The sequence below is a fragment of the Flavobacterium sp. YO12 genome (assembly GCF_004119495.1).
Taxonomy (GTDB): domain Bacteria; phylum Bacteroidota; class Bacteroidia; order Flavobacteriales; family Flavobacteriaceae; genus Flavobacterium.
In genome coordinates, this window is record NZ_NRQU01000020.1 from 1 (window position 1) to 57,671 (window position 57,671).

The window sequence follows — 57,671 nt, forward strand, 5'->3', positions numbered from 1 at the left end:
ATTTATTTGACAAAATTAAAACTAATAAAAATAACTGCAATGCCTTTTTAACAATTCATAAACTCAAAAAATTAAATAAAAAAAACCGTAAAGAATTACGGTTTTTCGGCAATTAACTAAATATATTTAATCAACTTTTTTCAACGAGTAAAATTCATTCATAAGCACGATTAATTTGCGATAATATTTTCGGGTATTTTTTCTTCGATTAAATCTAATAAAAATGGATTTCCATCTTCATCAAACATTGTCATATTCAACGAATCCAACAAGGTTAATCTTTTTGAAACAGCTCCTTTAAATTTATTGTACGAAAGATTCATCTCTGACAAATTCTTCAATTTCTCCAGTTCTTCAGGAATTTCACCATCAAAACTGTTATTAAATAAACTTAGGTTTTGCAAAGCATTTAAATTCAAAATCTCTTTACTCAAATTTCCAGAGAATTTATTACTGTTTAAAAGCAATACTTTTAAGGTTGTAATCGTATATATTGAACCCGGTAGTTGTCCTTCAATTTCATTGTCAAATAACGAAAGTATTTCTAACTTTTTTAAACTCCCTAAACTTAAAGGCAATTCACCAGATAATTTATTCGACGAAATGTCTAGAATTTCAAGTTCTTTAAAGCTATTTACTTCATTTGGTAATGTTCCTTCTAATTTATTTTTGTGTAGATCGATCCTTTCTAAATTGACTAAATCAAAAAATTCAGGTGGTAATTCTCCTTGTAAATTATTGTCTGGCAAATTGAGCGCCGCTACTTTTCCATCTTCTATTTCAACACCATACCAAGTCGAGACCGAAAGTGATAAATCCCACTTTATTTTCCAATTTGAGCCATTTGTAGCATGATAAAATTTTAGTAACGCTTCTTTCTCTTTATCTGAAACAGTATCTGCAAAACTATTTAGAGAAAAAACAAGCATTAAAAAAAGTGTGGTTAAGCTTTTCATAACTAATTTGGGGAATTAGGTTTTTCTATTTTCAAAATTAAGAAATTACTAGACATAATGCATGTATTGTCGATAAAGTGTTGATAAATAAAAAATACGTATTATTTTTACTACTTATTTAACTTTTAACAACCTAACCATTTTTTAACTATTTTTGAATCAACTAATTATAAAAAACCTCATAATATGGAAATTCACTTCACAGCGCTTTTATTAGCCGCAATTGTCACATTGGTAGTTGGTTTTATTTGGTACCATCCTAAAGTATTTGGTACAATCTGGATGAAAGAAAATAATTTTACAGAAGATGATCTTAAAACTGGAAATATGCTCAAGATATTTGGGTTTACTTATATTTTCTCTTTAATGATTACAGTAATATTAATGGGATTAACTATTCATCAATCTGGAGCCGTAGGAATGGTTGGCGGTCCGCCTTTGATTGAGGCTGCAAAACCTTCATTTAAAGCTTTTATGGCTGATTATGGTACTGCATATCGCACCTTTAAACATGGCGCACTTCATGGGTTTATGTCTGGCTTATTCTTTGCGCTTCCAATTGTTGGAATTAATGGTTTATTTGAAAGAAAGTCTTGGAAATATATTTTCATTCACGCAGGTTATTGGATGGTTACTCTTGCTTTAATGGGCGGTATTATCTGCGGATTTGCATAAATAACAAATAACTAACCCGTTTGAAAAAGTAAATTCAAACGGGTTTTTCTTAATAATAACTTAAACCAATTGAGTTATTATAAAAATTATCTAATTTTGAACAAATTAGCACTCTCTTTTGAATACAACTTATTCTTTTCAAATCTACAACAGCGCTTCGTTACTGCCTTTAGAATGGAACTCGCTGGCTGATAATAACATCTTTTTGACACGGGAATATCTCGAGATACTCGAAAATTCTTCTCCTGTAAATATGATCTGCCATTTTATTGGAATTTTTGATAAAGAAACTCTTTTAGGAATTGCATTAACTCAGTTTTTATTTGCTGAAAAGCTGGAATCTTTTGGTGAACGCGATCAATGCTTGAAAACTTCTGTGCGTAATTTTGCTTTCAAAAACTTTGCATCGCACGTTTTGTTTGTTGGCAACAATATGCTGACAGGACAAAATGCCTTTGCTTTTAGTCCAAATATAAAAGAGGCAAAAGCAATTAAAACACTTCATAAAGCAATTACACAACTCAAAAAAGATTTAAAAGTACAAGGCAAAAAAGTACATATAACGAGTATAAAAGATTTTACCGCAAAAGAAATTGAGCCTTTGCAAGCTGAATTTAAAAACAATTATACTTTTTCGACTCAGCCCAATATGGTTTTTGAAATCAATAAAAATTGGAAAACCGAACAAGACTATATCGATGCTTTGTCAAAAAAATATCGAGATCAGTACAAGCGGGCTCGAAAAAAATCGGAAGGAATTGAAAAGAAAAAAATGTCACTTTCTGATATTCGAAAATATGAAGATGTTATTTACGAGTTGTATTTTCATGTGGCAAAAAATGCGCCTTTTAATACTTTTTTCTTAGCTCGAAATCACTTTAGCTTTTTTAAAGAAATCATGAAAGATGATTTTTTGCTTTACGGTTATTTTCTAGATGAAAAACTAATTGGTTTTAATACATTGATAAAGAATGGAGCTGTAATGGATACTTATTTTTTAGGATATGATGAAAGTATTCAGCGCGAAAAAATGCTTTATTTAAATATGCTTTATGATATGATTGCGTATTCTATTAATCAAGGTTTTTCATCAATTGTATTTGCTCGAACTGCTCTTGAAATTAAAAGTTCTGTTGGCGCAAAACCAGTAAAAATGTACGGTTTAATTACACACAGCAATGCATTAATCAATCACAATATTGGCAGATTCTTTAATTATCTGGAACCTAAAACGGAATGGCAGGAACGAAATCCTTTTAAATAGTCCAGTAAAACTTTGATAAAGTTCAATTTTCACTTACGGAATTGCTATTTTCATCTGCTTATGCAAAATATGAACTTCTAGATTAGTCTGTGCTCCGCAATATTCACCATCAATCTGAAAATTGACCGGATAATCTGTTTTTATCGTTGCTTTATCTGTTGAAATAATAACAATATCATCAGAATCAATTGGCATATTACCTGTAATAATTTTTCCGATCAATAATAAATCAAGGCTTTTTAAAATTACTAATTCAAATTTTCCGTCATTCATTGCACCATTCGGATTAATGACTACTCCTGTTCCATACTTTTGCGAATTGGCAATTACAAGCATTCTTGCCGTATGCTCAACTTCTTCATTATTGGCTGAAATTGTTGCAACAAAAGGTTCCTCTGATTCTTTTAAAGCCGAAAACGCCTGCAAAGCATATCCCCAAAAGCCTCTCAAATCGCTTTGTTCATAGTTTTTGACCAAATTAGCATTTAAACCAAGATCGCTTAAATGAATACTTTTTTTACCGTTTATACAAATCATATCCATCTCGATATAATGGTGCAAAAATGCAATTCTAAGATTCTCTTCGATACTTGATGGTAAATTTAAATCGACCGAAAGACCATTCGCAGAACCTGCAGGTAAAATGCCAAGAATTATGTCATATTGCTCCATTGCTTCGGCTACCATTTTAATGGTTCCGTCACCTCCGGCTATAATAATTCGTTCTGGATTATATTGATTGTATAGTGTTTGTATCTCTTTTAGATCATTTTCTCCTGTAGTTTCATAAACCTTCAAATCAAAATGATTTACTGCTGCAAATTCTCTAACAGCATCAATTAAATCTGTTTTATCAAGATCTCCAGAAATAGGATTTACAACAAATAGTATATTCTTTTTCAAAATTTTATTTTTAAAACCAATTAAAATAATTAATTTACAGTACTCTATAAAAGTACGGAATTAATGAAACCAATTTTACAATTATATCGAGGTTATGCCAATGAAGAAGAATTAATTGTAATGGGGCATGTCTTTAAAAGAACTTATGACTACGATTTTCAGAAAAAAAACTTCAAAAATGCCAGCTCAATTATCAATCAGTTTAGGATAAAAACACTTGAAAATTTTGATGTTTATTTAAAGTATGGTAATCAAGAGATTCATACCAAAACGCTTGATGATGGTTATTTTAAATTTTGCATTCCGCTTGAAAAAGAAACTCATTTTGGATGGATCGAATATGAAGTAAGCATAAAATATGATTCGGAAATTATAGTATCAAAAGCAAATTTCATTAGACCGCATAAAGGAAATCTAGGAATTATATCTGATATTGATGATACTTTTTTGATTTCGCATACTCAGAATATCTTTAGAAAAATATATATTTTACTTTTTAAAAATGTAAACGACCGCAGAGTTTTTAAAGACGTTGTATCACATTATCAAGCATTAAGTTCTGCTGGACGTCATAATACTGAGGGCGAAAATGCCTTTTTCTTTATCTCGAGCAGCGAATGGAATTTGTATCGATTTATTGTAAAATTTGCCAAAATACACCGTTTACCGAGAGCCGTAATTCTGTTAAAAGATATTAAACGAAGTATTACTGACTTTTTTATGAGCGGACGTGGTAATCATGACCATAAATTTGATAAAATAAAACACGTTTTAGAATTCTATCCGAATCTTAAATATGTATTATTGGGTGACGATTCGCAGCAGGATCCGGTTTTATATGAACGGATTTGTAAAATTTTCCCCGTTACTGTAGTTGCTGTTTACATAAGACAAACTGGTAAATCACAGAAGAGTGAAGTAAAAAAAGTAATGCAAAATTTAGAATCTCTTGATGTTGCCGTTTGCTATTTTAAGGAAAGCAGCGAAGCCATTGCGCATTCTAAATCTATTGGGATTATTTAATCAAGTTGCCATCTAGACTAGTAAATCTAACCGCAAAGCACGCAAAGTTTTTTTGATGTGCGAGGTTTTATAAAACACAAAGTTCGCAAAGCTTTGTCAAAAAAACTTTGCGAACTTTGCGTAATCCTTTCTATGTTGTATGCTTTGCGGTTAAGCTCTACTTAAAATATTCAACTCTAAACTTGAAACTATTCTATATTAAGCATTAAAATTGTCGATTTCTTCCTGAACAATCTCCCAATCTAAAAGCAATTGATCAAGATCTTGTTTCTTTTTATTATAAGCCGTAAAAAATGAAGCGTCTTCGATATGTTTGTCATAATTTGAAGCCAGCATTTTATCATCATGCTGAATGTCTTTTTCTAACTGTTTGATTTGGCTTTCGACTTTACTCAAACGGTTTTGAAGTGCTTTTCCTTTTTTCTGATCTTCGTAAGAAGTTTTATTGTTTTCTTTAGGAGCTGCTGTTTTTACAACATCTTTTTTCTCGACTTCACGCATATTTTCTAAATTACGCTGCTCTAAGAAAAAATTAATATCTCCTAAATATTCTCTAATTTTCTGATCTTTAAATTCATAAACAATATTTGACATTCCCTGCAAGAAATCCCTGTCGTGAGAAACTAACAATAAAGTTCCTCTAAATTTTTGAAGAGCAGCCTTTAAAACGTTCTTAGATTTAATATCTAAGTGGTTTGTAGGCTCATCCATCAACAGTACATTGATTGGCTGTAATAATAGTTTACAAAGTGCTAAACGGTTACGTTCTCCTCCAGAAAGTACTTTTACTTTTTTCTCTACATCGTCACCACGAAACAAAAATGAACCTAACATATCACGAACTTTAGAGCGATTTGTATCTGTCGCCGCATCTTCCATAGTTTGAAGCAAAGTAATTTCGCCATCTAAGTATTCCGCTTGATTCTGTGCAAAATATCCTAGTTGCACATTATGCCCTAATTTGATATTTCCTTGGTACTCAAACTCATTAACCAATGCTTTAATAAAAGTCGATTTCCCTTGTCCGTTTTGACCGACAAAAGCAATTTTACTGCCTCGTTCAACCAATAAACTAATATCTTTTAAAATGGTTTTATCGCCGTAAGCTTTTGTGACATCTTCTGCTTCAATAACAACTTTTCCAGGTTCTTTTGAAACTGGAAATGAAATATTCATTACTGAATTGTCATCTTCGTCAACTTCGATTCTTTCAACTTTATCTAACTTTTTAATCAACGATTGCGCCATTGAAGCTTTTGAAGCTTTTGCACGGAATTTCTCGATTAATTTTTCTGTTTCTTCAATTTTCTTCGCCTGATTTTTTTGCGTTGCTAGTTGCTTTTCGCGAATTTCATGACGTAATTCTAAATATTGAGAATATGGTTTATTAAAGTCGTATGCTTTTCCTAAAGAGATTTCGATTGTACGGTTTGTAACATTATCAAGGAACATTTTATCGTGCGATACAATTACTACAACTCCAGGATAATTACGAAGGAAGTTCTCTAACCAAATGATACTTTCGATATCTAAGTGGTTGGTTGGTTCATCCAGAAGCAATACATCGTTTGCCTGCAAAAGTAATTTTGCTAATTCGATACGCATTCTCCAACCTCCAGAGAACGTTTCGGTTTGATTATTAAAAACTTCTCTTTTAAAACCAAGTCCTAAAAGAATTTTCTCTGTATCTCCAACATAATTATACCCTCCTAAAAGATCAAAACGGTGTGTATAATCAGATAAATCTTCGATGATCTGACTGTATTCTTCACTTTCATAATCAGTTCTGGTAACTAATTGATGATTGATTTCTTCCAGTTTTTTTTCTACAACCTTAATTTCGGTAAAAGCTTCATATGCCTCTTCAAGTACGGTTCTTCCCTGCTCAAAATCAATATCCTGACGCAGAAACCCCATTCTGATATCTTTCTCTTGAGAAATAACTCCAGAATCTGGAGCAAAATCTCTAGCTAACATTTTTAGCATTGTCGATTTACCAGCTCCGTTTTTACCAACAAGACCAACTCGGTCGCCGGCACCTAAACGAAAAGTAACTTCTTCAAATAAATATGTTCCTCCAAAAGAAACCGAAAGATTGTGTATATTAAGCATAATTTGTGACTATTGTTGCAAGCAGTATTCGTACAAAAATGTACCTTTGTTTTAAATTTTTTGCAAATGTTAAAAAAAGGATCCAAACTAAATAGTATTTTAACAGGAAGTTGTCCAAAATGTCAAAATGAGAGCATGTATTCAGACAAAAATCCGCTTCATTTGACTAATGTTCTAAAAATGAACGAGAATTGCAGCCATTGCGGTTTCAAATATCAAATAGAACCTTCGTTTTTTTATGGCGCAATGTATGTTAGTTATGGTTTAAATGTTGCCGTAGGAATTGCAGCATTTATTGTTTCTTTTGTGTTTTTTGGAGCCAATATTGAACAGTCTTTTATAGCAATAGTTATTACACTAATTCTATTGTTTCCATTTGTTTTACGACTTTCTAGAAATTTATATATCAATATGTTTGTTTCCTATGATCCAGAAACAAATCGAAAATAACTTATTTTCTCTTTTTATAGAATCGCTGAATATCAATTGTTGGATCTAATGGCTTTTTATTTTCAATAAAATCAAATAAATCTTTAGCCATTGCAGGACCAAGCATAACACCTCGCGTGCCTAAACCGTTCAGCAAATGAAGTGACTGCTGTTTATCATGTGTTCCTATAATAGGACGCCTATCGCGAACCGTTGGGCGAACACCGCCAAAATGAGATACGATTTCGAACTCACAATTGATAATTTCCTTAATTCGTTCGACTAATTCGGTCTTGCCTTCTTCCGTTGGCAGATCTGTTTTGTCTTTCCAATTATAAGTTGCTCCTACTTTGTATAAATGATCGCCTAAAGGCAGAATAAAGACGCTGGTGTTTACAATTACATCTAGATCTAGTTCTGGTGCTTTTATAATTAAAAGCTCTCCTTTTGTGCCATCAAGTGGTAATTCTTGAAAAAAAGGATTGGCATGAAGTCCAAAACCTTCTGCAAAAATTATATTTTTTGCATGATACTCTTTGTATTGAACTGAATTATCATTAATTATTAGTTTTGAGTAATCAAATGTCTCTTGCAATAACAAATTATTCTCTAAAAGATATTCCTTGTATTTATCTAATAAAAGTGAGGTATCAACATAACCTGTATGCAAAACTTCGCCATAATCGAATGGTGAATCTATTCCGAAATATTTTGTAAAAATTAAATTGGTTGAAAGAAATGGTGCCAAAAGAGGTTTATCTGAGGCTGCAAACCAATTGTTTTGTTCTTCTATAGAGAAAAACTTTCTAAGAATTGGCAGTTTAAAATTAAATTTAGCTTTTAGTTTAGTTTCAACATGATTATAAAAATCTTCCATTAATACAAGCTGCTCCTCCGCTTTCCAAACCTCGCTGAAGCGCTTTAAAATAACAGGATTATATAATCCTCCTGCAACTCGAGATGAATTTTGAGAATTATCACTAATTACTAAAATAGATTTGTTGTTTCTAAGTGCAATCTCTGCAAATGAAATTCCAGCTAAACCAGATCCAACGATAATATAATCAAACATGTTTTGTATAGATAAGATAAAAAAAACTCTTACTACAAAGGTAGTAAGAGTTTCGCTTATAATTTAATAGTAGAGTATTAGTAGTTCCACATATCTTCTTCGAAATTACGAATTTTCTCTTTTACTCTTTCTGATTCCAACAATTGCTGCTGGGCATTATCTTTCATATAATCTTTAATTTCACGATCACCATACATATTTTCTTCCTTGTAAATTATAGCATTAAATCGTCTAGAATTTAAAACCTGATCAAATGAAATTGGTGCTGCCGAATTCTTGTCATTAAAAGCTTTTGCCTGATTCAAAATATCACGAGCATTTGGAAAGAAGACCCAAAACAATTCGATATAATCTTTTTCGTCGCTATTCATTGTGTAAACGTCTGGCGTTACTGGGCAAATTCCAAGCAAACGATATTTTAATTCACTCTGACGTTTGTCAAAATACCAATATCCTTTAATTTTATATTGTGTAACATCAGCAGCCGTAAGATCCTGCTTCAAAATATATTCGGCAGGAACTGTTCTTGTTGGACCAACAGTTTGGTCTACATACGACACAACTTTCTTTTTACCAGTTCCAGTAACTACTTTTTTCTTTACAACACGAGTTTTATAATCATCTGGATATTGATTAATAAGTTCCCTCCCTGCATCTGTAGTATCAATACGTGTAAGAGATCCGGCAATATCCTTCATTGTTTTTTTGGTATTAAAATAACTATCCGAATATACCTCTGTTATTTTACCCTCTCTAATAGCTCTTGTCAAAACATCGTAAAGCGAACGCCTATCTGAGCCGATATTTGCTGTATCAACAGGAAAATACAACGGAAAATTGATCTTTTCATTTAGATCAATGATCTCCCAAGTTGTCTTCCCCATCAGTACATCCCGATCGTCTACATAACCGTAAGATAGTGGTTTATCATTATCAGAAATCAACCTTCCAGGAGATTTTTGCCCAATTTGAGCAACTGTCTTCGCATTAAGCAAATTTGATTGTGCATTTGAAGCAAAACTTCCCACAACAAAAACAAACACCATTAAAAATCTTGTTATTTTCATCATAATTTAATTATAAGACGTTATAACGCAAAAATACAAAGTTTGTTGTTATTTTTCCTACAACAAGTTAAAAAATAAATTTAACCTTAAAAAACAACAAAATTTGAAGCTTCTTAAAATGCAGGTAAAGTAAAAAAACTCTTACTACAAAGGTAGTAAGAGTTTTTCTTAAAATTTAATATAGATACTTAATAGTTCCACATATCCTGCTCGAAGTTACGAATCTTCTCTTTTACTCTTTCAGATTCTAACAATTGATTTTGAGCATTATCCTTCATATAGTCGCTGATTGCTCTGTCTCCATACAAGTTCTCTTCTTTGTAAACAACCGCGTTAAAACGACGAGAATTTAATATCTGATCAAATGAAATTGGAAGTGCCGAATTGTTATCATTGAAAGCTTTTGCTTCATGCAGCGCTTCACGTGCATTCGGGAAGAAAACCCAGAATAATTCGATATAATCCTTTTCGTCACTGTTCATTGTATAAACGTCCGGCGTTACAGGACAGATTCCAAGTAAACGATACTTCAACTCACTCTGACGTTTATCAAAGTACCAGTATCCTTTAATCTTGTATTGCGTAACATCAGCAGCAGTCAAGTCTTGTTTCAAAATATATTCTGCAGGTACAGATCTTGTTGGACCAACTGTTTCGTCTACGTAAGAAACAACTTTTTTCTTACCAGTACCAGTAACAACTTTTTTCTTAACGACACGTGTTTTATAGTCATCCGGGTATTGGTTGATTAATTCTCTACCAGCATCTGTTGTATCAATACGAGACAATGCACCTTCGATGTCCTTCATAGACTTTTTAGTATTGAAATAACTGTCGCTGTACACTTCAGTTATTTTCCCTTTTTTGATAGCTTTCGTCAAAACGTCGTAAAGTGAACGTCTATCTGAACCAATATTAGCTGTATCAATAGGAAAGTATAATGGAAAATTGATTTTTTCATTTAAATCAATAATTTCCCAAGTAGTTTTTCCCATCAAAACATCTCTATCATCCACATAACCATAAGCTAAGGGCTTATCGTTATCAGAGATAAGCTGAGCAGGAGTTTTAAGTCCAATTTGGGCTGGTGTTTTCGCGTTAAGCAAATTAGATTGCGCATTAGAAGTTAAACCTCCAGCGATAGAAACAATAGCTATTAAAAAATTTCTTACTTTCATCGTGGTATCATTATAAGATATTGAATGTAGTTTTCACTACTTATATTATTGTATTTCGTAAATTACCGGAGCAGTTCTTGGCAATAAATAACTACCAGCTCCAACAAGTTTAGTTTTAATTTCAGAAATAGTAACTTGGTCTCCTTTACCAGCTCTAGAAAGAACTTGTTTACATTGAGCATTTAATCTGTTTCCACTTACAACAACCGTAGGCTGTCCAGCAATTTTCATATTAAATCCTACAACATCTAAACCAACTTCAAAATCAAAATCAAGTAATTTAGCTCCAATAGTAGCAATTTCTAAGTTAGATTTAGGCCCTTTAACAACACCCATCTCACCTCTAATTGTTCCTGTTGGACCAGGAATACCTTTAATTCTGAACGTTTTCTTATCAGAAACTTTATCTCCATTTGGTAATGTTCCTGTTACAGAAATTGTAGCTTCTGTACCTGAACCTGGATTCATGTTATATTTCCCTGGTTTACCAGCTGATGATAATCCTGGAGCACTAGCTACAACTTTATTATCAGCAACACCTGCGAATGATACAGAAATTGGGTTAACAACTCCTCTATAAACAACATTCATTTTATCAGCAGAAATTGTAGCAGAGTTTGGACGTGGTACAACAACGTAAGTTCCGTTGAAAGGTAACTTGATTGGTTTACCATTTTCCATAAAATTGAAAGAACCTCCTATTTTTTGTTCTCCAACACCACCAGCAGTCATTTCTAATAGTGCTTGCCCGTTCACTAATTTACCCGGACCTTCAAATCCGCTAAACTGAGCATTTGGATCGTATTTTCCTAAAACTACTTTACCAGTAACTTTTTCTCCTTGGAAATAAGCATTTTTATCCAAAACTACGATAGCTTCAAATTTGCTGTATGAAGATTCATCAACAGCCGCTTTTCCTAAAGCACGGTTGTAAACATCCGCTTCAATTTTATTCACATCATTTTGCCAAGCAGAAAGTTTAGCCGCAGATGCAATTGCAGGAAAACCTTTAAAATGATAAGCTAAGTATTTTTCTTTTATACCTTCTTTGTTTTTTACGTCTGAAACATCAAATTTCTTAGAAACCTCATTAGAAATATCAGCATATTTAGATCCTAAAGCGGCTTTCATATCTGCTTTATACTTTTCTATTTTTGCAATTATTTCATTACCTTTTGCGGTGTAACCGTCTCCTGTAAACCAGTCATCGATATTATCACCTCTGTCCATAGACTCGTAAGGTAATTTTCCAGTTTCTTCATCGATTTCAAAACCATTAATAGACTGTGCTTTTAAAGTTCCGATGTAAGCATAAAAATCTTTTGAAATCGTTTGTACTTTATGTGCAATACCTGCAGCCTCAGTAAACTCTCCTTTAGATTCAGATGCTTTTAAATCTAAAGTTTTTAACAAATCTCCATTTGTTTTAACTGAAGAAGTGTTTGCTGCTTCAAATTTTTCATTCATTAGACCAAAAGCAGAAATAACTTCTTTTGATACGTTCATTGCCAACATTGCGATGAAAACCAGATACATCAGGTTAATCATCTTCTGTCTAGGGGTTAATTTTCCTCCTGCCATTTTTTCTAATTAGTTCTTATTAATAAATTTAATATAATAGTCTAAAACTAATTATCCTTTGTTACTCATTGCAGAAAGCATACCACCATAAACACTGTTTAATGAAGCAATGTTTGCAGTCATAGATTGCATTTGTTCTTTTAATTTAGAAGCATTTTCAGCGATTTCACTGTTTGCTTGTGCATTTCTTGAAGCACTTTCTAATTGTACTTTATATAAACTGTTTAATGATTCCATTTGAGCAGCAGCCATAGACATTTCTTCTGCATATTTCTTTTGTCCTGCGATAGAATCAACTGTTGGAGAAATTGCTTTTGCAGCTCCTTCAAAGTTTTTGATGCTGTTTCCTAAGCTTGACATTAACTCACCGTCAATTTTAGCTTCTTTCAACATTGCATCTAATTTTTGAGATAATAATCCTTGGGCATCAGTTGGAGTTTCTACTTTCTCAGCTTTTTTTCTCGCTTGACCGTTAGCTAATTCAGGATAAACAAGAGTCCAGTCTAGTTCATCTTCAACTGGTTCAAAAGCAGATAATGCAAAAATTATTGCTTCAGTAACCAATCCGATTGAAAGCATAACAGTTCCTGTTAATGGTCCCAATTCAAAGTGAGTAATTTTGAATAAAGCTCCAATAATTACTACTGCCGCTCCCATACCATAAGCGAAATTCATTGCTTTTTTACTTAATAATGCCATAATTCTTTTTTTTAGGTTTTAATTTAAATAGATTCGATTTGGATTTGTATTGATTTTAATTGTAATATACTATTTCTTTTTACTGGTTCCGTTTCCAGTTACTTGAGTTCCCATGTAATCTTGTACAGTTCTGAAACCAATATAACTTCTTGCTGAATCAGCGTATTCGTGATCACGTGTACTTACCTGTAGGAAATAAGCAACGTCTTTCCAAGAACCACCACGAACAACTTTTCTTTGATTGTTTCCGTCAATTACGTTAGGGTTCATTGTAGAAACATATTCATATGCGTTTGGATTGTAAGCTGAATCTGTCCACTCTGAAACGTTTCCTGCCATATTGTATAATCCGTAACCGTTAGGATCGTATGATTTTGCTTCAACTGTATACAAAGCTTCGTCAGCTGCGTAATCTCCTCTGTTAGGCTTAAAGTTTGCTAAGAAACAACCTCTATCACTTTTAGTATAAGGACCTCCCCAAGGGTAAGTTGCAGACTCAAGACCACCTCTAGCAGCATATTCCCATTCTGCCTCTGTTGGCAATCTGAATGCGTTAACTAAATCACGTCCTTTTTTCTTTGATTTGATATAACCATTTTTGTTTAATGTTCTCCAAGCACAAAATGCCTTAGCTTGTTTCCAAGTTACACCAACTACTGGATAATCTCCGTAAGCTTTATGCCAGAAATAATCATTATGCATAGGCTCATTGTATGAATAAGCGAAATCTTTAATCCAAACTGTAGTATCTGGATAAACGCTTACCTGCTCTGTTTTAACAAAGTCTTTTCTTTTTCCAACTTTAGCTTTTGCTGCAGCTTGGATATCCATCCAAGAATAACGGAATTTCAATTTATTTACATCAATTGTTCTTAAACCATTATATGATTCTTCAATTGGTAAATACATAGAATCCATTACCTCAGCATAATACTCATCTGGATAAGCTTTTGTATCTTTTATTAACTTAACTTTTTTGTTTAATTTTCTACCAGCATACGGATCATCTTTTGTTCCTACACTATAATAGTTATCATACATATATTTATCATAAGCTGTCATTTTATCCGGCTCAGAATCATTAAATGCATAATCAGCGATACTACCACCTTTACTGCCTTTACCACCAGTACTTTTTTGACCAGTTTCATCAGCTAAAATAGCCAAACGAACTCTCATTGTAGAATCTTTTACCCATTCTACAAACTGACGATACTCACTGTTAGTAATCTCAGTTTCATCCATATAAAATGAACGAACCGTCACTGATTTAGTTGGAGCATCTTCCACATTAGCTAAATCAGCATCTGATTTACCCATAATAAAAGATCCACCCGGAACCAATGTCATTCCGTAAGGCTTTTCAGGATGCCATTTCCCTCCTGTAACACCGACTAACTCACCTTTGTCACCTGACTTACCACAGCCAATTACTAGTGTTAACATTGCTGTAAATGCAATAAACTTCTTCATATAAATTTGGGATTATCTATTCATTATTATAGTTCGTAAACGTATTTATTATTTATCTAAAAAACAATACTACTCGCGAAATTTATTTTACCGTTCAAAAATAATGTTAAATAAAATAAAAAAAAATATTTCATCGACAAACTAACCGAAAAAATCGACGTAAAACACGTTTTTTTATCATATATAAACCTTATCTTACTAAAAAATATTTTGTAATATTTTGTAATTCAAAAAAATTAAGAATTCTATTGAATTTTTGTCCTATAAAGCATTTTTTCGCTGTGCTTTCCACCATCTTTCTGGCAATTCTTGGTTGCAAGCACTCAAATATTCTTCATATGAACATGGTAATAACGTATTTCTTTTTAGTTTATTGCTGCCATTTGTTTCGAATGGAATTTCTATCCACCATCTGTCTGTTTTATCACTTTTATAAAACACCAACTCCTCTTCTTCCAAAGGAACAATATACTTTAAGTAATTCGTTCTACTTCCAAAAGGATACTCTTTTGAACGATAATGATACCCTTCAATAAAATACCAAACAATTTGTGCAATAATAGGAGATTCCTGCGCTGTACTGTTGTGATTAAAAATTCCAAATGAAGAAACTTTATCACTAATTCCAGCATATCTCGCCAAAGCACAAATTTCTTTTCCGTTAAAACCATTTGGCTCAAAAGTAACAACATTACCTGAAGCCGAAGACTTAACAGAATTCAAATCAATACTCACTAAATCAGCATCTCTAAACACAGGTTCAGCCAAAGTAATTTTATTCGAAATTTCACCTAAACGATAAGCGTCAAAAAATAACTTCTCTATTAAATCAATTTCTTCTTGTGAATTATAATAAGTCTGGTAACCAATATTACAGTAATTAAAAAGGTTATTTGGCGCATCAATAATGATTTTAGTCAAATAAGAATTAGCCGAAACCAACTCATTTTCTTTACCAAAATCAAACCTATTATCTACAGAAACTAGATTTACCATTTGCTCTAAATCATCATAAGCACGGTACAAAGCATAGGTCAAATCCTGTGAACCTCCAAGGACTATAGGAATCACTTTATTCTTAATTAAAGTCGAAGTAACTTTTTTTACTGCGAAATAAGTATCCTCTACTGAATCACCTGCAAGAATATCCCCAAGGTCAGCTATAGACGCATCCCAATTACCAGGAAACATTCCGTACAGTTTTTTACGAACCGCATTAAGGTTTACTTCATTTATCATATTGATATTTCGGCGGTCTTCAAGAACGCCGACAATAGCAATATTAATTTTATCAATATCTGGAAATTGATCTTGTGTATGCAACACAATTTTACTGCCGAGTTCTTGTGAAGACAATGAACTAATGAAGTTTACCATACCTTCATTTAGCGGTTGTAGAAAATCAAATTCCATTTATTATTTCTTTTTAGCAGCTGGTTTTTTAGCTGGAGTTTTTTTAGTTGTTGCCGCTTTTTTCGCTGGCGCTTTTTTTGCTGGAGTTTTCTTAGCAATCATTTCTTGAACTTCTGCCAATGTTAATTTTGTCGCATCAACATCTTTACTCAATTCAATTTTGATTTTACCTTTTGTAATTACTGAACGCCCCCAACGTGCTTTCTCAACCAAAATCCCTTCATCTTCCCAATTGTGAAGTACTTTATCTATATTTTTTTGTAATTTATCTTCAATCAGCTCTTCAACATCAGCCTGAGATAGATTATCAAAATTGTATTTTTTGCTCACATTTACAAAAAGACCATTCCATTTAATGAAAGGACCAAAACGCCCCACACCTTTTTGAACAGCTTCTCCTTTATACATTGCAATTGGTGCATCAGCAAGTGCTTTTTCGTCAATTAACTCCTGTGCTCTTTCTTTTGAAACTCCTAAAGGGTCTTCTCCACGAGGCAACGAAATAAACACACTTCCGTGACGAACATACGGACCATATCGACCGTTGCTGACTTCTACTTCTTCTCCTTTATATTCTCCTAAATTTTTAGGAAGTAAAAATAAATTCAAAGCTTCTTCAAGCGTTATATTTCCAATATTTTGATCTGCCATTAAGCTTGCAAACTTTTTATCTTCGTCGTCTGCTTCTCCAATTTGAGCCATTGGACCAAATTTTCCTAAACGAACAGAAACTTGTCTTCCGTCAGCATCTTTTCCTAGAATTCTTTCACCGCTTTCACGTTCAGCATTTGCCTCAACTTCTTTTACATTTGGATGGAATTTATTGTAGAAATCCTGCATCATCTTTGCCCAGTCAATATTTCCTTCGGCAATTTCATCAAAATCCTGCTCAACTTTTGCAGTAAAATTATAATCTAAAATATTTCCGAAGTTTTTAACCAAGAAATCTGTTACAATAGTTCCGATATCTGTTGGAACCAATTTTCCTTTATCAGAACCTGTATTTTCTTTTAAAAGCTTCTCTCCTACTTTACTGTTTTGCAAAGTAAGCTGTGTATAATTACGTTCCTGACCTTCAAGAGTTCCTTTTTCAACATAATTTCTATTGATAATTGTTGAAATAGTTGGCGCATAAGTTGACGGACGCCCAATTCCAAGTTCCTCTAGTTTCTTCACCAAAGATGCCTCAGTATAACGTGCCGGCGGTCTTGAATATCGTTCTGTAGCTGTAATATAATTATTTGCTAGTTTTTCGTTTACTTTTAACGCAGGAAGCATTCCTTCTTGCTCCTCTTCATCGTCATCGTGACCTTCTAAGTACACTTTTAAGAAACCTTCAAAAAGCAACACTTCTCCAGAAGCTGTAAAAATTTCGCTGTGATTATCTGCTTCAATTTTCACGTTTGTTCTTTCTAATTGCGCATCACTCATTTGTGAAGCCAAAGTTCTTTTCCAGATCAAATCGTACAAACGAGCCTGATCACGATCAATATTTACAGTATGACGCGACATATCTGTTGGACGAATTGCTTCGTGCGCTTCTTGCGCTCCTTTATTCTTGTTTGCAAAAACTCTCGGTTTCGAAAATTCTTTTCCGTATGATTTTATAATTTCAGCTTCAGCCGCATCCATTGCTTCTTTTGAAAGATTCACAGAATCTGTTCTCATATAAGTAATAAGTCCCGCTTCGTATAAACGCTGTGCTAATTGCATTGTAATTCCAACTGGTAAATACAATTTTCTTGCGGCTTCTTGCTGAAGCGTAGAAGTTGTAAAAGGTGCTGTTGGAGATTTTTTGGTAGGTTTAGTTTCTAAATCGGCTACCTTATATTTAGAACCGATGTTTTGATTTAAGAAATCTTCGGCTTCTTTTTTAGTATTGAAATTTTTTGGCAGTTTTGCTTTAAACGCTTTTCCAGCTTCGTTTACAAACTCGGCAACAATTGAATATGTTGCAACTGCATTAAAGTTTTGAATTTCGCGTTCTCTTTCAACAATCAAACGTACAGAAACAGATTGTACACGTCCTGCTGAAAGTCCGCCTTTAATTTTTCTCCATAAAACTGGCGATAATTCGTAACCTACTAAACGATCCAGAACACGACGTGCTTGTTGTGCGTTTACTAAATTATAGTCTATTTCTCTTGGATTATCAATTGCTTTAAGAATCGCAGATTTTGTAATCTCATGAAAAACAATACGTTTTGTTTTCTTTTTATCAAGTTTCAATTCTTCCGCCAAGTGCCAAGAAATAGCCTCTCCCTCGCGGTCCTCATCGCTTGCTAACCAAACCGTTTCGGCATTCTTAGATAGTGTTTTAAGTTTACTTACCAAAGCTTTTTTATCTGGAGAAACTTCATATTTAGGTTTAAAACCATTCTCTACATCTACTCCTATTTCCTTTGATGGTAAGTCGGCTATGTGACCATAACTTGACTCCACCTGAAAATCGTTCCCTAGAAATTTCTCGATTGTTTTCGCCTTTGCAGGTGACTCCACTATTACTAAATTCTTTGCCATTGCTCTATTTTTCTGCAACAAAAGTATTTATTTTTTTTAAATATTAACCTCGTCAATTCATTTTTGAGTTATTTTAGTATTATGTTTCTTAAAATTGAAGATTTATCTGAACTATTCTTTATAATATATATAGGTGTAACTTTTACTATTCGATAACCGAGAAATATGCTTTTTATTTATGAGTTTAAACAACCACCTACATCACTTTTCTAATCTTCAGATAGAGCTATAATCCCTGAAAATTAAATTTGTTAATTCTTTCCCTGCCATCTTGTCATATTGACCGCATTTACGCTATCTTTGCACTTTGAATTTTTACAATGGAAAAGATTATTGAAGAAAGCAAACAAGGCGAAAGTCTTGTTTTAGAAAATAAACCTGAGAATACTAAAAAACTTTTTATAGAAAGTTACGGCTGTGCGATGAATTTTTCGGACAGTGAGGTCGTAGCTTCCATTTTGTCTGATGGAGGATACAATACTACTTCAGTTCTTGAAGAAGCTGATTTGGTTTTGGTAAACACTTGTTCTATTCGTGACAAAGCCGAACAAACGATTCGTAAACGTCTAGAAAAATACAATGCAGTAAAACGCATTAATCCGAAAATGAAAGTAGGCGTTTTAGGCTGTATGGCTGAACGTTTAAAAAGTCAGTTTTTAGAAGAAGAAAAAATAGTCGACCTTGTTGTTGGCCCTGATGCTTACAAAGATCTTCCTAATTTATTAGCAGAAGTTGAAGAAGGACGTGACGCTATTAATGTCATTTTATCAAAAGAAGAAACTTACGGAGATATTTCGCCTGTTCGTTTAATGAGTAACGGTATCACTGCTTTGGTTTCGATCACTCGTGGATGCGATAATATGTGTACGTTTTGCGTTGTGCCTTTTACACGCGGACGTGAGCGCAGTCGTGAACCGCAAAGTATTATGGCTGAAATTCAGGATTTATGGAATAAAGGTTTTAAAGAAATTACACTTTTAGGTCAAAACGTTGACAGTTACCTTTGGTACGGCGGCGGTTTGAAGAAAGATTTCGTAAACGCTTCTGAAATGCAAAAAGCAACTGCGGTTGATTTTGACCAATTGTTAGAAATGGTTGCGGTTGGTTTTCCTAAAATGCGTATCCGCTTTTCGACTTCAAATCCGCAGGATATGCATGAGAGTATCTTGCATGTTATTGCGAAATATCCAAATATCTGTAAACACATTCACTTGCCTGTTCAATCTGGAAGCAATAGAATTTTAAAAGAAATGAATCGTCTGCATACTCGTGAAGAATATATGACTTTGATTGACAAAATTAGAGCAATTGTTCCGGATGCTTCGATTTCGCAAGATATGATTGCCGGTTTTCCAACTGAAACGGAGCAAGATCATCAAGATACAATGAGTTTAATGGAATATGTGAAATACAACTTCGGTTATATGTATTCGTATTCTGAGCGCCCAGGAACTTTGGCAGGACGAAAAATGGAAGATGATGTTGAAGAAGAAACCAAAGCCAGAAGATTACAAGAAATTGTTGATTTACAACAAAAACATGCATGGTTTAGAAGTGAAGAGTTTGTTGGCCAAGTTGTTGAAGTTCTAGTAGAAAAAGTTTCTAAAAAATCAAAAGAAGAATTCTCTGGAAGAAACTCTCAAAGTATAACAGTGGTTTTCCCAAAAGAGAATTATAAAATTGGAGATTTCGTAAACGTAAAAATCACAAGCTGTACTTCAGGAACCTTAAAAGGGGAAGCTGTAGGCTTAAGCGGCATGAATTAATTTTTTTTTCGCCACAAATCTCCCTAATTTACACGAATTTTCTTTCAATATTTTCTATAGATTTGTTTTAAAAACAAAGCATGGAATTATATAGAAAAGAAGAATATTATAAAATTGTCGGGATTTGCATGGAAATTCATAGAATATTGGGCGGCGGACTTTTAGAAATTGTTTACAAAGATGCATTAGAATATGAATTTAGGAAACATAACATTCCGTATGAACGTGAAAAAGAATACAACATCCAATATAAAGAGATTGTTTTAGCACATAAATTCTTTGCTGATTTTGTAGTTTATGATGAAATCATTTTAGAAGTGAAAGCATCAAAAGATATAATTGACGAATACACAGCTCAAACAATAAATTATTTAAAACTAGCTGATAGTGATTTAGGAATTATCGTTAATTTTAATAAAAAGACATTACAACACAAAAGAGTTATTCATTGACCCAGTTTCAAAAATTTGTGAAATTCGAGAAATTCGTGGCAAAAGATAAAATCTAATATGGAAACAGTTCAAGCAATAAAACAACGATTTGAGATTATTGGTAATGACCCAAAATTAAATCGCGCTATCGAGAAAGCCATTCAGGTTGCTCCTACTGATATTTCGGTAATGGTAACGGGAGAAAGTGGTGTTGGTAAAGAAAACATTCCAAGAATTATACACTCGCTTTCGCACAGAAAGCACGGAAAATATATTGCGGTAAACTGTGGTGCAATTCCAGAAGGAACTATTGATAGTGAACTTTTCGGACACGAAAAAGGAGCTTTTACTGGCGCGACAAGCACTCGTGAAGGTTATTTTGAAGTTGCCGACGGCGGAACCATTTTTCTTGATGAAGTTGGAGAATTGCCTTTGACAACTCAGGTTCGTTTGCTTCGTGTTTTAGAAAATGGTGAATTCATAAAAGTAGGATCTTCTCAGGTTCAAAAAACCAATGTTCGTATTGTTGCGGCTACCAATGTGAATTTGTTTAATGCTATCGAAAAAGGAAAATTTCGTGAAGATTTATATTATCGTTTAAGCACGGTCGAAATCACATTACCTCCTTTACGTGAGCGTAATGATGATATTCATTTATTGTTCAGGAAATTTGTGGCAGATTTTGCTCATAAATACAAAATGCCTCCTTTAAAATTAGATGATGATGCTGTAAATGTATTGCAAAAATTTAGATGGAACGGAAATATCCGCCAGCTTCGAAATGTAGCCGAACAAATTTCGGTTTTAGAAACCAATCGCGATATTTCGGCAGCCACTTTACAATCGTATCTTCCTGCAGAAGGAAGCAACCTGCCATCTGTAATAAGTGACAGTAAAAAAGAAAGCGATTTTAGCACCGAAAGAGATATTTTGTACAAAGTCCTTTTTGATATGAAAAGCGATCTGAATGATCTAAAAAAATTGACTTTAGAATTAATGAAGAACGGCTCTTCAAAAGTGCAGGATATTAATCCAAATTTAATTCAGAAAATATACGGTTCACAGGAAAATGAAAGCGAGATTGATTTTGAAGAAGAACCAAGAACGGCTGTTATGACTCCTGCTGGACGCGAAGAAAATTATCAAATGCCGGAAGACAATTATTTGTTTGCCGAAACTATTGAAGAAGAAGAAATTTTACGCCTTGAACAGAAAGAAATCGAAATGATCAAAAAATCATTAGAAAAAAACAAAGGGAAACGTAAAGCTGCTGCTGATGAATTAGGTATTTCTGAAAGAACTTTATACCGAAAAATCAAACAATTTGATTTATAGTTTTAGTGCAAAGTCAATAAAACACCAAAACATTTTAAACCAAAAATGAATACCTTTGATCCAAGCGTCAATAAACTGACGAATCAATACTGAAAATAAAAAATGAAAAACTTAAAATATCTTTTTATTCTATTAATAGCAACCACTTTCAGCGGTTGCGGCGTTTACAACTTTACGGGAACGGGAACAATTAACGCGAAAACTTTTCAAGTTAACTTTTTCCAAAATAACGCTGATTTGATTGAACCTGGAATAGACAGACAATTTACATTGGCATTGCAAGATTTAATTCAAAACCAAACCAATTTGAACTTGGTCAGCACTGGAGGAGAATTAACATACGAAGGAGAAATTACAGATTACAGAATAACGCCAATGACAGCCACCGCTGATCAGCAGGCTGCACAAAACCGTTTGACGATTCGTATAAATGTTCGTTTCACAAACAAAAAGAAGGAAACAGATGATTTTGAAAGAACATTTGAGTTTTATTACGATTTCCCTGGAAATGAATTACCAACAGGCAGTGTTTTAAACACAGCAATTCAAACTATTTTTGAGAGAATTACTCAGGATATCTTTAATGAATCATTAGCAAAATGGTAGTTTTTTGGTTTAACTGGTTAATTGTTTATTTGTTCAATCGATGACCTATTAAACAAATACAAGGATTAAATAAATTAAACGATTAAATAAAAAAAGAAATGAATGTGACTGATTATACTTACTTAATGAACAAACCCGATGCTATTACAGAACAGCAGGCAGAAGCATTAGGAAGTGTTTTGAATGAATTTCCGTATTTTCAAAGTGCCAGAGCACTGCGATTAAAAGGGCTTTACAATCAAAACAGCTTTAAGTATAACTACGCCTTAAAAGTTACTGCCGCTCACACAGCTGATCGTTCGGTATTATTTGATTTTATTACCTCAGAAAATTTCACCACAATTCAAGGTGAATATTACGATCGTAAGCTTCAAGATTTACTAGAAATAACTGTTGTTGACAGCGAAATTGTCGCGCCTAAACCAATCGATAAAGTTGCATTTACAAAAATCGATCCGATTGAACAGTCTATTTTAGACTCGATTAAAGAAGCTTCAAATGTAGTATTTGAAGAACCTGCAAAAATTATAGAAAAACCTATTGATCCCATTATTGAAAAATCAATCTTAAGTTCGATAAAAGAAGCTGCAGCAAATACTTTTGAAGAAAAAGTAAAAACAGAAGAACCAACAACTTCTGTTAGCGAATCAATAATTGCAAGCCCTAGCGAAGAAGAAATTTTAAACACTTTTAAAGAGGCTGAAAAAACAGAGAGCACTCCAACAGAAACTATTATTGAGTCCTCTATTATAAGTCCTACTGAAGAAGAAATATTAAATACTTTTGAAGAAGTGACAAAATCAGAAGAAAAAACAATTGAACCTGCAACTGAACAGAAAGCGGTTACACCTATTAAAGGAGCAATTCCAACTTTCTTTGAAGAAATTGTAGACGATGAAATCGAAGAAGTAAGAGTATTATCTCCAATCGAAGAATCAATTTTGAGTTCAATAAAAGAGGCATCAACAGTTGTATTTGATAAGGTAAAAACAGAAGAAGAACCAAAAGAAACAGAGAGCTCTGAACCTGTAAAAAATGCCGAGAAAAATCTTGAAATAGGAAAACCATTAGATTTCTCTGATAACGAAAAGCATTCTTTTCAAGAATGGCTGCAATTGGCAAAAACGGAACCTATAGATAGAACTGAGGATACTACAAATAATAATGAAACCAAAACAGCTGAAGAAGTTGAGAGAATTGAGGAAGAAAAAAAGAAAAAGGCAGAAATAATCGATAAGTTTATCGAAACCAATCCTAAAATATCTCCAATAAAACAGACTGCAATAACCCCTGCAGTACAATTTGACATCAACAAAGAAGATAATTCTTACTTAATGACAGAGACTTTGGCCAGAGTATATTTAGAACAAAAAAAATATACCAAAGCGATACAAGCATATGAAATATTAATTTTGAAATATCCAGAAAAAATTACTTTCTTTGCAGACCGCATTTCGGATATAAAGATTTTACAACAAAATAACAATAACAATTAAGCAATGAGCACATTTTCAATTTTTTTAGTTTTAATCACAATAGTTTGTTTTCTATTGATCGTAGTAATCATGGTTCAAAACCCTAAAGGAGGAGGATTATCTTCTACTATCAGCGGAACTCAAATGTTAGGTGGTGTTCAAAAAACAACTGACTTTTTAGACAAGAGTACTTGGACATTAGCAACTATTTTGATTGTTTTAATTTTACTTTCAAGCTTAAGCTTTACAGGATCATTAAACGACACAGGATCTAAAATTATTGAAAAAACAGAAGCTCCTGCTGCAACTACACCAGCTGCACCAGCACAGCAAACTCCTGCTCCGGCAGCACCTGCTACAAAATAATAATTTTGATATAAATTAAAATGCCAGCCTGTCAAAGCTGGCATTTTTTTTAAGAAATAATGTCAGTTTTATGAGCATGGCACAGTTTCTGAAAGTTTTTAGAACATTAAAAAACGTATAACCTAATAACATAATAAAATCATGGCTTTAAACATAAAACCGCTTTCAGACCGCGTACTTATTGAGCCTGTTGCAGCTGAAACTAAAACTGCTTCAGGAATCTTTATTCCAGATACTGCCAAAGAGAAACCACAAAAAGGAACTGTAGTTGCAGTAGGAAACGGATCAAAAGATCACACAATGACTGTAAAAGTTGGCGACACGGTACTTTACGGTAAATATGCAGGAACTGAATTAAAACTAGAAGGAACTGATTATTTGATTATGCGTGAAGACGACATCTTAGCGATAATCTAAAAATACATATTGTATTAAGTACGAAGCCTTAAGAATTAAGAACTTCAATAACTTGAAACAAATCAAACTTTAAACAAAAATTAAAATGGCAAAAGATATAAAATTTGATATTGAAGCACGTGACGGATTAAAACGTGGTGTTGATGCATTAGCAAATGCTGTAAAAGTAACTCTTGGACCAAAAGGTCGTAACGTAATTATCGGAAAATCATTTGGTGGACCAACTGTTACTAAAGATGGTGTTTCTGTTGCAAAAGAAATCGAATTAAAAGACCCATTAGAAAATATGGGCGCGCAAATGGTTAAAGAAGTAGCTTCTAAAACTAATGATTTAGCGGGTGACGGAACTACAACTGCTACTGTTTTAGCACAAGCTATCGTAAAAGAAGGTTTAAAAAACGTTGCAGCTGGTGCAAATCCAATGGATTTAAAACGTGGTATCGACAAAGCTGTTGAAGCTATCGTTGCTGACTTGGCTTCTCAAGCTAAAGTTGTTGGAAGCGATTCTGACAAAATCAAACAAATTGCTTCTATCTCTGCAAATAATGACGAAGTTATTGGTGAATTAATCGCTACGGCTTTTGCTAAAGTAGGTAAAGAAGGTGTTATCACTGTCGAGGAAGCTAAAGGAACTGACACTTTTGTAGATGTTGTTGAAGGTATGCAGTTTGACAGAGGATATCTTTCTCCTTACTTCGTAACAAACCCAGAGAAAATGGAAGTTGAATTAGACTCTCCATACATCTTATTATACGACAAAAAAGTATCTTCTTTAAAAGAATTACTTCCAGTTTTAGAGCCGGTTGCTCAATCAGGAAAACCATTATTAATTATTGCTGAAGATGTTGACGGTGAAGCTTTATCTACTCTTGTAGTAAACAAATTAAGAGGCGCTCTTAAAATCGCTGCTGTAAAAGCGCCAGGTTTTGGAGACAGAAGAAAAGCAATGTTAGAAGATATCGCAATCTTAACTGGTGGAACTGTAATTTCTGAAGAAAGAGGATATACTCTTGAAAATACAACTATCGAAATGTTAGGAACTGCAAAAAGAGTTTCTATCGATAAAGACAATACTACTATTGTAAGTGGTGCTGGTGAAGCTGATATTATCAAAAACAGAGTAAACCAAATTAAAGGTCAGATGGAAACTACAACATCTGATTATGATAAAGAAAAATTGCAAGAGCGTTTGGCTAAATTAGCTGGCGGTGTTGCTGTTCTTTACGTTGGTGCTGCTTCTGAGGTTGAAATGAAAGAGAAAAAAGACAGAGTTGACGATGCATTACACGCAACTCGTGCTGCTGTTGAAGAAGGAATTGTTGCCGGTGGTGGTGTGGCGCTATTAAGAGCAAAAGCTGCTTTAGCTTCTCTTAAAGCTGATAACGCTGACGAAGCAACTGGAATCCAGATTGTATCTCGTGCTGTTGAATCTCCGTTAAGAACAATTGTTGAAAATGCAGGTCTTGAAGGTTCTGTAGTTGTAGCAAAAGTTGGTGAAGGTTCTGGAGATTTTGGATACAATGCAAAAACTGACGAATATGTAGATATGCTTAAAGCTGGTATTATCGATCCTAAAAAAGTAACTCGTGTAGCTCTTGAAAATGCTGCATCTGTTTCTGGAATGATCCTTACTACAGAATGTGCATTAATCGATATTAAAGAAGAAAACGCTGGCGGAATGCCAATGGGCGGCGGAATGCCAGGAATGATGTAATTCATTCTCTTCTTAAAACTCAAAAGCGCTGGATTTTTATCCGGCGCTTTTTTTGTTTGCCACGAATTGCACTAATTTCCACGAATGATTTTGCTTGTAAAAAGTTGCCACAGATTACACAGATTAAAAGGATTTCTTTATTGGAAACACTAAAAAAATTTCACGCAGATTTTACTGATTCAAGCAGATTAATTTAATTTTTATAATCTATGATCTGCATAAAATAAAAATCCTTTTAATCTGTGTAATCTGTGGCTAATTAAAATATGCGCAAAAGATTGAAAAAAATTAATTCGTGGAAATTAGTGCAATTCGTGGCAACTCTCTTTATTTAACATTCTCTTTTTCTTTAAAAAATCTGTTATTTCTACCTTTGCAGTTCTATTAAAATTACAAAATGAGAAAATTCACAACTCACCTCTTATCTTTTACACTCTTACTTCTTACTACTTTTTTACAGGCTCAAACCAACAAAGATTCTTATGTAGTTTTAGTTTCTATGGATGGATTTCGCTGGGATTATGCAAAACACTTTAAGCTTCAAAATTTAAAGCAAATCGCAACTGAGGGTGTTCATGCAAAATCAATGAAACCTTCTTATCCGAGTAAAACTTTTCCAAATCATTACTCTATTGTTACAGGGCTTTACCCTGATCATCATGGTATCATCAATAATGTTTTTTATGATGCCGCTTTAAACGAATCTTTTTCATTATCAAGTGATGCCAAAACTGATTCTCGCTATTACGGCGGAAATCCTATTTGGAATCTCGCAGAGCAGCAAGGTGTAAAAACGGGTTCTTTTTTCTGGCCGGGTTCTGACATTGATAAACGAAATCCAAGTTATTTTAAAAAATACGACAGTAAAATTCCATACGGAGCTCGAATCGATACTGTCCTAAAATGGCTTCAGCTTCCAGAAAAGCAACGACCTCATCTTGTCACTTTGTATTTTGATGAGCCAGATCATACAGGTCATAATTTTGGACCATTATCGGCAGAGACTAAAAAAGCGGTTATAAAAATGGACTCGATTATGGGCGCATTGTCTCGCAGATTAGATCAATTAGAAATTGGAAAAAAAATCAATTTGATTATTGTTTCAGATCACGGAATGGCGAACATCAGCAATGATAAAAAAGTGGCTGTTTTAGATTATTTAAAACCAGAATGGCTTGGATACAAAGCCGTAGTTAACCCAATTATGAGTCTTCAGGCAAAAACCAGTTGTCAAGATTCAATCGCAAAAGCCTTAAAAAAAGTACCGCATATTAAGTTTTGGAAAGCAGCAGAAGTTCCAAAAAGACTTCATTACGGCACCAATCCGCGTGTACATGATTTTGTAATCGAAGCAAAAAAAGGATACAGCCTAGTCAGCAAAGAAAGTCAAAATATAAAAGGCGGAACTCATGGTTATGACAATAACGAAAAAGATATGCATGCCATTTTCTATGCAAAAGGTCCTGCATTTAAAGTAGATAAAACGGTAAAAACTTTTCAAAACGTTTCGGTTTATCCTTTAATTGCTCATATTTTAGGCTTGCAAATAGGCGAAATTGACGGAAAGTTCAGCGACGTAAAATCGATGCTTCGTTAAATTTGATAATTAAGAAACGACTTTATACGTAGGATCTTCTATTACATTTACGTTGATAACAGCATCAGCATTTTTAAGCAATTGCCTGCAATCTGCACTTAAATGCTGTAATTCTACAACCTTGTTTAGCTGATTGTATTTTTTAGTCAAATTATTTAACGCTTCGATTGCTGACATATCTGAAACTCGGCTTTCCTTAAAATCTATAACAATATGATCTGGATCGTTTTTGATGTCGAATTTCTCTGTAAAAGCAGCTATCGAACCAAAAAATAACGGCCCATAAATTTCGTAACGTTTTATTCCGTTTTCGTCTACATACTGTCTTGCTCGGATTCTTTTAGCACTTTCCCATGCAAAAACCAAAGCAGAAATAATTACTCCAATTAAAACTGCTAAAGCTAGATTATGCAATACAATTGTAATAAGAGCGACTAAAATACCAACGAAAATATCATGTTTAGGCATTTTATTGATAATTCTGAAACTCGACCATTCAAATGTTGTAATTGCAACCATCATCATAACACCAACCAAAGCCGCCATTGGCAATTTACCAATAACAGGAGCTCCAAAAAGTACAATCATTAAAATCGTTAAAGCAGCAATAATTCCAGAAAGTCTTGCTCTGGAACCGGCACCAAGATTTACCAAAGTTTGTGCGATCATTGGGCAGCCGCCCATTCCGAAAAAGAAACCGTTTAAGATATTTGAACTTCCTTGCGCAATGCATTCGCGATTACTATTCCCTCGTGTTCCTGTAATCTCGTCAACAAGATTCAGTGTAAGCAAACCTTCGGTTAAACCAACGGCTGCGACAATTACAGAATAGGGAAATATTACTTTAAGAGTTTCAAAAGTAAAAGGAATATTAGGAATATGAAACGGAGGAAATCCGCCTTGAACTGAGGCGATATCTTCGACTGTTTTAGTCTCAATATTAAAAATAAGTACGATGGCAAACACTACCATAATTGCCACTAAAGAAGCTGGAACTGCTTTTGTAAGTTTCGGAAAAAGGAGAACGATACTAATTGTAAGTGCGGTTAAACCTAACATTATATACAGCGGCGTTCCTTGCAGCCAAGTTGTTTCGCCATTTACAATAGTTTTAAACTGCTCGAGCTGCGACATAAAAATCACAACTGCCAGTCCGTTTACAAAACCAAACATAACAGGCTGCGGGACTAAACGTATAAATTTTCCGAGTTTAAAAAGTCCAATAGTTATTTGCACCAGTCCGCCAAGCGCAACCGCCGCAAAAACATATTCTAATCCGTGCGATTTCATTAAAGCAATTAAAACAATCACTGTTGCTCCCGCGCCTCCAGAAATCATTCCAGGTCTTCCGCCAAAAACTGCAGTAACTAATCCAGCTATAAAAGCAGCATACAAACCAACTAAAGGCGGAAATCCAGCCAAAATTGCAAACGACAAAGATTCTGGAATCATAGTCATTGCAACGGTTAAACCTGCTAAAATTTCGTTTTTGTAATTGACTTTTTGAGTAAAATCGAAGAGTTGAAAAGCTTTTTTCATAGGACACAAATGTAAAAAATAATGCCCATAAATGGAATAAAGCTTTGTTCTATAAAAAAACTAAAGTGATAGCAATAAAGAAAATTTCAACTTAGAACAACTGCTTTAATACCAAAACTAAAACAGAGAGTATAAAATGTATCATAATCTATTTTTGACTTTTATAAGAAATTCAAAATTATTTATAAAACAGTACAAACAACTAGGTATTTATACCTGTTTTCGTACTGTCGCATCTCCTTCTTGTTACGGAATCAAAACTGAATCAAGCGCATTTTGCTTTTGGTAAAGAAAAAAAAACTTGTCGCTTAAACAACTAAAAAACAGAACTTCTTACTTCTGATCTCCTTCTGCAATTTGTGCTTCTAAATATTGAATTACTTTTTGAAGGCTTTCAATTGTCTCTTTTCGAGCTTCTGCAAGATCTTTGTAATTGATTGCTTCTTCGTCTTTGTCTGTCTTCTCTGTTTTGTAATATATAACAGGTTCTTCACGAAAAGCATCTAACCTTATCATACTGCCGGTACCTTTTAAAAGCCACTCGAGATTGATATCTGAATATCTTCTTAGGATATTTTCTAACTTATCGAGCCCTATTGTTTTATTTCTTTTTAATTGGCTCGCAAAAGATCCATTAGACATACCAATCTCTCTTTCAAAAGCACTAACTCTAATACCCTTGTAATCAAGATACTGCTTTATTCTCTGTAAGGTGTTTTCTGACATAAATTATTATTTTATTAGAAAATATTCTATTTATTTTGTAATTAAGAAATATCTTACTATATTTGTCTCGTTTTTAATACAAATTAAGCAATGGACAAAAATATAAAAACTAAACCAAGTTACAATCAAGATGTCTTAAAGATTATCAAAAATAGATACGGATATTCTTACGATTATATTCGAAAGTCTATTCGAGGTGATAGAACCGGGATAACCTGCGATCTTATTAAAGCTGAATATTCCAAGCTTGTTAATGAGTATAAAAAACTAATGGAAAGCCAAATAAGCAAATTAAAGGATGTGAAAAAATAACCGCTGCCATTAAAATTTATTCGATTTTAAACTGATAAAAACTAAATTATATAAAAAACAGACCCTACACTAATCTCCGTAATAGTGCTTATAATATAACACAGAAGAATCCTCACTCTCTGCTATTACTATTATAAGAAGGGTCGATGTAAATCTATTCATGCAATAGAAACAATTTTAGATATGTAACTGATCCGCACATATCTAAGGTACCCTCTCAAGGAAGTCAAAGCTGTAAAGAAATTCTTTACGGCTTTTGTCTTTTTATAGAGATTCTTATTTTTGATTAAATGAGTATCAAAATCTTTATTCCTTTCTAAAAAAACTTAAAAAATCAAATTTGGAGCAGTATTTTTGCGTTACATATATACTTCAAAAATTAAAGCCTCAAAAATCGATATGACACGAGAACATTATATTCCTTTTAACAAGGAATTTTTACTCGAACAACAAATTACTGCTTTCGCTGAAGACTCAAATAAAATTGACGATTTCAAGAAATTATTCGACATTATAGAACATTATTATCATTACGAATCTTTTAATCTAAATCGAAATTTAAAACAAAATTATTCTCTTTTTGACCCTGATTTGAGCGAAAAAGAACGCGAGGGCTTTATTGGAAAAAGTGATTTTTCTGTTTTTAAAAACACTTTACTTACGGTTTTAGAACGCGGCAATTATCATCGTATAGACAAAGAAACACTGGAAGTTGCTTTTAAGGAATCTGACTTGATTGGACTCGATTTATCGATCGATTTTAATGCTTTTAAAGATTACGAACTTTATGTTCGCGGTCATCATAAAGCTAAAGAAAAAATTACAAAATACATTTTCTGGAAGAAAGAAGTTGAGATCGAATATTACGATCGGGTAATGATTTTTCTTAATTATAATGAGGCTGATTATTTGAGTGAAAAGAAAGTGAAGTTAGGAAAAATGCCAATTGATCCGGGTTCGATTGCATTGAAAATCTTTAAACGCGTTCCTAAAAATGATCTTGAAACTATTTTTCCAAATGCCATTCCGAAAATGTCTTTAAAAGACAAATTACTGCTTTGGGTTCCTGGAATTTTTGGAGGTCTTTCATTATTAAGTGCGAAAGTGATTCCAGCTTTAATTAATATGTACGGCGCTTATGAAACGAGAGAAGCTATTGATTTACTTAACAGCAAAACCTCGCTAAATCAAGGTCTGATTGCCTTAGGAATATTATCTGCTTATTGTTTTCGACAGTACAACAACTTTGTAAACAAAAAAATCAGATATTCTAAAATGCTTTCAGACAGTTTGTATTTCAAAAACTTAGGAAACAACAGCGGTGCTTTTTATTCGCTTTTAAATTCGTCTGAAGAAGAGGCTTTGAAAGAAACCATTTTGGCTTATTCTTTTTTAAGCAGAAGTCAATATCCGTTAACTGCCGAAGAATTAGATCTACAAATAGAAGCTTGGTTTGCCTCTGAATTAAAAACAGAATTGGATTTTGATGTGAACGATGCTTTATTCAAATTAAAAAACATTGGAATTGGAATTGAAACTAGCGGAAAATGGAGCGTTATTCCGTTAAATGAAGCCTTGATAAAGATTGACGAATTGTGGGATGGCGTTTTTGATTATAATGAGCATAATAAAATGCAAACTGAAGTTCTCGCCTAAAAAAACAGATCAAGAATTACAGTTTTAGAAATTCTATCTGCCTATTTAGTATTACCATTCTCAATGAAACATTCAAAACGGAATAAGTAAAATCTAAAGAAAATTTTACTAGATTTACAAATACCTAAATCCAAAGAGAATGAGAACATTAGACCAATGGTTTACTGAATACGCTGTAAGTCATCAAAACCCACAGAACAAAGCGATACACTACATTTGTGTGCCCGCAATTTTCTTTTCTATCGTTGGTTTATTAATGAGTATTCCAAGCGGTTTAATCGCAAATACACTAAAACTAAATGCTCCGTTTATCGAGAATTGGGCATTTGTCGTTTTACTTTTTGTTCTAATTTTCTACATCCGATTATCGATTGCGATGGCGGTTAAAATTGCCATTTTTTCGGCTCTTTGTTTAATAGCGAATTAATATATCGGACAGGTTTTTCCGTTATGGATTTTCTCGATCGGCGTATTTGTAATTGCTTGGATTGGGCAATTTTACGGACATAATATTGAGGGCAAGAAACCTTCTTTCTTAAAAGATCTTCAGTTTTTATTAATTGGTCCGGCTTGGGTGGTTGAAAATTTATTTTCTAAAAAACAATAATCATTATTTACTTACTTCAACAAAAGTAAACATCCACTTTACTGGATTTTGCCAATCTTTACCTTTAAAAACTCCAACGGGCAGTTTAATTCTCACTGTATTCCATCCTTTTTTTAATGCAATTTTTGTTGGATCTCTAAATTCATATCCTTCGTCACTCAATGGAATTTCTGAATTACCTTTCATATCAGGATGTTTCCAAATTGGTGGATTTACCAATAAATTATTCACCCAAACTGCGCTGTTTAAATTACTCCAAGTACCAGCAGCCGGCGAATCTGTACTCATTGAACGTGATAAATTATTAAAGCCTATCCAAAATTCCTGTTCTTTGTCTTCATCACTCCAAATTTGAGTTTGAGCATACCAAGTTGTATTTTCTTGCGGCTTCTCGATCACGCCCGAAATTTGCGGTGCCCACCAATGTCTCATAACCAAAGCACCGCCAACAGCTTTGTAAACTGTTTTTTCTTTTACTGTATTAAATGACTGTTTTTCGAATGCAAAAGCTTTTGACAAATCTCCTTTATTATCATAAGGTCCATAAATATCCCAAACTAAATCTGCCTGCTTAACATAATTAAAAGGCAGGTTTTTAAAATATTGTTTTTTTTGATCTAATAAACGGTTTTCAAACACTGCAAATGATTTAGCTCTTTCGCTTTCGGGCTGACCAATAACTGCCGTCCAGCCTGCATAACCGCCGCCTTGCCAACTGCGTTCTGCAAAAGCCAGCATACCGGGATAAACGGGATTCATTTTCATAACATCTTCTTCATTCGCCGCAGCTCTATCGTTCCATACACAAACAGTGCCTCCTAAAGCATTTTCATTACCCTCAGTTAAATTACATATTTGACGATTAAAAATTGTAACAACACTTTCTAAAGGATCCATATGATTTAGATACAAGTGTCTAGAATCTAAATATTTTATGTTTTTATTTTTACTAACACTTGTCGCGCCTTCCATCCAAAGCTGACGAATTACTCCATCGTTAAAATTCCCACCGGGCTCCCATCCTATTACTTTTTTACCTAAACTTTCAGTCAAAGCAATAACTTCTGGCAAAAATTTCTGATTGGTTATTTTAACTTCATCGGCACCTAAATGCAGATAAGGAACATCATAAGTCGCACAAAATTCTTTGATTATATTTTTTACAATTTCTAAACCTGCATCACTTTGCATATCGACTCCCATTGCTCTTTTGAACGCTGCACTATGTCCAGGCATATCAATTTCAGGAACCAAAGTTATGTATCGCTCTTTGCAATACTTAATAAGTTCTTTTAAATCGCTTTCTGTATAATACTCTCCTTTATCACGAAGCATATATTCTGGAGCTGTTAACTGCGGATATAACTTACTTTGCAAACGCCATGCAATATCTTCTGTAGGATGAAAATGAAAGATATTTAATTTATACGCTGCCATAACATCTATTTGCTGTTTCAAAAGCGCAACAGATTGGTAATTTCTTCCCACATCTACCATAAATCCGCGCCATGCAAAGGCAGGCCAATCGGTAATATCAGAAGCATCTACAAAGGTATTATCCCGCATTAATTGCAGTAAGGTTTGAATACCATTAAAAATTCCCTGCGAAGTATTGGCTGTAAGAATTATTCTATCTGATGTTGCTTCTAAGTGATACGCCTCTGACTGATTTTTTGGAGCGGAAACATTCCCTAAACACAGCTGAATATATTTTTCATTGTATGCCGTTTTATTTGTCACTTTTACCCTCAATCCTTTTTGCTCCATAGCTTCTTTCAACACCAAAGCTTCTTTCTCTAAAGCTGGATTATCAACGAGAATTGCTGTTTCTGCAGTTAACGAAAAAGCACCTGTTTTCCAATTCAACTGTTGTGGCTTTGGCAGTAACGAAGGTTTTGATTCTAGATCAAAAACATCAGGATAAACTAAATGCTTCCACAACAAATAGCCGTCTCCCTTAAGATGCAAACCGTCATTAGTTAACTCTTTTCTTAGCTTTCCGTTTTCATCACAAAAGGAAGTGTGCAAATCAATATAAGTATATTGATAAACAGCCGAATTTTGTTTCAAAACAGCATTTAAGCGCTTTATCTGTTCTCCTTTGCCTGTATGGTTTTCAAATTTTTTATAGAAATCATTTACAGGTAATATGCTTTGCACAAACAATTTTGTCGATGGAGATTCTTGTTTTAAATACGAAACAATTTTTACAATATTTTTAAAAATACTATCGGTCGAAATATTCCTTGACAAATCATTAACTCCAATCAATAAAAAAACTTTTTCAGGTTTTCTAATGGCAATTTCATCAATTCGATTCAAAACTGCGGCACTTACATCACTGCTTATTCCACGATTTTTTATCCGATTATCTGCAAATAATTCAGCCCACTCTGCGCCATTTGTAATACTGTTTCCAACAAAAACAATGTCGTTTTTTGTCAATGGAAGTGTTCTAAAATGAGAAACGCGCTGATGATAAAAAGTAGAAAACAAACTATCCGGCAATACTGTTTTTTTTATCTGACCATTTGCACTTATCGTGGCACACAGCATAACAATCATTGCAAAATGAAACCAGTTGTATTTTTTATAATAATTCATAATTCAATTCTAATTTTCTCATTTTAAATAGTCGTTCTTCAAATCTAATTTAAAAACATTCCAAAATAATTACTTCTTCTCCCTTAATTATTCTTTTACAATCACACTGTTAATTTAGAGAATTATACATCAACAAACCTGCTCGATCCTCCTTTGGCAAGATTATTTTCAAACTCTCATTATCACAGTGCAATTACAGCTAGTCATTATTAAAACTTTTTATTTCATTTTTCTTTTTCTTTCATTTCATCAAACAAATCCTCTTCTTTTTAGTCTTTTTCATTTCAGTAAATTGAATATTTCCTAAATATCATTCCTCCTATCTGATTTTCAAAAACATTATTTTTTTAGCTGAAACAAAAAACTAAAACCCGTTTTTATTTAATAAAATATTTTAATATTTAACAAATGTATATATTATTATTTAAGAAAAAAAGCAAAACAGTAAAAATGTGTTCGAACACATTATACATAAACACGAATTAATAAAAATATTTAAAATGTTTTATTTTAAGATAAAAAATTACAATACAACAATATAAGCGTTATTATCTGATTTCTTTACGGTTTACCTCATTGTTAAAAAATACTTAATAAATTTTTTTTAATAATTAGATTGATTTATTAAAAACATTTCATACGTTTACAACCTAGAAAAACGTTTTAGTCAAAATCATTTAGTTCTTTTTTGATCTTTTGCTCTTTTATGCAGTAAAAATGGAACCATAATATTTTAGCACAATCAACTAAAACCAACATAGAAATACTATCGCAAGAAAAGAATCCTCCCTTCTTTGAGCAATAGGTAATCTTGAAAGTTATTTACATTGAAATAACTGACTTGATTTGATTATAAACAACACATCAAAAAGGAAAAGAAGTTTTACTGGAACGTTTTGATTGAAGTTTATAAGTACTAAAAGAACACTAAACCAGTATTTAGAAAGAAAGGATATCAATATAAAAACAACAAGCCAATTTGACTAAAACGGGGAAACCCTTTTTTATACTTTTTTTTCATAAAAAAGCCAGCAGATGCTGCGAACACTACTGGCCGATTTCTTCTTATTAAGAAATATAGATTGGAAAAAATAAACATGACCACGAAGGAAAATTATTATTAACCAAACCATTACAAAAGTATGAAATTACTACCAAAAAGCAAGCCTGAGAATTATTGGCTTATGCCTAAATTAGGGAACGTTATCAAATTAACGCCCTTATTTTTGATACCTTTTACTATACAGGTATCGGCAGCAAAATCTACTGCAGCAACTATTTTATCAGAAAAAAATGAAATAGTAAAAGCAGCAAATGACAGAACGACAATTAAATCATCTTTATTTCAAAAACAAATAAAAGGAAAGGTACTCGACGAGGCTGGAAACCCACTGCCTGGAGCAAATATTGTTGTTAAGGGAACTAAAGTTTCAACTCAAACTGACTTCAACGGTAACTTTGAATTAAATGTTCCTGAGGGCGCTACAAAACTTATTGTTTCTTACATCGGTATGGATCAGCAGGAATTAACTATTGGAGCTTCATCAATTACAGTTGTCTTAAAAGAATCGGGACAAAAATTAAACGAGATTGTTGTTGTGGGTTATGGTACTCAGAAAAAATCTAAAATAACGGGTTCTGTATCAAAACTAGATAATAGAGTTTTAGAAACTGGAGTACGTTCTAATCCTGCTTCGGCTCTGGCTGGTACAATCCCAGGCTTAAGAGTGCAGCAAGCTTCAGGAAGTCCTGGTGCTGTTCCTGTCATCACTTTACGTGGAGGAACTAATTACGACGGAAGCGGATCTCCATTAGTAATGGTAGACGGTTTTTTGAGAGCTAGTTTCAGCGAAATCAATCCTGATGACATTGCTTCTATCGAAGTTTTAAAAGATGCTTCGGCAACTGCTATTTATGGTGCTAGAGCCAATAATGGAGTTATTTTGATTACTACCAAAAAAGGTAAAGCGGGTGTTTCGAATATCACTATAAATACAAATCTTGGTATCAATACTTTAAATATACCATTTGATTTTATCAATGCACAAGAATATTTATACTGGTCTAGAAAAGCTATTCAGACTTCTGGTTCCTATGACGCCAGCCGTCTTAGTCAGTTAAATTCTACTGGGCCATTTGGTACTGGAAATTTATATAAAGATGCATCTGGAAATATTCTTGATGGTAATAAAAACGCATCTGCTGTATGGAGCCCAATGTTTAGAAACCCAAGTAACGAAGAGTTATTGGGACAAGGCTGGCAGAGTATGACTGATCCTGTTCGTACAAATGCTGCTGGAGCTTACGACCCGAATGGTACCAATAAGGAAATCATTTTCAAAGATTTTAACTATAAAGACTACGCTCTTCGACCTCAGGGTATAACTAAAGATATTAATTTATCTATGACAGGCGGAAGTGAAAAAGGCAGTTATTATGCCGGTATTGGTTCTTATAACGAAGAAGGTTTACCAATTAATACTTTTTACAAAAGGCTGACTTTTGTTTTTAATGGTGATTATAAAATAAAGCCTTGGCTGACTTCTACTTCTGGCTTGAACTTCGCAACAGCGCAATGGAGAGGTCCGCAAACAAATGGCGAAAGCAATTATTTAACTCGTTCTCTAGGCGCACCGCCAACAATGAGAGGAACGAATGCTAATGGAGATTTATTAGTAGGAAGAGATTATACAGATGGTAATCCAGCTGTTAATGATGATAAGTTCATCCGCAAAAACCAAACTGATAAATTTACAATGACCCAATCTTTTAAAGCTGATATATTAAAAAATCTATATTTTAGAACTAGTGCCAACTGGTTTTATAATGAAGGTTTTTATGAATCGTTCAATAAAGATTTCTTATCAAGCCCTAACAACATCAACAAAACCCGTTCTTCGTCGGCTCAATTTGACCGATCATTCAGCCAGACTTATAATGGTACTTTAAACTACAATACTGATTTCTTAGGAAAAAATCATGTTGATGCTATGATTGGAGCAGAATACTACGACATCTATTCAAATGGTGTTTCCGCTGCAGGTTCAGGCGCACCATCTGATGATTTTATGGATTTACAGTACACAAGTTCAGACAAAGACAAAAGAAGTATTGACACTTACCACACGCGTCAACGCATTTTATCTTTCTTTGGCCGTGTCACATATGATTATAATGAAAAATACTTAGCAACTTTTACCATCAGACGTGACGGATACTCTAAACTGCTAAATAATCGCTGGGGTAATTTCCCTGGAATATCTGTAGGTTGGAATGTACATAAAGAAAGCTTCTTAAGCGATTCTAAAATAATCAATACTTTAAAACTAAGAGCGAGCTATGGTCAAAACGGAAACGTGAGCGACAACCTTATTGGCCCATACCAATTGCAAGGATCATACGGAAGCAGTAAATATGACGGAACTGTTGGCTATCAGCTTAACGGACTTCCTTTTCCTGATTTATTATGGGAACGTTCTGCAACATATGAGTTTGGTCTAGACACGCGTTTATTTAACAGATTAGATCTTTCGCTAGCTTATTATAATAGACAAACACAAGACAAAATTTCAAGCTTCACTCTGCCAGCTACCTCAGGCATAACATCAATTACTACAAACTTAGGTAATATGCAAAACAAAGGTTTAGAGGTTGATTTGAATTACAAAGTCATCAAAACGGCTGATTTCTCATTAGATTTTAATGCAAATGCAGCTTACAATGTTAACAAAATATTGAAACTGCCAAACAATGGTTTAGAAAACAATAGAGTTGGCGGAAGTCAGGTTACAGATAAAGATGGTAATTTAATTTGGGTTGGCGGTCTGCAAGAAGGTCAAGATCCAAACGTTGCTTATGCTTATGTTGCCGAAGGTATTATTAGAACTCAAGCTGACTTAGATTCTTACGCTTTAAAATTAAGAGATTTAATTGGCGCTAAAGTTTTGGTTCATCCAGATGTTTATAATGCAATGAGTTCTTCTGAAAAAGCGCTGGCTTACCCTATAGCTTTAGGTGATGTAAAATGGAAAGATGTAAACGGAGATGGCATTATCAATAGTTATGACAGAGAATATATGGGACGAACTGTTCCTAGAGTAACTGGTGGTTTTGGTTTTTACACAACTTACAAAGGTTTTGCTTTTAGCTCTCGTTTTGACTATGCTTTAGGCTTTGTTCAATATGACGGTCCTAGATCTTGGTTTTTAAGTAATGCACAAGGAACATTTAATACGACCAAAGAAGTTTTTGACACTTGGACTCCTGAGAATCCAAATGCTAAATACCCAACATATTACTGGGCTGATCAATTGTTTAAAAACAATACTATGCGTACTTCGAGCATGTTTTACAATAAGGCAGATTATCTATCCTTTAGAGAAATCAGTTTATCGTATTCATTGCCTGCTGACTTATTAACTAAATTAAAAATAGAAGGAATCAAGCTTACTTTAACTGGACAGAATTTAGGTTACATAAGTAAATCAACTTTGTTTTCGCCAGAGAAAACAGATCAAGGGATAAATGTTACTGGGGGCTATCCGTTACCTCGTACTATGGTTTTTGGTGTTCAAATTATTTTATAAAAAAAAGATATGAAAAAGATATTAATAGGAATTGCATTTTTAGCGTTGTCAATTACGTTTAATGCCTGCGACAAACTGGATTTAGCTCCAGAAGATTATTACGCTAGTGAAAGCTTTTGGAAAACTCCTTCTCAAGTAGATGGAGCAATGGTAGGATTACACAGCCAACTAAGAAGCTATCAATTTACATTGTTTACATTAGGAGAACTTAGAGGAGGAACATTAAGAGACGGAACCAGCTTTACTGGAACTGCATCTTTAAACTCAGGATCTATCGTTCGTCAGGATATTAGAGAATCATCTCCTGGTATTACAGGCTGGGCAGGACTTTACGCACCTATATTTCAGGTAAACAATTTTATCTATCAAGTAGAAAAAGCCCAATATTTGACTGCTGCCGACAAAAGTTATTATCTTGGTCAAGCTTATGGTTTAAGAGCGTTTTATTATTTTCAATTGTATCGTACTTACGGGAGACTTCCTGTAACCAAAGAACCTAAAGTAGCTATTACTACACCTACAACAGCTCAAGATGCTTATTTGCCCCGTACAAAAACAGAAAAAGAAACTTTAGACTTTATCAAAGAAGACGTAACGAAATCTATTGCAAGTTTTTCTGGAGATTACACCCCTAAAATGCAAAAAGGACAATGGTCTTTGGGAGCTTCACAAATGCTTCAAGCCGAAGTATACCTATGGTCGGCTAAAGTAAAGATTGATGGAGCCAATCCAACATCTACAGCTTCTGATTTAGCGATTGCAAGAACTGCAGTAGAAGCGGTTATACCTAAATACAGCTTACAATCAAGCTTTGCCAATGTATTTAACTCAGCCGCTACAGCTTCAATAAAAGGAAATAATGAAATTATTTTTGCTTTGAGATTTGGTTTTGGAGAAGCAACAAACAGCTATGGTCAATTTATTTACGCTATTACAGATCCATTAGCGGGTTATGTTGATGACAAAGGTGTTGCAATTCCTTCTAACGATCCGTTAAAGGTAAATGGAGGCGGAACCATTATAAGATACGAGTACAAATATGACTTATATCAAAAATATGAAGCAGCCGACACAAGAGCAAATGTTACTTTCTTAAACTTCAACAAAGGAACAGTTCACGCTACCAACTTGCGTAAATTTATTGGAACTATTGTTGATGGCGCGCGTACTTTTTCAGACGACTTCCCTGTTTACCGTCTTTCTGAAGCTTATTTAATGCTGGCAGAAATAAAAAACAAACAAGGACAAGATCCTTCTGCCGAAATCAACATTATTAGAACCCGCGCTTATGCTGGCGGCGGCGGTACTGCTCCTGTTTATGCAAATGGTTCTTTTGAACAAAACGAATTGGCAATTTTCGCTGAAAGACAAAAAGAATTCGTAGCCGAAGGAAAAATTTGGTACGACTTACGCCGTATGCAAGATGCAACTGGAACTCCTTTAGTATTTAGAATAGACCTTCCTTTAGTTGGTGTACTTCAAAATATTGACGGAATAAACCATAAAATAATATGGCCAATAGATGTTCCTACTTTGAACAGCGATCCAACTTTAGAACAAAACCCATTATACAAAGGCACTTAATGCTTTTTAACTCAAAGCCCCAGCAAAAATGTTTTGTTGGGGCTTTTTTATTGACCTTGACGGTACAGAATTCGAACCATTTATTAGAAGATCTAAAGATTTTAAATGATGTTTAATCTAATATCATGTTTCATTAGGACATTAGTTTAAATATCTAGATATAATTTTAAAAATAATTTATTCTAAAATTAAATTGCAAACCATTAGCTGTCAAAGAAAATGAGATTATAAAGGACAATTTCATAATTTGAATTTAGAAGTTTCTAATCCTGTTGGAATTTACATTTTTAAATTTTTATAATAATTTTATTGGTATATAGATATCAATAATATGAAGATTTTCAGGATGTGATTTAGGATCATTTAGATGACTTAAAAAGAAATTTCTATTATCAGGCTGATAACCATTTTCTTCAAACCATACTTCGTAAATGTAATTCCATGTTTTAAAACATTCAGACATTGGTGCTTCTTTATGGAAAACAGCATATAATCCACCCGTTATTGTAGTACTGCCAACTATCCCTTCTCCTACTATGTTATCAGGAACAGACAAACATACATCTGCTTGAAGCATTCCAGATAAATTAGCATTGCTTCTATAAACAGTTAATGCTTTAGTCTCAGGAAAATTAACTAAATTTCTGTGAGTAGCCCAGCTAAAAAGCTGCTCAAACATTTTACCAAATGTTTCACTATCATGATTATGGATATTGAGATTTCTGATATAAATAACACTAAATTCTTCAATTTTTTTGATTTCAAAATCAAGCTTAACAATTTCACTCATTTCATTTTTTTTTAAATTATTTAATTTGAGTGCAAGGTAGTCCTCGATTTTTGACTGCATTTTTCCAATATTGCTATCCATTATACCAATATTGCTATTTTTATGACGCTTTCGCCATTCACTTGGCGTTAAATGCTTTACTTCACGAAAAGCCCTTGAAAAAGATGACATACTTAAAAAACCACAATCAGCAGCAATTTCACTAATCGTTTTTGATGGATTATTCATTAAGAAAAACAAAGCTCTCTCTATTTTTGCGTTTTTTATAAATTCATTGATTGTCGTTCCAGTTACAGATTTAAAAATTCTATGGAAATGAAATTTTGAAAAATTAGAAAGACCAGCCAATTTTTCCAAAGAAAGTTCCTCATGAAGGTTTTCTTTTATATAATCTATACTTTTATTAATTCTAAAGTAATACTCTTTAATAGACTCTTCCCTTGTCATACTTGTTGATATGTAATACCTTTTTAACTAAACATTTTAAAATACGCAGACGAATATTGAAGCAAAGTTAAGAATGTACCAGAGACATAATATGTTTTTTTAAAGTGATTTTTCAAAGTAAAATTATTCTGTTTATAATTCAAAACCCCATGATCGTGTTCGAACCAAAATCAACTATAAATATTGAGCTTGTTAATAGTAAAAAATACGGACAAAATTTTCAAACCATAAAAAAAGCCTGAGAACATAAATTCTCAGGCTTTTTGCTTTATTATAGTGACCCCGGAGGGGTTCGAACCCCCAACCCTCAGAGCCGAAATCTGATATTCTATCCAGTTGAACTACGAGGTCGATTGATTTATGATTTTAGAATGTAGATTTTTAGGTTACTGATTGCAATCTAAAATCTACATTCTGAAGTCTAAATTTATTTAAACTAAAAGTTTCTTTACAATTGCAGAAATGGTTTTTCCTTCAGCAGTTCCGCCTAATTGAGCAGATGCTAATCCCATAACCTTACCCATTGAAGCAATTCCTGAAGCTCCAGTTTCAGCAATAATTTTTGCAACCACAGCTTCTACTTCTTCTTCACTTAACTGCGCAGGTAAAAACTTCTCGATTACTGCAACTTGCGCTAATTCTGGCTCAGCTAGATCAGGACGATTTTGCTCCGTAAAAATTCTAGCACTCTCTTTACGAGTTTTTACTAATCTTTGAAGTAATTTAATTTCTTCATCTTCTGATAGATCTTCTTTAGATCCTGAAGCTGTCGAAGCTAACAACAACTCAGATTTAATAGCTCTTAATGATTCTAGCGCCACAGTATCTTTTGCTTTCATGGCCGTTTTTATCTCGTCCATGATTTGTGTTTGTAAACTCATGTTTATGTTTTATTTAAAATAAGCAAAATGCCTATTAATTGATATATTAATTTGGAATTTTTATTAAACTAATACTATAGTTTATCAGGCTGAGTCCTTCGTCCTCGCTCAGGATAAACTTAGTCGAAGCCTTTTCCAATAAGAAGCCCTTCGACTACGCTCAGGGTGACAATATTGTTTTAAAAGTACTATTTACGAGTCAAATTTCTAAATTCTGTGCGAAGATAAAAAAAATAACCCGAAAATTAAATCCAATTTTCGGGTTACCCTAATATTATGATTGTAAAATTAATCTACGTTGTCGTGCAAAAATGAATTATTTGAACGTAATTGAAGATCATTATTACTATCTGTTCCAACTGAAATTCTAGAATTTGTATTGTTAGATTGATTATTTGACAAATCAATTCCTAATCTCTTATAAGCTGGTTCTTTTTCCAACTCATCAATTCTAGAAACATTATTATGAAACTTATAGTTAAACTCTTTTAGTTTCTTTCTTCTTTCTTCAGCTCTTAATCGTAATGTTTCTTCAATTGTTAATTCCATTGGAGAAACTTCCGAAGTGGTTGTATAATCTGCATCTGTTGCAAAATCTACTCTTGGCTTCAACGTAATGTTCAGTTCTTCTGGAACTACATCTTCGATTACTTTTTCAGCAGGTTTTGAAGACAATAAGTCATTCTCTACCTCCATATATTCTTCTAAAGAATATTTTATCACACCTTTATCTGAAAGTTCAGTTACCGGCACAAATTGCACAGGATCATTTACTTTAATGTTGCGAGTTTCATTACTCAACTCAAACATAATTTTTGATTCCTGCTCAGCAACCGGCTCTCTTTTAACTTCAGGCTCTGATCTAAAAAGAGGAAGATCAAAAGAAAAAGTCGTTTGTTCTTCTTTCTCAAATGTTCTTTGTTGTACTGGTTTTACTTCTTGAACGATTTCTGCTGCCGGCGTTGAAATTTTGAAATCAATATCTGTAATTGGCGAAACAATTTCAAAAGTCACGTCAAGGTTTTTAATAAACTCAGACATTACCACCAATTCTTCTTGATTAATTGTTGGTGCTGTTACAGGAGCAGCTGGAATTTCATTTACGGGAGCAACCGTATCCGTATCGTCCATTAAATCAAAAATAACTTTTTCCTCTGATTTTGCAATAGGTGTATCTGCATTCAAATCAAAAGAAGCAAGCGTTTTATTTGTTAAATTATGAACACTTCTTTGCTCATCTTCTAACGTATGAATTATTTTTTTAGGCTCTGTATTAACAATTTCATTTTGTTGTTCAACATCAAAACCAGTAGCGATAATAGTTACTGCAATAGCTTCACCAAGAGTTTCGTCTTCACCAACTCCCATGATAATATTAGCATTATAACCTGCTTCTGCTTGAATATGATCATTGATTTCTCCAATTTCGTCAAGCGTTATCTCATTAGATCCAGAAACGATAAGCAACAATACGTTTTTGGCACCTGTAATTTTATTATCATTTAATAATGGTGAATCTAATGCTGATATAATCGCATCTTTAGCTCTATTTTCACCTTCTGCCACAGACGAACCCATTATAGCGGTTCCGCTGTTTGCTAAAACTGTTTTAGCATCACGTAAATCGATATTTTGAGTATAGTGATGCGTAATTACTTCGGCAATACCTCTAGAGGCAGTTGCTAAAACTTCATCGGCTTTAGAGAATCCAGCTTTGAAACCAAGGTTTCCGTAAACTTCTCTTAATTTATTATTATTAATTACGATTAAAGAGTCAACTTGTTTACGTAATTTTTCGATTCCTAATAACGCTTGCTCTTGACGCACTTTCCCTTCAAATTGAAATGGAATTGTCACGATACCTACGGTAAGGATTTCTCTTTCTTTTGCTAATTGCGCGATTACTGGAGCAGCACCTGTACCAGTACCACCACCCATACCTGCGGTGATAAATACCATTTTAGTACCACGATCCAATACTTTTTCGATATCGGCAATACTTTCAATAGCAGACTGCTGTCCTACGTCAGGATTTGCTCCTGCTCCAAGACCTTCTGTCAAATTCATACCTAACTGAATTTTGTTAGGCACTGAACTGTTTTGCAGCGCTTGTGAATCGGTATTACAAACGATGAAATCAACGCCTTTAATACCTTGTTTAAACATATGGTTGATAGCATTACTACCACCTCCACCTACACCTATTACTTTGATAACATTTGATTGGTTTTTTGGTAAATCAAATGAAATACTTCCAAATTCTGAGTTGCTCATCATCTTTTTGGTTTTTGAAATTCTTATTTAATACATTTTTTACTTCTTGGCTTGGGGCAAAGAGTAATCCTTTTCTTTTATTATTCTGCGTTGTCTAAAAAATCTTTGATTTTGTCGACATATCTATCAAAAAATGATCTTCTTATTTTTGTTTCTGTAGATTCAGGTTTTTCAACTCTGCTTACTGTTTCTCGAGTATCTTCAATAGTTTCTACTCTTTCAACGTAATTTTCTTCTACTTCGTATCGCTGCACTGGCGGAGGAACATTTCTGTAAACAACTTTTGGCTGCTCGTTTACAATTTCCATCCTAACGGCGCTTTGTGTACTGTTTTCAATACTGTTCATTACTAAACCAACAGCTGTTGCAAACAATGGACTTGAAATTTCTTCGCTTGAATTTCCAGCTAAATGCTCGTTTGGATATCCTATTCTGGTATCCATTCCAGTAATATATTCTACTAATTGTTTAATATGCTTTAATTGAGCACCACCTCCAGTTAGAACAATTCCTGCAATTAACTTTTTACGAGGATCTTCGTGTCCGTAAGCTTTGATTTCTGCAAAAACCTGTTCTACAATTTCCACAACACGTGCGTGAATAATTTTAGATAAATTTTTAAGCGAAATCTCTTTTGGCTCTCTGCCTCTTAAACCTGGAATAGAAACAATTTCGTTGTCTTTATTTTCTCCCGGCCAAGCTGATCCGAATTTTATTTTTAAAAGCTCTGCTTGTTTTTCGATAATCGAACAGCCTTCTTTAATATCGTCTGTAATTACATTTCCTCCAAAAGGAATTACGGCTGTATGGCGAATAATTCCGTCTTTAAAAATAGCCAAGTCTGTTGTTCCGCCTCCGATGTCGATTAATGCAACACCCGCTTCTTTTTCTTCTTGACTCAAAACTGCATCTGCCGAAGCTAATGGCTCCAATGTCAATCCAGACAATTCGATTCCTGAACTTTGAATACAACGTCCCACATTTCTGATTGAAGACGCTTGACCAACTACAACGTGAAAACTAGATTCTAATCTTCCGCCGTACATTCCGATTGGCTCTTTAATTTCAGATTGTCCGTCAATTTTAAACTCTTGCGGTAGAACGTGAATAATTTCTTCACCTGGCAGCATCGCCAATTTATTTACCTGATCGATCAAAAGCTGAATATCTTTCTCTCCAATTACCTCTTCTGGATTATTACGGCTGATGTAATCTGTATGCTGAATACTTCTGATGTGCTGTCCGGCGATACCCACAACAACATCTTTTATTTTATAACCTGAATTGTTTTCTGCTTCAAGTATAGCCTGCTGAATTGATTGAATAGTTTGCGTAATGTTGTTTACAACTCCTCTAGCAACTCCTAAACTTTTAGATTTTCCAATACCTAAAATTTCAAGCTTTCCATACTCATTTTTCTTGCCTATCATGGCAACTATCTTTGTCGTTCCAATATCTAGACCTACTGCAATGTTATCTTTTTCCATTTTCTATTATTTTGTGCAAACTACTTGTTCCGTAAACCTAAGGTCAATTTTATTGTACTTATATAACGAACTATCCAAAACCGCTTTTTGAAAAAAGGCTTTATAGTTTCTAAATTTTTTATCAACATTCATCATTCTGCCAAAATCGATGAAGTAATTATAATTTCTATTAAACATTTTTAGGCTGCCATTCGGCATAATCTCTATTGCAATGATGTTTTTTCTCAAAAACGCATCGTCATAAATTGTGCGAAATAAAGCAGCTAAATCTTCGTTATTTTTTTCATTTATTGCCCCTGAAACAAGAGGAACTCTAGCAGTAAAATTGTCAGACAAAGGCATTTTACCACCCTCATAGTCAATATAAAAAGACTGATCGCCATCATAAACTCTTGCTATGGCTGTCTTCTGTTTTACTACCGCTTTTAGAACACCATCGATACTTACAAAAACATTTGACTTTTCAATCATGTCTTGCGTATCAAGGGTTTTTTCAATCTTATTCAAATCTAACTCATCTTTTCTAATACTGGAAGCGTCTCTTTTATTTTCTATCAACAATTTATTAACCGTTTCCGGCTTCACAAAAAGCGTATTTTCTCCTACAAAAACGACCTCGGATTTCTTTAATTTTCGCTCCCCATTTCGATGTTGTGCGAAAGAATATAAAAAAAGTACCAATCCAAAAATTAGTATTAATCGAATATTTGTCCAATTAAATATTTTCATGCAGCATTTTTTTGATTGACGGCACCATCTCTCCAATATCTCCAGCTCCTATTGTTACAATTATTGGCGCATCACTGGCTTTGATTTCCGCTAATAAATCATTTTTTGCAACAATTTTTTTGTTCGAATTTGTCATTTTACCCAATAACCATTGCGACGTAACCCCTTCCATCGGTAATTCGCGTGCTGGATAAATATCCATTAAAAACACTTCGTCAAACTGAGAAAGACTTTCAGCAAATCCGTCAGCAAAATCTTTTGTTCTGCTAAACAAATGAGGCTGAAAAATCGCCAAAACTTTTCGTCCAGGATACAACTCTCTAACCGCCTGATGAACAGCATTTATTTCAGTTGGATGATGTGCATAATCATCTATATAAACCAACTTATCCGATTTGATCTGATAAGAAAAACGTCTTCTGATTCCGTTAAATGAAGCAATGGCTTTTGCGATAGCACTGGTCGGGGTGCCATAAGTTTTTGCCATCGCAATAGCCATTAACCCATTCATTAAATTGTGTTTACCAGGCAGTCCAAAATGAAGATCTTTCATAATTTCTGATGGCGTCTGCACATCAAAAACATAAGCTCCATCTTCGATTCTGACATTATATGCCTTATATACAGCATCTTCGTTTATCGCACATTGAACGCCTTCAAGAGGTAATTCTTTTGTGATAAACAGATTATTCTTGTCTTCTATTTTGTCTGCAAATTCAACAAACGAAGCTTCAATAGCTTCACTTGTTCCATAAATATCCAAATGATCTGCATCCATTGAGGTTATGCACGCAATATTTGGGTGTAAATGCAAAAACGAACGATCGAATTCGTCTGCTTCAACAACGGTAACTGTTTTTCCAGTTCCAATTAAATTAGAGTTGTAATTCTCTACAATTCCGCCTACAAATGCAGTAACATCTGCACCGCTTTCATATAGAATATGTCCTAAAATACTAGACGTTGTTGTTTTACCGTGTGTTCCTGCAACTGCAAAACTAAAGGTGTCTTTGGTAATGATTCCTAAAACCTCGGCACGCTTTTTAATTTCGTAATTTCTTTCAATAAAATAATTCCACTCCGAATGTGACTTAGGAACCGCAGGCGTAAAAATTACCAATGTATTTTCTACATGATAATTTGCTGGAATTAAATTAATATTATCTTCAAAATGAATATCTATACCACTTTCAATCAATTCACTTGTAAGCATTGACGGCGTTTTATCGTAACCAGAAACCTGTTTCCCAATATATTTGAAATAGCGGGCCAGGGCACTCATTCCGATGCCTCCAATACCAATAAAATAAACGTTTTGTATTTGATTTAAATTCATTTCTTTTTGCTTTAAGCATTAAGTTATAGGCTTTAAGCCTTCAACTTTTATCTTTATTACTCTCTATTATATTCCTTTTACACTTTGCTACTCTGTAGACAGCGCATCAAGCTTAAAGCTTATTGCCTATAGCTTACAGCTTATTGAATTAACTTGACAATTTCAGCAACAATATCTTGTGTTGCTTTTGGCATTGCCAATTTTTTAATATTTGCACTCAATTGTTTTTGTTTTCCTTCATCTTTCAGCAGCGCTTCAAAAACAATGCTAAATTCATTATCCAATTCAGATTCTTTCAACAAAATTGCACCTTTAGCCTCTACAATAGCTTGTGCATTTTTAGTTTGATGATCTTCAGCTACATTGGGTGACGGAATAAAAATTACCGGCTTCCCGACAATGCACAATTCTGAAACTGATGATGCTCCTGCTCTTGAAATAATTACATCCGCAGCAGCGTATACAAAATCCATTCTTTCAATGAAATCAACCACTTTTACACCTGGCTGATTGTATTTTTTATAGTCTTCAAAATATAATTTTCCACACTGCCAGATTACCTGAACATCTTGCGAAAGAAAGTTTGGCAATTCTTTTTCGATCAACTGATTGATTCTTCGAGCACCTAAACTTCCACCTAGAACCAACAATGTTTTTTTGTTCGAATCTAAACCATAAAACGCAATTGCTTCATCACGCTTACTTTCAATATCGATTAAATCCTGACGAACTGGATTTCCTGTCAAAACAATTTTCTCTTTTGGAAAAAATCGTTCTAAGTTTTGATAGGCTACGCAAATTGCATTTGCTTTTTTGCTCAACAATTTATTGGTAATTCCTGGGAAAGAATTCTGTTCCTGAATTACTGTTGGAATCCCTGCTGAACCAGCTGCCTGCAACAATGGACCACTGGCAAAACCACCAGTTCCAATAACTACATTTGGTCTGAACTTTTTAATAATTCGTCTTGACTCTAATAAACTTGAAGCCAATTTTAAAGGAAACATCATGTTTTGCAAAGTCAACTTTCTTTGTAAACCAGCAATCCAAAGACCTTTTATTTCATAACCTGCCTGCGGCACTTTTTGCATCTCCATTTTATCTTTGGCGCCCACAAAAAGAAATTCAGCATCAGGAAATTGTAATTTTAATTCGTTTGCAATCGCAATTGCAGGATAAATATGTCCTCCTGTTCCTCCTCCGCTTAGTATGAATTTATACTTTGTCATATTTTTAATAGCTATTATTATAAACTATTTTATCCTTTCTTATTTGTTTAAAACTGCATTCATTGGATTTTTTGAACTATCCTCGATCGAATACATATCTGCATCTTGATAAACTTCTTTTTCATCAACAGCTAAATCTTCTTCAGCCAATTCTTTATCAATTAATCTTTGAAGTGCTTCTTTTCGTCTTTCTTTCTCCTCCATTTCTTCCGCAATCTCCTCGTCTTTCTTGGTTACACTTATGATAATTCCAAGTGAAAAACAAGTCATCCAAATCGAACTACCTCCAGAACTTATCAGCGGAAGCGTTTGTCCTGTTACGGGCAGTAATTCTACTGCAACCGCCATATTAATCATTGCTTGAAATATCATGGGGAATCCGAGACCGACGACGACTAATTTTCCGAATAAGGTATTGGCTTTATGCGATGCAATCACAAATCGGAATAATAACAATAAATAAAGAACCAATATCGAAACTCCGCCTACCAAACCATACTCTTCTACTACAATTGCATAAATAAAATCTGAAGATGATTGCGGTAAAAAGTTTTTCTGAACACTTTTCCCAGGACCTAATCCGCCTAATCTTCCTGATGCTATTGCAATTTTTGCTTTCTCAATTTGATAATCATCTTCATCTGGTTTGTCAGTGGTAAAGTTCATAATACGACTTTCCCAAGTTGATACCCTACTGAAGAATCTTGAATCTGGAAATGCTTTTGCCACCAAAAGGAAAAATGCCAGCATTGCAATTCCTGAACCAATGATAAATCCAATATATTTTAATGGATACTTACCAATAAACGTTAACATCATAACCATCGAAAAAATCAACGCTGTGGTCGAAAAGTTAGCTGGTAATATAAGCGCCAGAGTGATAAAAACCGGAACCCAAAGCTGAATAAACGAGGTTTGAAACGGCTCGTTTTCTTCTTTAGTTTTCGACAAATAACGAGCCACGTAAATAAACAATACGCTTGCCGCTAATGTTGATGTTTGAAATGTAATTCCAATGAACGGCACCTGAATCCAACGACTTGCATTTGCTCCCGCAATTACGGTTCCTTTCAACAAGGTGTATAATAACAACAACCAAACTACTGGAAGCGCCACTTTAGAAATTGCTCTAAAATAATGGTACGGCACTTTATGAACCCAGTAAATAATCAAAAAACCAATACAAACGTGCGCTAAATGCTTAACCAAATAACCTAATGTATTCCCAGTTCCATGACCTATATATGCTAGATTACTACTCGCACTAAAAACCGGCATAAATGAAAACAACGCCAACAGAGCCACGAATGACCATATTACTCTATCTCCTTTTAGTTTGTTAACTAACTCCTTCATTGTTGTTTTGTTTCAAGTTTCTTTTGTTTCAGGTTTCAAGTTTCAGGTCATTAGCCTAAATTTTGAAACTTTAAACTATTTTCTACAAGTTATGAACCGCTTGCTTAAATTGCTTTCCACGATCTTCGTAATTTTCGAATAAATCGAAACTTGCGCAAGCTGGAGACAATAAAACAGCATCTCCTTTTTCTGTTAATCTTTGCGCCGTTTTTACAGCGTCGTTCATATTATTCACTTCAACCATAATATCAACAACGTTTCCAAAAGCATCAATAATTTTACGATTATCGATTCCTAAACAAATAATTGCTTTTACTTTCTCACGAACTAATGACATTAATTCATTGTAATCGTTTCCTTTATCAACGCCGCCGACAATCCAAACTGTTGGAACATTCATACTGTCTAAAGCAAAGAAAGTAGCATTTACATTTGTTGCTTTTGAATCATTGATATATTGTACGTTCTGAATTTTTAATACTTTTTCTAAACGGTGCTCAACACCTTGAAAATTAGATAAACTTTCGCGAATTGTTGCATTTCTAATCTGCATCAATTTAGCTACGGAGCTTGCTGCCATTGCGTTTTTCATGTTATGTTTTCCTTCTAACGCAATGTGTTCTGTTTCCATTGTAAACTCTTCTTGGTTGATCTTTATTTCCATTTTGTTGTTATTTATAGAAGCCCCTTCATCAAATTTCTGAGTCAATGAAAAAGGAATTAATTTTGCTTTTGTTTTGTTGTTCTTTAACCATTCTGCACTTGCTTCATCATCTGCATCGTAAATGAGATAATCACTTTCAGTCTGGTTCATTGTTATTCGGAACTTCGAATTGATATAATTTTCATATTTATATTCATATCGATCTAAATGATCCGGGCTTATATTTGTTATTATCGCAATATCCGGTCTGTAATCTATAATTCCATCCAGCTGAAAACTGCTTAATTCAAGAACGTATGCATCGTATTTATTTTCGGCAACCTGCCAGGCAAAACTCTTTCCTATATTTCCTCCCAAACCTACATTGAGTCCAGCCGATTTTAGTAGATGATAAGTCAACATTGTTGTCGTTGTTTTACCATTACTTCCCGTGATTCCCACTGTCATTGCTTCTGTAAAAGGAAATGCAAATTCAATTTCCGAAATCACTTTTATTCCTGCCGCGATCAGCTTTTTTACTATCGGAGACTTCTCAGGAATTCCAGGGCTTTTCATTACCACATCAGCATTCAGAATCAAATCTTCAGTGTGCTGTTCTTCTTCCCAAGGAATTTTATTTATGATAAGAACTTCTTTATAACTCTCTTTTATCTTTCCGAAATCAGATACAAAAACATCGTAACCTTTTTTCTTCCCGAGGATCGCGGTTCCAACTCCGCTTTCTCCTCCTCCTAGTACTACCAATCTCATCTATCTTAATTTTAAAGTAATGATTGATAAAATGGCTAACATAATTGCAACGATCCAGAATCTTGTAACGATTTTACTTTCATGGTATCCTTTTTTCTGATAGTGATGATGCAATGGCGACATTAGGAAAATTCTTCGACCTTCTCCAAAACGTCTTTTTGTATATTTAAAATAAGCTACCTGAATAATTACCGAAGCACTTTCTGCAAGGAAAATTCCACAGAACAAAACGATTAATATTTCTTTACGAACTGCAATTGCTAAAACTGCAATGATCCCTCCAATTGTTAAACTTCCTGTGTCTCCCATAAAAACAGATGCCGGATAGGAGTTGTACCAAAGAAAACCAATCAGTGCCCCAACAAAAGCAGAGATAAAGACGGTCATTTCTCCCGAATTGGGGATATACATTATATTCAAATAATTGGAGAAAATAATATTACCCGAAACAAACGTAAAAATTCCGAGGGCAAGGACTGAGATCGCCGAGGTTCCGGCCGCGAGACCATCTATTCCATCTGTTAAATTAGCTCCATTAGAAACTGCCGTGATAATAAAAATTACTACGGGAATAAATACCAACCAAGCCCATTTTTCATATCCATCTCCTAAAAATGATAAAACTTCAGCATAATCAAATTCGTTATTTTTTACAAACGGAATTGTTGTTGCTGTAGATTTTTCTTCAGCGGGAGCTGGCAATATTACAGTGGTGCTTGCATTTACTTTAAAAATATCTGCTCTTCCTGTATCCGTTCTAACGGTAACTGCAGGATTAAAATAAAGAACTGCTCCTACTATAATACCAAGACCAACTTGTCCGATAACTTTGAAGATTCCTTTAAGTCCTTGTTTATCTTTTTTAAATATTTTGATATAATCGTCAACAAAACCAATCGTACCCATCCACAGCGTAGTTACAATAAGCAATACGATGTAAATGTTGTGCAGTCTTGCAAATAACAAAACTGGAACTAAGGTTGCAAAAATGATAATCAGACCTCCCATTGTAGGTGTTCCTGCCTTTTCATTTTGCCCCGCAAGACCAAGCTCACGAACTGTTTCTCCTACTTGCTGGTTACGCAAGAAGTTAATAACTCTTTTTCCGTAAATCGTTGATAAAAGCAGCGACAGCATAAAAGCCAAAGCTGATCTAAAAGTGATGTACTGAAAAACTCCTGTTCCTGGCCAATCCAGTGTTTTGTCAAAATATTCAAATAAATAATATAACATATATCGTGGTTTATTTGTTTAATCGTTGGTTTGTTGATTCGTTAATTGCTCATTTAATAATTACTCCATTAAACGAATAACCAATTAACCGTTTAAACTTTACTTTGCTAATTGATCTAAAATTTCTTTTACGGTTTCCATATCATCAAAATGATGACGAACTCCGTTTATTTCTTGATAGGTTTCATGACCTTTTCCTGCAATTAGGATAATATCATTTGGCTGAGCCAATTGACAAGCTGTTTTTATAGCCTGTTTTCTATCAGTAATTCTTAATATTTTTTTGTAATTATGTGCTTCTACACCTTTTTCCATTTCATCCAAAATCACTTCAGGATCTTCGTTTCTAGGATTATCAGATGTTAAAATTGCTTTATCACTAAGATCTGTAGCAATTTTTGCCATAATTGGTCTTTTTGTCTTATCTCTATTTCCGCCGCAGCCCACAACTGTAATCAATTGCTCGTTTTTAGTACGGATGTCTTCAATTGTTTTTAGAACATTTTCTAAAGCATCTGGTGTGTGTGCATAATCGACAATTGCTGTGATTTTAGAATCAGTAACAATATATTGAAAACGACCTGAAACACTTTCTAAATCAGACAATAAGCGCAACGCTTCAAGACTATCCATACCCAATTCTACAGCTGTTCCATAAATAGCTAAAACATTGTAAGCATTAAAAGTTCCAATTAGTTTTACCCAAACTTCATTGTCATTTACTTTTAATAATAATCCTGATAATTGGCTTTCTAATATTGTTGCTTTAAAATCTGCATATGTCTTTAAAGCATAAGTAAATTTTCTTGCAACCGTATTTTGCAGCATTACAGTTCCATTTTTATCATCGATATTCGATAAAGCAAAAGCTGTTTTTGGAAGAGAATCAAAAAATGATTTTTTCACATCTCTGTATTCTGCAAAAGTTGGATGATAATCCAAGTGATCATGTGAAAGATTCGTAAAAATTCCACCTACAAAATGCAATGCTTCTGTACGTTTTTGATGAATTCCATGTGAACTTACTTCCATAAAGCAATGCGTTACTCCAGCTTCAATCATCTCATTTAAATAATGATTGATCGTAATTGAATCTGGCGTTGTATGCGTTGCAGGATATTCCGTATCATCCACCATGATTTTTACAGTTGATAATAAACCAACTTTAAATCCTGCTTTTTGAAACAACTGAAATAACAATGATGCAATTGTTGTTTTACCATTTGTTCCTGTTACTCCAACCAATTTTAATTTTGCTGACGGATCTTCAAAATAATTCGCCGCCATAAAAGCTAAAGCCGTATTGGTGTCTTTTACCTGAACATAAGTAATTCCTTTTTGAGTTGTTTCAGGAAGTGTATCGCAAATAATTGCAACCGCTCCTAACTCAATAGCTTTATTGATATAATCGTGACCATCAGAAAGTGTTCCTCGAATTGCCACAAAAACATCGTTTGCTTCAACTTTACGCGAATCAAATTCAATTTTATGGATCGGTGTTTCTGTTGAACCTATAACAGATTCAATCGCCGCTTTGTATAATATGTCTTTTAGTATTTTCACGATAATTCTAATACTATAATTGAGTTTTTACTAATGTTTTGTCCCGCCTGAATCGATTGATTCTTAACCTTTCCTACTCCTGTTACTTTCACTTTTAAACCTAAATTTTCTAGTAAAGCAATTGCATCCATTCCCGGCATTCCTTTTAAATCAGGAATTTGTTTCGATTTTTTATTTGATTCTACATCATATTTATCGTAACTGCTTTCCTGCTTTGCAATTTTAGAATCAAGCTGTTTAATTTTATTTGTTGATGGCGCGTCTGTAAATATTTTTTGAGCAATTCTTTTAAAAACTGGTCCTGCAACGTCTGCACCGTAATAATTATTTCTAGATGTATTTGGTTTATGAACCACTACAATACATGAATATTTAGGATGATCTGCTGGGAAATATCCAACGAAAGACGACGCATAATACATAGCAGACTTACCTTCTTTTCCGCCATAATTTACCTGAGCTGTCCCTGTTTTTCCTGCCATCGAAAAATCCTTCGAATACAATTTTGATCCAGTTCCTTTTTTTACCACGTTTGCTAAAACTGCTTTCACCTTTTTTATGGTTTCAGGCGAACAAACTTTTGGATTTATTACTTCAACATCAAACTTTTTAATCGTTTTATTCCATTCTTTAATTTCCGATACAAATTGCGGTTTTACCATTACACCATTATTTGCAACGGCATTATACAAGGCTAAAGTCTGCATTGGCGTAACCGAAACATTATAACCAAAAGCCATCCACGGAAGCGAAATTCCCGACCAGTGTTTATCTCCAGGTTGTGGAATATAAGGTCTTCCTTCTCCTTTAAAATGCAGTCCTAATGTCTTATTTAAACCATAACTATTAATATGATTTACAAACTTAGATGGGTTGTTTTTGTAATTTTCATAAACAGCTTGAACCATTACTGTATTTGAAGAAAGCTCAAATCCACGTGCCAATGTAATTTTTCCATATCCTCCTCTGTGCGAATCACGAACAGCACGGCCATAATATCTAATTTCACCTCCATGACTGTCATAAACCTTACTTGTATCAGCTACTTTATCTTCTAAAATCGCCATTAAATCAACTAATTTAAAAGTTGATCCTGGCTCTTGAGATTCTGCAATTGCATAATTTGTGGTTTCATAATACGATCCATCTTCAGCTCTTCCTAAGTTCGAAATTGCTTTTACATGTCCCGTTTCTGTTTCCATTACCACCACACAACCATGATCTGCTTCGTAGTCTTCTAGTTGTT

42 protein-coding genes, 1 tRNA gene and 1 pseudogene (1 of these 44 running past the window's edge) are annotated in these 57,671 nt (G+C 33.8%); 17 read left to right on the forward strand and 27 right to left on the reverse strand.

Annotation, left to right across the window (positions count from 1 at the left end):
- Positions 1 to 170: 170 nt before the first annotated feature.
- Complete coding sequence (locus tag BOW55_RS08585; protein ID WP_129023783.1) at positions 171 to 956, reverse strand: Two component regulator three Y domain protein; 786 nt, start codon at positions 954 to 956, stop codon at positions 171 to 173.
- Between the two features lie 186 nt (positions 957 to 1,142).
- On the opposite strand from BOW55_RS08585, the gene BOW55_RS08590 reads away from it, so the two are divergent.
- Both BOW55_RS08590 and BOW55_RS08595 read left to right on the forward strand, forming a co-directional pair.
- Positions 1,143 to 1,631: a DUF1761 domain-containing protein gene (locus BOW55_RS08590; RefSeq protein ID WP_129023784.1), complete on the forward strand. Its 489-nt coding sequence runs from the start codon at positions 1,143 to 1,145 to the stop codon at positions 1,629 to 1,631.
- A gap of 118 nt (positions 1,632 to 1,749) precedes the next feature.
- Positions 1,750 to 2,895: a peptidogalycan biosysnthesis protein gene (locus BOW55_RS08595; RefSeq protein WP_129023785.1), complete on the forward strand. Its 1,146-nt coding sequence runs from the start codon at positions 1,750 to 1,752 to the stop codon at positions 2,893 to 2,895.
- Positions 2,896 to 2,928: 33 nt separating this feature from the next.
- Here BOW55_RS08595 and BOW55_RS08600 read toward each other — a convergent pair whose 3' ends face one another.
- Complete coding sequence (locus tag BOW55_RS08600; protein WP_129023786.1) at positions 2,929 to 3,798, reverse strand: diacylglycerol kinase family protein; 870 nt, start codon at positions 3,796 to 3,798, stop codon at positions 2,929 to 2,931.
- A 63-nt stretch (positions 3,799 to 3,861) separates the two neighbouring features.
- Between BOW55_RS08600 and BOW55_RS08605 the strand changes: the two genes are divergently transcribed.
- Positions 3,862 to 4,821, forward strand: a complete 960-nt coding sequence (locus BOW55_RS08605; RefSeq protein ID WP_129023787.1) for an App1 family protein — start codon at positions 3,862 to 3,864, stop codon at positions 4,819 to 4,821.
- Positions 4,822 to 5,019: 198 nt separating this feature from the next.
- Here the strand turns inward: BOW55_RS08605 and abc-f are convergent, their stop codons facing one another.
- Positions 5,020 to 6,933, reverse strand: coding sequence for a ribosomal protection-like ABC-F family protein (abc-f, locus tag BOW55_RS08610; protein WP_129023788.1), 1,914 nt, complete (start codon positions 6,931 to 6,933; stop codon positions 5,020 to 5,022).
- Positions 6,934 to 6,999: 66 nt separating this feature from the next.
- Between abc-f and BOW55_RS08615 the strand changes: the two genes are divergently transcribed.
- Complete coding sequence (locus BOW55_RS08615; protein WP_089053978.1) at positions 7,000 to 7,383, forward strand: DUF983 domain-containing protein; 384 nt, start codon at positions 7,000 to 7,002, stop codon at positions 7,381 to 7,383.
- Position 7,384: 1 nt separating this feature from the next.
- Here the strand turns inward: BOW55_RS08615 and BOW55_RS08620 are convergent, their stop codons facing one another.
- From BOW55_RS08620 to topA, 8 genes are all read right to left on the reverse strand, one after another.
- Positions 7,385 to 8,434 (reverse strand): FAD-binding oxidoreductase, encoded by a 1,050-nt coding sequence (locus tag BOW55_RS08620; protein WP_129023789.1) that lies wholly within the window; start codon positions 8,432 to 8,434, stop codon positions 7,385 to 7,387.
- Positions 8,435 to 8,511: 77 nt separating this feature from the next.
- The gene (gene gldN, locus BOW55_RS08625) at positions 8,512 to 9,501 is read right to left on the reverse strand and encodes a gliding motility protein GldN (RefSeq protein WP_129023823.1); all 990 of its coding nucleotides are present in this window, start codon (positions 9,499 to 9,501) and stop codon (positions 8,512 to 8,514) included.
- A gap of 188 nt (positions 9,502 to 9,689) precedes the next feature.
- Complete coding sequence (gene gldN / locus BOW55_RS08630; RefSeq protein WP_089053981.1) at positions 9,690 to 10,679, reverse strand: gliding motility protein GldN; 990 nt, start codon at positions 10,677 to 10,679, stop codon at positions 9,690 to 9,692.
- 45 nt (positions 10,680 to 10,724) lie between these two features.
- Positions 10,725 to 12,260, reverse strand: a complete 1,536-nt coding sequence (gldM, locus tag BOW55_RS08635; protein WP_129023790.1) for a gliding motility protein GldM — start codon at positions 12,258 to 12,260, stop codon at positions 10,725 to 10,727.
- Between the two features lie 51 nt (positions 12,261 to 12,311).
- Positions 12,312 to 12,959, reverse strand: a complete 648-nt coding sequence (gene gldL / locus BOW55_RS08640) for a gliding motility protein GldL (protein ID WP_089053983.1) — start codon at positions 12,957 to 12,959, stop codon at positions 12,312 to 12,314.
- Between the two features lie 69 nt (positions 12,960 to 13,028).
- Positions 13,029 to 14,432 (reverse strand): gliding motility lipoprotein GldK, encoded by a 1,404-nt coding sequence (gene gldK / locus BOW55_RS08645; RefSeq protein ID WP_129023791.1) that lies wholly within the window; start codon positions 14,430 to 14,432, stop codon positions 13,029 to 13,031.
- Between the two features lie 261 nt (positions 14,433 to 14,693).
- Positions 14,694 to 15,845, reverse strand: a complete 1,152-nt coding sequence (locus tag BOW55_RS08650; RefSeq protein WP_129023792.1) for a formimidoylglutamase — start codon at positions 15,843 to 15,845, stop codon at positions 14,694 to 14,696.
- A 3-nt stretch (positions 15,846 to 15,848) separates the two neighbouring features.
- Entirely contained in the window at positions 15,849 to 18,365 is a 2,517-nt protein-coding gene (gene topA, locus BOW55_RS08655; protein ID WP_129023793.1) for a type I DNA topoisomerase, read from the reverse strand.
- 320 nt (positions 18,366 to 18,685) lie between these two features.
- Here topA and miaB point away from each other — a divergent pair, with 320 nt between their 5' ends.
- The 9 genes from miaB (at position 18,686) to BOW55_RS08700 (ending at position 28,072) form a co-directional block, all read left to right on the forward strand.
- A complete protein-coding gene (miaB, locus tag BOW55_RS08660; protein WP_129023794.1) occupies positions 18,686 to 20,131 on the forward strand; it encodes a tRNA (N6-isopentenyl adenosine(37)-C2)-methylthiotransferase MiaB in 1,446 nt (481 codons plus the stop codon).
- Between the two features lie 80 nt (positions 20,132 to 20,211).
- Positions 20,212 to 20,583, forward strand: a complete 372-nt coding sequence (locus tag BOW55_RS08665; RefSeq protein ID WP_129023795.1) for a GxxExxY protein — start codon at positions 20,212 to 20,214, stop codon at positions 20,581 to 20,583.
- Positions 20,584 to 20,640: 57 nt separating this feature from the next.
- Complete coding sequence (locus tag BOW55_RS08670) at positions 20,641 to 21,897, forward strand: sigma-54-dependent Fis family transcriptional regulator (RefSeq protein ID WP_089058323.1); 1,257 nt, start codon at positions 20,641 to 20,643, stop codon at positions 21,895 to 21,897.
- A gap of 102 nt (positions 21,898 to 21,999) precedes the next feature.
- Complete coding sequence (locus tag BOW55_RS08675) at positions 22,000 to 22,503, forward strand: LptE family protein (protein WP_129023796.1); 504 nt, start codon at positions 22,000 to 22,002, stop codon at positions 22,501 to 22,503.
- Between the two features lie 98 nt (positions 22,504 to 22,601).
- A complete protein-coding gene (locus BOW55_RS08680) occupies positions 22,602 to 23,999 on the forward strand; it encodes a tetratricopeptide repeat protein (protein WP_129023797.1) in 1,398 nt (465 codons plus the stop codon).
- 3 nt (positions 24,000 to 24,002) lie between these two features.
- Positions 24,003 to 24,344 (forward strand): preprotein translocase subunit SecG, encoded by a 342-nt coding sequence (gene secG / locus BOW55_RS08685; protein WP_089053992.1) that lies wholly within the window; start codon positions 24,003 to 24,005, stop codon positions 24,342 to 24,344.
- 141 nt (positions 24,345 to 24,485) lie between these two features.
- On the forward strand, positions 24,486 to 24,761 hold the full coding sequence (gene groES / locus BOW55_RS08690) for a co-chaperone GroES (protein ID WP_012023920.1): 276 nt from the start codon (positions 24,486 to 24,488) through the stop codon (positions 24,759 to 24,761).
- A gap of 85 nt (positions 24,762 to 24,846) precedes the next feature.
- Positions 24,847 to 26,475 (forward strand): chaperonin GroEL, encoded by a 1,629-nt coding sequence (gene groL / locus BOW55_RS08695; protein ID WP_089053993.1) that lies wholly within the window; start codon positions 24,847 to 24,849, stop codon positions 26,473 to 26,475.
- A gap of 397 nt (positions 26,476 to 26,872) precedes the next feature.
- Positions 26,873 to 28,072 (forward strand): ectonucleotide pyrophosphatase/phosphodiesterase, encoded by a 1,200-nt coding sequence (locus BOW55_RS08700; RefSeq protein WP_129023798.1) that lies wholly within the window; start codon positions 26,873 to 26,875, stop codon positions 28,070 to 28,072.
- Between the two features lie 9 nt (positions 28,073 to 28,081).
- Here the strand turns inward: BOW55_RS08700 and BOW55_RS08705 are convergent, their stop codons facing one another.
- Positions 28,082 to 29,611: a SulP family inorganic anion transporter gene (locus tag BOW55_RS08705; protein ID WP_129023799.1), complete on the reverse strand. Its 1,530-nt coding sequence runs from the start codon at positions 29,609 to 29,611 to the stop codon at positions 28,082 to 28,084.
- A 333-nt stretch (positions 29,612 to 29,944) separates the two neighbouring features.
- Complete coding sequence (locus BOW55_RS08710; protein WP_129023800.1) at positions 29,945 to 30,337, reverse strand: hypothetical protein; 393 nt, start codon at positions 30,335 to 30,337, stop codon at positions 29,945 to 29,947.
- Between the two features lie 711 nt (positions 30,338 to 31,048).
- Here BOW55_RS08710 and BOW55_RS08715 point away from each other — a divergent pair.
- Both BOW55_RS08715 and BOW55_RS08720 read left to right on the forward strand, forming a co-directional pair.
- Complete coding sequence (locus BOW55_RS08715; protein WP_129023801.1) at positions 31,049 to 32,305, forward strand: TMEM143 family protein; 1,257 nt, start codon at positions 31,049 to 31,051, stop codon at positions 32,303 to 32,305.
- 139 nt (positions 32,306 to 32,444) lie between these two features.
- Positions 32,445 to 32,912, forward strand: a pseudogene (locus BOW55_RS08720) (DUF962 domain-containing protein).
- Between the two features lie 3 nt (positions 32,913 to 32,915).
- On the opposite strand, the gene BOW55_RS08725 reads toward BOW55_RS08720, so the two are convergent.
- Complete coding sequence (locus BOW55_RS08725) at positions 32,916 to 35,516, reverse strand: family 20 glycosylhydrolase (protein ID WP_164975018.1); 2,601 nt, start codon at positions 35,514 to 35,516, stop codon at positions 32,916 to 32,918.
- A 1,142-nt stretch (positions 35,517 to 36,658) separates the two neighbouring features.
- Here BOW55_RS08725 and BOW55_RS08730 point away from each other — a divergent pair.
- Positions 36,659 to 40,102, forward strand: a complete 3,444-nt coding sequence (locus tag BOW55_RS08730; protein WP_206733597.1) for a TonB-dependent receptor — start codon at positions 36,659 to 36,661, stop codon at positions 40,100 to 40,102.
- A gap of 9 nt (positions 40,103 to 40,111) precedes the next feature.
- Positions 40,112 to 41,686, forward strand: coding sequence for a RagB/SusD family nutrient uptake outer membrane protein (locus BOW55_RS08735; RefSeq protein ID WP_129023802.1), 1,575 nt, complete (start codon positions 40,112 to 40,114; stop codon positions 41,684 to 41,686).
- A gap of 295 nt (positions 41,687 to 41,981) precedes the next feature.
- Here BOW55_RS08735 and BOW55_RS08740 read toward each other — a convergent pair whose 3' ends face one another.
- The 13 genes from BOW55_RS08740 to BOW55_RS08800 form a co-directional block, all read right to left on the reverse strand.
- Complete coding sequence (locus BOW55_RS08740; protein WP_129023803.1) at positions 41,982 to 42,923, reverse strand: GyrI-like domain-containing protein; 942 nt, start codon at positions 42,921 to 42,923, stop codon at positions 41,982 to 41,984.
- A gap of 277 nt (positions 42,924 to 43,200) precedes the next feature.
- A tRNA-Arg gene (locus BOW55_RS08745) sits at positions 43,201 to 43,274 on the reverse strand.
- 80 nt (positions 43,275 to 43,354) lie between these two features.
- Positions 43,355 to 43,804, reverse strand: coding sequence for a GatB/YqeY domain-containing protein (locus BOW55_RS08750; protein WP_089058254.1), 450 nt, complete (start codon positions 43,802 to 43,804; stop codon positions 43,355 to 43,357).
- A 288-nt stretch (positions 43,805 to 44,092) separates the two neighbouring features.
- Positions 44,093 to 46,081: a cell division protein FtsZ gene (ftsZ, locus tag BOW55_RS08755; RefSeq protein ID WP_129023804.1), complete on the reverse strand. Its 1,989-nt coding sequence runs from the start codon at positions 46,079 to 46,081 to the stop codon at positions 44,093 to 44,095.
- Between the two features lie 77 nt (positions 46,082 to 46,158).
- Complete coding sequence (gene ftsA, locus BOW55_RS08760) at positions 46,159 to 47,565, reverse strand: cell division protein FtsA (protein ID WP_089054910.1); 1,407 nt, start codon at positions 47,563 to 47,565, stop codon at positions 46,159 to 46,161.
- Between the two features lie 6 nt (positions 47,566 to 47,571).
- Positions 47,572 to 48,294 carry a cell division protein FtsQ/DivIB gene (locus BOW55_RS08765; protein ID WP_129023805.1) on the reverse strand — a complete coding sequence of 241 codons (723 nt, stop codon included), beginning with the start codon at positions 48,292 to 48,294 and terminating at the stop codon, positions 47,572 to 47,574.
- Positions 48,281 to 49,630: a UDP-N-acetylmuramate--L-alanine ligase gene (gene murC, locus BOW55_RS08770; RefSeq protein ID WP_129023806.1), complete on the reverse strand. Its 1,350-nt coding sequence runs from the start codon at positions 49,628 to 49,630 to the stop codon at positions 48,281 to 48,283. The genes BOW55_RS08765 and murC overlap by 14 nt, the downstream gene beginning before the upstream one ends.
- 140 nt (positions 49,631 to 49,770) lie before the next feature.
- Positions 49,771 to 50,859 (reverse strand): undecaprenyldiphospho-muramoylpentapeptide beta-N-acetylglucosaminyltransferase, encoded by a 1,089-nt coding sequence (gene murG / locus BOW55_RS08775; protein WP_129023807.1) that lies wholly within the window; start codon positions 50,857 to 50,859, stop codon positions 49,771 to 49,773.
- Between the two features lie 39 nt (positions 50,860 to 50,898).
- Positions 50,899 to 52,215, reverse strand: a complete 1,317-nt coding sequence (locus BOW55_RS08780; protein ID WP_129023808.1) for an FtsW/RodA/SpoVE family cell cycle protein — start codon at positions 52,213 to 52,215, stop codon at positions 50,899 to 50,901.
- 82 nt (positions 52,216 to 52,297) lie between these two features.
- Complete coding sequence (murD, locus tag BOW55_RS08785; protein ID WP_089054915.1) at positions 52,298 to 53,629, reverse strand: UDP-N-acetylmuramoyl-L-alanine--D-glutamate ligase; 1,332 nt, start codon at positions 53,627 to 53,629, stop codon at positions 52,298 to 52,300.
- Positions 53,630 to 54,862, reverse strand: coding sequence for a phospho-N-acetylmuramoyl-pentapeptide-transferase (gene mraY, locus BOW55_RS08790; RefSeq protein ID WP_129023809.1), 1,233 nt, complete (start codon positions 54,860 to 54,862; stop codon positions 53,630 to 53,632).
- Positions 54,863 to 54,961: 99 nt separating this feature from the next.
- Positions 54,962 to 56,425 carry a UDP-N-acetylmuramoyl-L-alanyl-D-glutamate--2,6-diaminopimelate ligase gene (locus tag BOW55_RS08795; protein ID WP_129023810.1) on the reverse strand — a complete coding sequence of 488 codons (1,464 nt, stop codon included), beginning with the start codon at positions 56,423 to 56,425 and terminating at the stop codon, positions 54,962 to 54,964.
- Positions 56,422 to 57,671, reverse strand: the 3' portion of a protein-coding gene (locus BOW55_RS08800) for a penicillin-binding protein (protein WP_129023811.1). The gene runs 760 nt beyond the window's last position; the window shows 1,250 of its 2,010 coding nt (coding positions 761-2,010); its start codon lies off the right edge, out of view; it ends in the stop codon at positions 56,422 to 56,424. Before BOW55_RS08800 ends, BOW55_RS08795 begins: the two co-directional genes overlap by 4 nt.

What these genes read in the sequence shown, in the direction of transcription:
- BOW55_RS08585 (WP_129023783.1), bottom strand. Translation starts at nt 956, where the DNA reads ATGAAAAGCTTAACCACACTTTTTTTAATGCTTGTTTTTTCTCTAAAT.
- BOW55_RS08590 (WP_129023784.1), top strand. Translation starts at nt 1,143, where the DNA reads ATGGAAATTCACTTCACAGCGCTTTTATTAGCCGCAATTGTCACATTG.
- BOW55_RS08605 (WP_129023787.1), top strand. Translation starts at nt 3,862, where the DNA reads ATGAAACCAATTTTACAATTATATCGAGGTTATGCCAATGAAGAAGAA.
- abc-f (WP_129023788.1), bottom strand. Translation starts at nt 6,933, where the DNA reads ATGCTTAATATACACAATCTTTCGGTTTCTTTTGGAGGAACATATTTA.
- BOW55_RS08615 (WP_089053978.1), top strand. Translation starts at nt 7,000, where the DNA reads ATGTTAAAAAAAGGATCCAAACTAAATAGTATTTTAACAGGAAGTTGT.
- BOW55_RS08620 (WP_129023789.1), bottom strand. Translation starts at nt 8,434, where the DNA reads ATGTTTGATTATATTATCGTTGGATCTGGTTTAGCTGGAATTTCATTT.
- gldN (WP_129023823.1), bottom strand. Translation starts at nt 9,501, where the DNA reads ATGAAAATAACAAGATTTTTAATGGTGTTTGTTTTTGTTGTGGGAAGT.
- gldN (WP_089053981.1), bottom strand. Translation starts at nt 10,679, where the DNA reads ATGAAAGTAAGAAATTTTTTAATAGCTATTGTTTCTATCGCTGGAGGT.
- gldM (WP_129023790.1), bottom strand. Translation starts at nt 12,260, where the DNA reads ATGGCAGGAGGAAAATTAACCCCTAGACAGAAGATGATTAACCTGATG.
- gldL (WP_089053983.1), bottom strand. Translation starts at nt 12,959, where the DNA reads ATGGCATTATTAAGTAAAAAAGCAATGAATTTCGCTTATGGTATGGGA.
- gldK (WP_129023791.1), bottom strand. Translation starts at nt 14,432, where the DNA reads ATGAAGAAGTTTATTGCATTTACAGCAATGTTAACACTAGTAATTGGC.
- BOW55_RS08650 (WP_129023792.1), bottom strand. Translation starts at nt 15,845, where the DNA reads ATGGAATTTGATTTTCTACAACCGCTAAATGAAGGTATGGTAAACTTC.
- topA (WP_129023793.1), bottom strand. Translation starts at nt 18,365, where the DNA reads ATGGCAAAGAATTTAGTAATAGTGGAGTCACCTGCAAAGGCGAAAACA.
- miaB (WP_129023794.1), top strand. Translation starts at nt 18,686, where the DNA reads ATGGAAAAGATTATTGAAGAAAGCAAACAAGGCGAAAGTCTTGTTTTA.
- BOW55_RS08665 (WP_129023795.1), top strand. Translation starts at nt 20,212, where the DNA reads ATGGAATTATATAGAAAAGAAGAATATTATAAAATTGTCGGGATTTGC.
- BOW55_RS08670 (WP_089058323.1), top strand. Translation starts at nt 20,641, where the DNA reads ATGGAAACAGTTCAAGCAATAAAACAACGATTTGAGATTATTGGTAAT.
- BOW55_RS08675 (WP_129023796.1), top strand. Translation starts at nt 22,000, where the DNA reads ATGAAAAACTTAAAATATCTTTTTATTCTATTAATAGCAACCACTTTC.
- BOW55_RS08680 (WP_129023797.1), top strand. Translation starts at nt 22,602, where the DNA reads ATGAATGTGACTGATTATACTTACTTAATGAACAAACCCGATGCTATT.
- secG (WP_089053992.1), top strand. Translation starts at nt 24,003, where the DNA reads ATGAGCACATTTTCAATTTTTTTAGTTTTAATCACAATAGTTTGTTTT.
- groES (WP_012023920.1), top strand. Translation starts at nt 24,486, where the DNA reads ATGGCTTTAAACATAAAACCGCTTTCAGACCGCGTACTTATTGAGCCT.
- groL (WP_089053993.1), top strand. Translation starts at nt 24,847, where the DNA reads ATGGCAAAAGATATAAAATTTGATATTGAAGCACGTGACGGATTAAAA.
- BOW55_RS08700 (WP_129023798.1), top strand. Translation starts at nt 26,873, where the DNA reads ATGAGAAAATTCACAACTCACCTCTTATCTTTTACACTCTTACTTCTT.
- BOW55_RS08705 (WP_129023799.1), bottom strand. Translation starts at nt 29,611, where the DNA reads ATGAAAAAAGCTTTTCAACTCTTCGATTTTACTCAAAAAGTCAATTAC.
- BOW55_RS08710 (WP_129023800.1), bottom strand. Translation starts at nt 30,337, where the DNA reads ATGTCAGAAAACACCTTACAGAGAATAAAGCAGTATCTTGATTACAAG.
- BOW55_RS08715 (WP_129023801.1), top strand. Translation starts at nt 31,049, where the DNA reads ATGACACGAGAACATTATATTCCTTTTAACAAGGAATTTTTACTCGAA.
- BOW55_RS08725 (WP_164975018.1), bottom strand. Translation starts at nt 35,516, where the DNA reads ATGAATTATTATAAAAAATACAACTGGTTTCATTTTGCAATGATTGTT.
- BOW55_RS08730 (WP_206733597.1), top strand. Translation starts at nt 36,659, where the DNA reads ATGAAATTACTACCAAAAAGCAAGCCTGAGAATTATTGGCTTATGCCT.
- BOW55_RS08735 (WP_129023802.1), top strand. Translation starts at nt 40,112, where the DNA reads ATGAAAAAGATATTAATAGGAATTGCATTTTTAGCGTTGTCAATTACG.
- BOW55_RS08740 (WP_129023803.1), bottom strand. Translation starts at nt 42,923, where the DNA reads ATGACAAGGGAAGAGTCTATTAAAGAGTATTACTTTAGAATTAATAAA.
- BOW55_RS08750 (WP_089058254.1), bottom strand. Translation starts at nt 43,804, where the DNA reads ATGAGTTTACAAACACAAATCATGGACGAGATAAAAACGGCCATGAAA.
- ftsZ (WP_129023804.1), bottom strand. Translation starts at nt 46,081, where the DNA reads ATGATGAGCAACTCAGAATTTGGAAGTATTTCATTTGATTTACCAAAA.
- ftsA (WP_089054910.1), bottom strand. Translation starts at nt 47,565, where the DNA reads ATGGAAAAAGATAACATTGCAGTAGGTCTAGATATTGGAACGACAAAG.
- BOW55_RS08765 (WP_129023805.1), bottom strand. Translation starts at nt 48,294, where the DNA reads ATGAAAATATTTAATTGGACAAATATTCGATTAATACTAATTTTTGGA.
- murC (WP_129023806.1), bottom strand. Translation starts at nt 49,630, where the DNA reads ATGAATTTAAATCAAATACAAAACGTTTATTTTATTGGTATTGGAGGC.
- murG (WP_129023807.1), bottom strand. Translation starts at nt 50,859, where the DNA reads ATGACAAAGTATAAATTCATACTAAGCGGAGGAGGAACAGGAGGACAT.
- BOW55_RS08780 (WP_129023808.1), bottom strand. Translation starts at nt 52,215, where the DNA reads ATGAAGGAGTTAGTTAACAAACTAAAAGGAGATAGAGTAATATGGTCA.
- murD (WP_089054915.1), bottom strand. Translation starts at nt 53,629, where the DNA reads ATGAGATTGGTAGTACTAGGAGGAGGAGAAAGCGGAGTTGGAACCGCG.
- mraY (WP_129023809.1), bottom strand. Translation starts at nt 54,862, where the DNA reads ATGTTATATTATTTATTTGAATATTTTGACAAAACACTGGATTGGCCA.